General features: G+C 58.7%; 55 protein-coding genes, 1 tRNA gene and 1 pseudogene. 33 read left to right on the forward strand and 24 right to left on the reverse strand.

Features of this window, described 5'->3' with window-relative positions; translation table 11 throughout:
- Positions 1–403: 403 nt before the first annotated feature.
- The 6 genes from pbpG to pepA all read right to left on the reverse strand — a co-directional run bounded on the left by pbpG (position 404) and on the right by pepA (position 8,599).
- Complete coding sequence (pbpG, locus tag OKC28_RS05950; RefSeq protein ID WP_270688136.1) at positions 404–1,231, reverse strand: D-alanyl-D-alanine endopeptidase; 828 nt, start codon at positions 1,229–1,231, stop codon at positions 404–406.
- Positions 1,232–1,369: 138 nt separating this feature from the next.
- Positions 1,370–2,035 (reverse strand): DedA family protein, encoded by a 666-nt coding sequence (locus OKC28_RS05955; protein ID WP_270688138.1) that lies wholly within the window; start codon positions 2,033–2,035, stop codon positions 1,370–1,372.
- Positions 2,036–2,053: 18 nt separating this feature from the next.
- A complete protein-coding gene (locus OKC28_RS05960; protein ID WP_270688140.1) occupies positions 2,054–3,346 on the reverse strand; it encodes a hemolysin family protein in 1,293 nt (430 codons plus the stop codon).
- A 184-nt stretch (positions 3,347–3,530) separates the two neighbouring features.
- Positions 3,531–6,395 carry a valine--tRNA ligase gene (locus OKC28_RS05965; protein ID WP_270688142.1) on the reverse strand — a complete coding sequence of 955 codons (2,865 nt, stop codon included), beginning with the start codon at positions 6,393–6,395 and terminating at the stop codon, positions 3,531–3,533.
- A 65-nt stretch (positions 6,396–6,460) separates the two neighbouring features.
- The gene (locus tag OKC28_RS05970; protein ID WP_256687114.1) at positions 6,461–6,916 is read right to left on the reverse strand and encodes a DNA polymerase III subunit chi; all 456 of its coding nucleotides are present in this window, start codon (positions 6,914–6,916) and stop codon (positions 6,461–6,463) included.
- A 174-nt stretch (positions 6,917–7,090) separates the two neighbouring features.
- Positions 7,091–8,599, reverse strand: a complete 1,509-nt coding sequence (gene pepA, locus OKC28_RS05975) for a leucyl aminopeptidase (protein ID WP_005315741.1) — start codon at positions 8,597–8,599, stop codon at positions 7,091–7,093.
- Positions 8,600–8,771: 172 nt separating this feature from the next.
- On the opposite strand from pepA, the gene lptF reads away from it, so the two are divergent.
- Positions 8,772–9,884 carry an LPS export ABC transporter permease LptF gene (lptF, locus tag OKC28_RS05980; protein WP_270688145.1) on the forward strand — a complete coding sequence of 371 codons (1,113 nt, stop codon included), beginning with the start codon at positions 8,772–8,774 and terminating at the stop codon, positions 9,882–9,884.
- 25 nt (positions 9,885–9,909) lie between these two features.
- Positions 9,910–10,980, forward strand: a complete 1,071-nt coding sequence (gene lptG, locus OKC28_RS05985) for an LPS export ABC transporter permease LptG (RefSeq protein ID WP_059112534.1) — start codon at positions 9,910–9,912, stop codon at positions 10,978–10,980.
- 72 nt (positions 10,981–11,052) lie between these two features.
- Here lptG and OKC28_RS05990 read toward each other — a convergent pair whose 3' ends face one another.
- On the reverse strand, positions 11,053–11,574 hold the full coding sequence (locus OKC28_RS05990; protein ID WP_192873253.1) for an RDD family protein: 522 nt from the start codon (positions 11,572–11,574) through the stop codon (positions 11,053–11,055).
- 143 nt (positions 11,575–11,717) lie between these two features.
- Here OKC28_RS05990 and OKC28_RS05995 point away from each other — a divergent pair.
- The 4 genes from OKC28_RS05995 (at position 11,718) to OKC28_RS06010 (ending at position 16,023) form a co-directional block, all read left to right on the forward strand.
- Positions 11,718–11,803: transfer RNA gene (locus OKC28_RS05995), tRNA-Leu, on the forward strand.
- A 604-nt stretch (positions 11,804–12,407) separates the two neighbouring features.
- Positions 12,408–13,850 (forward strand): ammonium transporter, encoded by a 1,443-nt coding sequence (gene amt, locus OKC28_RS06000; protein ID WP_270688150.1) that lies wholly within the window; start codon positions 12,408–12,410, stop codon positions 13,848–13,850.
- A 191-nt stretch (positions 13,851–14,041) separates the two neighbouring features.
- Positions 14,042–15,394 (forward strand): 23S rRNA (uracil(1939)-C(5))-methyltransferase RlmD, encoded by a 1,353-nt coding sequence (gene rlmD / locus OKC28_RS06005; RefSeq protein ID WP_270688152.1) that lies wholly within the window; start codon positions 14,042–14,044, stop codon positions 15,392–15,394.
- Between the two features lie 116 nt (positions 15,395–15,510).
- Positions 15,511–16,023, forward strand: coding sequence for a GNAT family N-acetyltransferase (locus tag OKC28_RS06010; protein ID WP_270688154.1), 513 nt, complete (start codon positions 15,511–15,513; stop codon positions 16,021–16,023).
- Between the two features lie 233 nt (positions 16,024–16,256).
- Here the strand turns inward: OKC28_RS06010 and tppF are convergent, their stop codons facing one another.
- Positions 16,257–16,880, reverse strand: coding sequence for a type IVa pilus pseudopilin TppF (gene tppF / locus OKC28_RS06015; RefSeq protein WP_270688229.1), 624 nt, complete (start codon positions 16,878–16,880; stop codon positions 16,257–16,259).
- A gap of 40 nt (positions 16,881–16,920) precedes the next feature.
- On the opposite strand from tppF, the gene OKC28_RS06020 reads away from it, so the two are divergent.
- The 7 genes from OKC28_RS06020 (at position 16,921) to deoD (ending at position 24,123) form a co-directional block, all read left to right on the forward strand.
- Positions 16,921–17,709 carry a TatD family hydrolase gene (locus tag OKC28_RS06020; RefSeq protein ID WP_270688156.1) on the forward strand — a complete coding sequence of 263 codons (789 nt, stop codon included), beginning with the start codon at positions 16,921–16,923 and terminating at the stop codon, positions 17,707–17,709.
- Positions 17,710–17,922: 213 nt separating this feature from the next.
- On the forward strand, positions 17,923–19,197 hold the full coding sequence (locus tag OKC28_RS06025) for a NupC/NupG family nucleoside CNT transporter (protein ID WP_021140884.1): 1,275 nt from the start codon (positions 17,923–17,925) through the stop codon (positions 19,195–19,197).
- 123 nt (positions 19,198–19,320) lie between these two features.
- Positions 19,321–19,491, forward strand: coding sequence for a XapX domain-containing protein (locus OKC28_RS06030; protein ID WP_005320410.1), 171 nt, complete (start codon positions 19,321–19,323; stop codon positions 19,489–19,491).
- 403 nt (positions 19,492–19,894) lie between these two features.
- Complete coding sequence (gene deoC / locus OKC28_RS06035) at positions 19,895–20,668, forward strand: deoxyribose-phosphate aldolase (RefSeq protein WP_059112476.1); 774 nt, start codon at positions 19,895–19,897, stop codon at positions 20,666–20,668.
- 106 nt (positions 20,669–20,774) lie between these two features.
- A complete protein-coding gene (gene deoA / locus OKC28_RS06040; protein WP_270688161.1) occupies positions 20,775–22,106 on the forward strand; it encodes a thymidine phosphorylase in 1,332 nt (443 codons plus the stop codon).
- A gap of 14 nt (positions 22,107–22,120) precedes the next feature.
- Entirely contained in the window at positions 22,121–23,329 is a 1,209-nt protein-coding gene (locus OKC28_RS06045) for a phosphopentomutase (protein WP_270688163.1), read from the forward strand.
- Positions 23,330–23,406: 77 nt separating this feature from the next.
- Positions 23,407–24,123, forward strand: a complete 717-nt coding sequence (gene deoD / locus OKC28_RS06050; RefSeq protein ID WP_005320418.1) for a purine-nucleoside phosphorylase — start codon at positions 23,407–23,409, stop codon at positions 24,121–24,123.
- A 76-nt stretch (positions 24,124–24,199) separates the two neighbouring features.
- Here deoD and OKC28_RS06055 read toward each other — a convergent pair whose 3' ends face one another.
- Positions 24,200–24,817 (reverse strand): AhpA/YtjB family protein, encoded by a 618-nt coding sequence (locus tag OKC28_RS06055; RefSeq protein ID WP_270688165.1) that lies wholly within the window; start codon positions 24,815–24,817, stop codon positions 24,200–24,202.
- Between the two features lie 119 nt (positions 24,818–24,936).
- Here OKC28_RS06055 and serB point away from each other — a divergent pair, with 119 nt between their 5' ends.
- Positions 24,937–25,947 (forward strand): phosphoserine phosphatase SerB, encoded by a 1,011-nt coding sequence (gene serB, locus OKC28_RS06060; RefSeq protein WP_021140888.1) that lies wholly within the window; start codon positions 24,937–24,939, stop codon positions 25,945–25,947.
- Between the two features lie 54 nt (positions 25,948–26,001).
- Entirely contained in the window at positions 26,002–26,907 is a 906-nt protein-coding gene (locus OKC28_RS06065; protein WP_270688167.1) for an alpha/beta hydrolase family protein, read from the forward strand.
- A 46-nt stretch (positions 26,908–26,953) separates the two neighbouring features.
- Here OKC28_RS06065 and OKC28_RS06070 read toward each other — a convergent pair whose 3' ends face one another.
- Positions 26,954–29,332: a PilZ domain-containing protein gene (locus OKC28_RS06070; protein ID WP_270688169.1), complete on the reverse strand. Its 2,379-nt coding sequence runs from the start codon at positions 29,330–29,332 to the stop codon at positions 26,954–26,956.
- A gap of 100 nt (positions 29,333–29,432) precedes the next feature.
- Here OKC28_RS06070 and radA point away from each other — a divergent pair, with 100 nt between their 5' ends.
- Complete coding sequence (gene radA, locus OKC28_RS06075; RefSeq protein WP_005320438.1) at positions 29,433–30,797, forward strand: DNA repair protein RadA; 1,365 nt, start codon at positions 29,433–29,435, stop codon at positions 30,795–30,797.
- Between the two features lie 92 nt (positions 30,798–30,889).
- Here radA and OKC28_RS06080 read toward each other — a convergent pair whose 3' ends face one another.
- Positions 30,890–31,270, reverse strand: coding sequence for a PilZ domain-containing protein (locus OKC28_RS06080; protein ID WP_005320440.1), 381 nt, complete (start codon positions 31,268–31,270; stop codon positions 30,890–30,892).
- A 102-nt stretch (positions 31,271–31,372) separates the two neighbouring features.
- A complete protein-coding gene (locus OKC28_RS06085; RefSeq protein ID WP_005320446.1) occupies positions 31,373–31,855 on the reverse strand; it encodes an Rsd/AlgQ family anti-sigma factor in 483 nt (160 codons plus the stop codon).
- Positions 31,856–32,196: 341 nt separating this feature from the next.
- On the opposite strand from OKC28_RS06085, the gene hupA reads away from it, so the two are divergent.
- Both hupA and OKC28_RS06095 read left to right on the forward strand, forming a co-directional pair.
- Complete coding sequence (gene hupA, locus OKC28_RS06090) at positions 32,197–32,469, forward strand: nucleoid-associated protein HU-alpha (RefSeq protein ID WP_005305063.1); 273 nt, start codon at positions 32,197–32,199, stop codon at positions 32,467–32,469.
- Between the two features lie 101 nt (positions 32,470–32,570).
- The gene (locus OKC28_RS06095; protein ID WP_005320448.1) at positions 32,571–32,996 is read left to right on the forward strand and encodes a hypothetical protein; all 426 of its coding nucleotides are present in this window, start codon (positions 32,571–32,573) and stop codon (positions 32,994–32,996) included.
- Positions 32,997–33,081: 85 nt separating this feature from the next.
- Here the strand turns inward: OKC28_RS06095 and OKC28_RS06100 are convergent, their stop codons facing one another.
- Together OKC28_RS06100 and dusA are read right to left on the reverse strand one after the other, a co-directional pair.
- Positions 33,082–33,231 (reverse strand): hypothetical protein, encoded by a 150-nt coding sequence (locus OKC28_RS06100; protein WP_021140465.1) that lies wholly within the window; start codon positions 33,229–33,231, stop codon positions 33,082–33,084.
- Positions 33,232–33,233: 2 nt separating this feature from the next.
- Positions 33,234–34,220: a tRNA dihydrouridine(20/20a) synthase DusA gene (gene dusA, locus OKC28_RS06105; RefSeq protein WP_270688172.1), complete on the reverse strand. Its 987-nt coding sequence runs from the start codon at positions 34,218–34,220 to the stop codon at positions 33,234–33,236.
- A 138-nt stretch (positions 34,221–34,358) separates the two neighbouring features.
- Between dusA and zur the strand changes: the two genes are divergently transcribed.
- The 3 genes from zur to OKC28_RS06120 are packed head-to-tail and all read left to right on the forward strand — an operon-like array spanning position 34,359 to position 35,503.
- Positions 34,359–34,817, forward strand: a complete 459-nt coding sequence (zur, locus tag OKC28_RS06110; RefSeq protein ID WP_005320451.1) for a zinc uptake transcriptional repressor Zur — start codon at positions 34,359–34,361, stop codon at positions 34,815–34,817.
- A complete protein-coding gene (locus tag OKC28_RS06115; protein ID WP_005320452.1) occupies positions 34,807–35,268 on the forward strand; it encodes a chemotaxis protein CheX in 462 nt (153 codons plus the stop codon). The genes zur and OKC28_RS06115 overlap by 11 nt, the downstream gene beginning before the upstream one ends.
- 4 nt (positions 35,269–35,272) lie before the next feature.
- Positions 35,273–35,503, forward strand: coding sequence for a hypothetical protein (locus tag OKC28_RS06120; protein ID WP_270688174.1), 231 nt, complete (start codon positions 35,273–35,275; stop codon positions 35,501–35,503).
- 75 nt (positions 35,504–35,578) lie between these two features.
- Here the strand turns inward: OKC28_RS06120 and brnQ are convergent, their stop codons facing one another.
- Both brnQ and OKC28_RS06130 read right to left on the reverse strand, forming a co-directional pair.
- The gene (gene brnQ, locus OKC28_RS06125) at positions 35,579–36,892 is read right to left on the reverse strand and encodes a branched-chain amino acid transport system II carrier protein (protein ID WP_270688176.1); all 1,314 of its coding nucleotides are present in this window, start codon (positions 36,890–36,892) and stop codon (positions 35,579–35,581) included.
- Between the two features lie 185 nt (positions 36,893–37,077).
- A complete protein-coding gene (locus OKC28_RS06130; protein ID WP_270688178.1) occupies positions 37,078–37,788 on the reverse strand; it encodes a tRNA1(Val) (adenine(37)-N6)-methyltransferase in 711 nt (236 codons plus the stop codon).
- Between the two features lie 128 nt (positions 37,789–37,916).
- Here OKC28_RS06130 and srmB point away from each other — a divergent pair, with 128 nt between their 5' ends.
- Complete coding sequence (srmB, locus tag OKC28_RS06135; protein WP_005320462.1) at positions 37,917–39,140, forward strand: ATP-dependent RNA helicase SrmB; 1,224 nt, start codon at positions 37,917–37,919, stop codon at positions 39,138–39,140.
- Between the two features lie 188 nt (positions 39,141–39,328).
- Here srmB and yaaA read toward each other — a convergent pair whose 3' ends face one another.
- Genes yaaA through tapT form a run of 3 tightly spaced genes read right to left on the reverse strand, consistent with a single transcriptional unit; the run spans position 39,329 to position 42,313 of the window.
- The gene (gene yaaA, locus OKC28_RS06140) at positions 39,329–40,102 is read right to left on the reverse strand and encodes a peroxide stress protein YaaA (protein WP_059169418.1); all 774 of its coding nucleotides are present in this window, start codon (positions 40,100–40,102) and stop codon (positions 39,329–39,331) included.
- Between the two features lie 31 nt (positions 40,103–40,133).
- The gene (gene tapU / locus OKC28_RS06145; protein WP_270688181.1) at positions 40,134–41,243 is read right to left on the reverse strand and encodes a type IVa pilus ATPase TapU; all 1,110 of its coding nucleotides are present in this window, start codon (positions 41,241–41,243) and stop codon (positions 40,134–40,136) included.
- A gap of 35 nt (positions 41,244–41,278) precedes the next feature.
- The gene (gene tapT / locus OKC28_RS06150) at positions 41,279–42,313 is read right to left on the reverse strand and encodes a type IVa pilus ATPase TapT (protein WP_005320466.1); all 1,035 of its coding nucleotides are present in this window, start codon (positions 42,311–42,313) and stop codon (positions 41,279–41,281) included.
- A 39-nt stretch (positions 42,314–42,352) separates the two neighbouring features.
- On the opposite strand from tapT, the gene OKC28_RS06155 reads away from it, so the two are divergent.
- From OKC28_RS06155 to OKC28_RS06175, 5 genes are all read left to right on the forward strand, one after another.
- Positions 42,353–43,054, forward strand: coding sequence for a YggS family pyridoxal phosphate-dependent enzyme (locus OKC28_RS06155; protein WP_270688184.1), 702 nt, complete (start codon positions 42,353–42,355; stop codon positions 43,052–43,054).
- A 90-nt stretch (positions 43,055–43,144) separates the two neighbouring features.
- Positions 43,145–43,969, forward strand: a complete 825-nt coding sequence (proC, locus tag OKC28_RS06160) for a pyrroline-5-carboxylate reductase (protein ID WP_270688186.1) — start codon at positions 43,145–43,147, stop codon at positions 43,967–43,969.
- Between the two features lie 28 nt (positions 43,970–43,997).
- On the forward strand, positions 43,998–44,549 hold the full coding sequence (locus tag OKC28_RS06165; RefSeq protein ID WP_005320477.1) for a YggT family protein: 552 nt from the start codon (positions 43,998–44,000) through the stop codon (positions 44,547–44,549).
- The gene (gene yggU, locus OKC28_RS06170) at positions 44,549–44,848 is read left to right on the forward strand and encodes a DUF167 family protein YggU (protein ID WP_005320479.1); all 300 of its coding nucleotides are present in this window, start codon (positions 44,549–44,551) and stop codon (positions 44,846–44,848) included. Before OKC28_RS06165 ends, yggU begins: the two co-directional genes overlap by 1 nt.
- An 18-nt stretch (positions 44,849–44,866) precedes the next feature.
- On the forward strand, positions 44,867–45,286 hold the full coding sequence (locus OKC28_RS06175) for a DUF4426 domain-containing protein (RefSeq protein WP_005320482.1): 420 nt from the start codon (positions 44,867–44,869) through the stop codon (positions 45,284–45,286).
- Positions 45,287–45,354: 68 nt separating this feature from the next.
- On the opposite strand, the gene OKC28_RS06180 is transcribed toward OKC28_RS06175, so the two are convergent.
- Positions 45,355–45,654, reverse strand: coding sequence for a hypothetical protein (locus tag OKC28_RS06180; protein WP_059112460.1), 300 nt, complete (start codon positions 45,652–45,654; stop codon positions 45,355–45,357).
- Between the two features lie 109 nt (positions 45,655–45,763).
- Positions 45,764–47,368: pseudogene (locus OKC28_RS06185) on the reverse strand (peptide ABC transporter substrate-binding protein).
- Between the two features lie 181 nt (positions 47,369–47,549).
- Here OKC28_RS06185 and OKC28_RS06190 point away from each other — a divergent pair.
- Positions 47,550–48,257: a ParB-like protein gene (locus tag OKC28_RS06190; protein WP_270688190.1), complete on the forward strand. Its 708-nt coding sequence runs from the start codon at positions 47,550–47,552 to the stop codon at positions 48,255–48,257.
- A gap of 55 nt (positions 48,258–48,312) precedes the next feature.
- On the opposite strand, the gene OKC28_RS06195 is transcribed toward OKC28_RS06190, so the two are convergent.
- Positions 48,313–48,975, reverse strand: a complete 663-nt coding sequence (locus OKC28_RS06195) for a CatB-related O-acetyltransferase (protein ID WP_270688192.1) — start codon at positions 48,973–48,975, stop codon at positions 48,313–48,315.
- 305 nt (positions 48,976–49,280) lie between these two features.
- On the opposite strand from OKC28_RS06195, the gene OKC28_RS06200 reads away from it, so the two are divergent.
- Positions 49,281–49,709, forward strand: a complete 429-nt coding sequence (locus OKC28_RS06200) for a DUF2753 family protein (protein ID WP_005320494.1) — start codon at positions 49,281–49,283, stop codon at positions 49,707–49,709.
- A 3-nt stretch (positions 49,710–49,712) separates the two neighbouring features.
- Here OKC28_RS06200 and OKC28_RS06205 read toward each other — a convergent pair whose 3' ends face one another.
- Positions 49,713–50,462 carry an enoyl-CoA hydratase-related protein gene (locus OKC28_RS06205; RefSeq protein WP_059169410.1) on the reverse strand — a complete coding sequence of 250 codons (750 nt, stop codon included), beginning with the start codon at positions 50,460–50,462 and terminating at the stop codon, positions 49,713–49,715.
- 89 nt (positions 50,463–50,551) lie between these two features.
- On the opposite strand from OKC28_RS06205, the gene OKC28_RS06210 reads away from it, so the two are divergent.
- The 3 genes from OKC28_RS06210 to OKC28_RS06220 all read left to right on the forward strand — a co-directional run bounded on the left by OKC28_RS06210 (position 50,552) and on the right by OKC28_RS06220 (position 52,413).
- A complete protein-coding gene (locus OKC28_RS06210) occupies positions 50,552–50,992 on the forward strand; it encodes a copper chaperone PCu(A)C (protein WP_270688195.1) in 441 nt (146 codons plus the stop codon).
- 92 nt (positions 50,993–51,084) lie between these two features.
- Positions 51,085–51,714: a TIGR04219 family outer membrane beta-barrel protein gene (locus OKC28_RS06215; protein WP_096118869.1), complete on the forward strand. Its 630-nt coding sequence runs from the start codon at positions 51,085–51,087 to the stop codon at positions 51,712–51,714.
- A 21-nt stretch (positions 51,715–51,735) separates the two neighbouring features.
- Complete coding sequence (locus OKC28_RS06220; RefSeq protein WP_005320501.1) at positions 51,736–52,413, forward strand: SDR family oxidoreductase; 678 nt, start codon at positions 51,736–51,738, stop codon at positions 52,411–52,413.
- Positions 52,414–52,638: 225 nt separating this feature from the next.
- Here OKC28_RS06220 and OKC28_RS06225 read toward each other — a convergent pair whose 3' ends face one another.
- Positions 52,639–53,550, reverse strand: coding sequence for a LysR family transcriptional regulator (locus OKC28_RS06225; RefSeq protein WP_058395309.1), 912 nt, complete (start codon positions 53,548–53,550; stop codon positions 52,639–52,641).
- Positions 53,551–53,767: 217 nt separating this feature from the next.
- Between OKC28_RS06225 and aguA the strand changes: the two genes are divergently transcribed.
- Complete coding sequence (aguA, locus tag OKC28_RS06230) at positions 53,768–54,865, forward strand: agmatine deiminase (RefSeq protein WP_270688198.1); 1,098 nt, start codon at positions 53,768–53,770, stop codon at positions 54,863–54,865.
- Positions 54,866–54,887: the final 22 nt, after the last annotated feature.

Raw genomic sequence — 54,887 nt, forward strand, 5'->3', positions numbered from 1 at the left:
CGCCCGTAGCTCAGCTGGATAGAGTACCTGGCTACGAACCAGGTGGTCGGAGGTTCGAATCCTCCCGGGCGCACCATACAGATAGCCTCGACTTAGGTCGGGGCTGTTTTTTTATGTGCCGGAGCTGGCCAGACAGCCCTTGATGCCTGGCAACATGACCAATCGTCCCCTTTCTCTCCCCTCATCTATGGGTTTCCACCCGGTCTCACCCTTACGTTCACCTCGTCCTGCTGATCCCCCTCAATACCTTGCACCATAGCGCCATGCTGCGCTCCTCTGCCAAATAGCGGGATGAGCCAAGCCGATGGGCAAGCGTGGCAGGCTCGACGTGACGAGACCCGTAGAGCTGCGGCCAATAAAAAAGGATGCCGCAGCATCCTTTTTCTCACACCTGTTCAGAGACTCAGCTTTTCAGCCATTTGCGAATGCGGTTGGCATCGCCGATGGGGGTGCGCTTGCCCACAGAGTTGAGCAGTACTATGGCCAGCTCACGGCTGTCGGGTTTGGCGCGCATCACCAGACAGCGGCCTGCCTCATCGGTGAAGCCCGTTTTGGAGAGGCGCACACCCCAGTCAGGGTTCTTCACCAGCGGGTTGGTGTTGTTGAACATCAGGCGATAGGCGGGGGTACTGAAGCGCATATCCCGGTTTGCATCCTGAGTGAACTGGCGGATCAGCGGCTGGCGATAGGCGGCGGAGACGAGCTTGGCCAGATCCTGGGCGGTGGAGACGTTGCGCGTCGACAGGCCGGTGGAGTCGTGGAAGCGGCTGTTGCGCATGCCAAGCTGCCTGGCTTTGTTGTTCATGGCGCGGATGAAGGCCTGGCGGCCGCCGGGATAGTGGCGTGCCAGAGCCGAAGCCAGGCGGTTTTCGGAGGACATCAAGGTCAAATGCAGGGCATCACGGCGCGTCACCTTGGTGCCGAAACGGATGCGTGAATAGGTATGCTTGACGTTGTCCCTGTCATTCTGATCTATGGTCAGGGTCTGGTTGAGGTTCTGTCGCCCCTCCAGTACCACCAGCGCCGTCATCAGCTTGGTCAGCGAGGCGATTGGCCGAACCCGGGTGGCGTTCTTCTGATACAGAATCTTGCCCGTGTTGACGTCCACTACAAGGGCACTGCTCGATCGCAGTTGCAGTTTGGCCGGGTTGGGGGCAGCCAATGCTGCTGGCAAACCCAGCAGTCCAACCAATGCATATACCAGCGCCATTGCGCTAACCCGACACCGCATACTACCGACTCCGTTTACATCGAAAAAAAAGGCGCTAAATTCACGCATTTTTACTCTGGTTTTACAAGGGTGCCCGTGGGAATTCGCCACTATTTTGGTAAAAAAAGAGCCATCTTGCGATGGCTCTGTTCGTTTGACTCAATCCCGTGGGAGAACGGCTTTGCGTTTGCTCAGCCAGCGCCAGAGCAGGGCGACAATGCCCCCCAGCAAGAGCACCAGCGGCAGGTAGAGAATGATGCTGAGAAACTGTGACTCATACTGGGCTGCAAGCTTGGTGTGGCTCAGGTAGTAACCCAGCCCGACCAGCGGGCAGATCCACATGATGGAGCTGATCAGATTGACGATGAGAAAGCGCCCCTGGGGGATCTCGGTCGCTCCGACGATATAGGGATAGGCAGTGCGTACGAAAGCAATATAGCGGGCAGTGATCAGGGTCAGGATGCCGTACTTGTCCAGCAGATAGAAGACCTTCTCCTTGTGCCTCTCTTCCACATGGGACAAGAGACGATGGTACATCTGGGTGTGGCCGAGGAAGCGACCCTGCATATAGCCCAGCCAGGTACCGATGAAGGTAGCCAGGATAAGTAGCGGCACTATGCTCAGGGAGAGCACATCCTGATAGATGAGTACCCCCGTGAGGATCAGCAGGCTATCCCCGGGCAAGAAGGCGGTAGGGATGAAGCCATTCTCCAGCACCAGAAACGTCAATAACACGCCGCAGACCATAAAGGCCATCTTGGGATCGGACAAGGTCACCAGATCCTGATGCATAAAGGCGTGAGCCAGTTGGTAAAACTGCTCCATTCTTGCAAACTCCGCAGGTTAGCTGGGTTGATCGAGCAAAGGCATGGCGATCACCTTGTCGATGCGCAGACCATCCATGTCAACAATTTCCAGTTGCCACTGTTCCAGTGTGACCAGATCTCCGATCCTGGGAACACGGCCAAGGAGCAGCATAATAAGCCCTCCGAGGGTGTGGTAGTGATGTTTTTCTTCTTCCGGTAGTCGAACCAGTCCGAGGCAGTCCTTCAACTCCGGCAGGGGAATGAGGCCGTCCAGCAGCCAGCTGCCATCGGCTCGCTGGAATGCCCAGTTATCCTCGCTGTCTTCCTGCTGAAAATCGCCTGCCAGCGTCTCCAGCAGATCCTGCTGAGTGACCAGCCCCTGCAACTCGCCATATTCGTCCACTACCAGCACCATGTGCTCGGCGTGGGTGCGAAAATGGTTGAGCAGCTCGAGTCCGTTGAGGGTCTCCGGCAACAGGCTGCCATCCTGGGTCAGGGCCGCCAGATCGATGGGCTCCCCCTTGATGTAGGCGTGCAGCACCTTGCTGACGTTGATGATGCCCACCAGATCGGAAAGGCTGCCATCACAGACAGGGAAGAAGCTGTGGCGATACTCCACCAGTCGCTGTAGATTCACCTCCAGTGGCAGTGCGAGATCCAGATAACGGATGTCGCTGCGCGGCACCATCAGGGAGGCCAGGCTGCGTTCGTCGAGACGAAACACGTTGCGCAGCATAGTGTGTTCATGATCTTCGATGACCCCGGCTTCCGAGCCCTCCGCCAGCATGGCGTGGATCTCCTCCTGGGTCACGTTGGCACCACCATCCTGCTTGGCCTTGAGAATACGCAGGCTGGCGTTGGTGGAGGCCGACAGCAGCCAGACGAAGGGGCGCGTGATGGCAGCCAGCCACATCATGGGGCGGGCTACCAGACAGGCGAGGCGTTCGGCGTTGAGCTGACCGAGGCGTTTTGGCACCAGTTCACCGACAACGATTGAGAGGTAGGTGACGATGACGATCACCAGCACGGTCGCAAGCATGCTGCTGCTCTTGGCGGCCATGCCCCACTCCTGCAGCCAGAGCGCCAGCGGTTGGGCCAGCAGTGACTCGCCGTAGATGCCGTTGAGCAGACCTATGCTGGTAATGCCTATCTGGACGGCGGAGAGGAAGTTGGTCGGATCTTCGCTCAGTCTGAGGGCTATGGCAGCAGAACGACTCCCTTCGCTCGCCATCTTGCCGAGGCGGGCCTTGCGTGCGGTAACAATGGCGATTTCCGACATGGCAAAGACGCCATTGAGCAAAATCAATCCAAACAGGATCAATATTTCCATACTGCCACTGCACTCCCGATAGAAAAGATCGCTGGCAGTGTAATGAATTTGGGGGAAATTCGCTTGTGAAAGCAGGTGATTTGGCTCGCTAAATTTGTATGAAAATGTGAGCAAACCCGCAGGGATGGGGCAGATAAACAAAAGCCCCCTGTGAAAAGGGGGCTTTGTCAGGACTGCAGCCGACTTACAGGGCGGCGATCTCTACCTGCTGTGCCTCGAGCGTCACCAGCTGGGCACGGTACTCTTCCAGCTTCTCGCGCTCCTTGGCAATGACGGCTTCCGGTGCCTTGGCCACGAAGGCTTCGTTGCCGAGCTTGCCTTCGATACGGGCGCATTCACCGACCAGCTTGGCCACTTCTTTGGCCAGACGGGTCAGTTCGGCATCCTTGTCGATGAGGCCAGCCATGGGGATCATCAGCTCGGTGGCACCGATCAGCTTCTTCACCGACAGGGGGGGCACTTCGCCGTCCGCCAGTACGCGGATGGACTCCAGACGGGCCAGGGACTTGAGGAAAGCCTCGTTGTCACCGGCGCGCTGGGTGTCCTTGGCATCACATTTGAGCAGCACGTTCAAGGCCACGCTCGGCGCCACGTTCATCTCGGCGCGGATGTTGCGAATGCCGACGATAAACTCCTTCACCCACTCCTGATCCGCCATCGCAGCGTCGTCTACCTTGGCGGCATCGAACTGCGGGAAGGCTTGCAGCATGATGGTGTCGGCGTGCACGCCGGTCAGCGGCGCCACCGATTTCCAGATGGTTTCGGTGATGAACGGGATGATCGGGTGCGCAAGACGCAGCAGGGTTTCCAGCACAGTCACCAAGGTGTGACGGGTGGCGCGCTGCTCGGCCTCGGAGCCTTTGCCCAGTACCGGCTTGGTCAGCTCCAGATACCAGTCGCAGAACTGGTTCCAGATAAATTCGTACAGCACGCCAGCCGCGATGTCGAAGCGGTAGGTATCGAGCGCGGTGCGGAAGTCGTGGATGGCGACCTGCAGCTGGGACTGGATCCAGCGATCCGCCAGACTGAACTGCATTTCGCCGCCATTGCCTTGTGAAGAGAAGCCGCAATCCTGATCTTCGGTGTTCATCAGCACGTAGCGGGAGGCGTTCCACAGCTTGTTGCAGAAGTTGTTGTAACCGTCCAGGCGCTTCATGTCCCAGTTGATGTCACGACCGGTAGAGGCCAGCGCCGCAAGGGTGAAGCGCAGGGCGTCGGTGCCGTGAGCCTCGATCCCTTCCGGGAACTGCTTGGCGGTACGCTTGCCGATCTTCTCGGCCATCTGCGGCTGCATCATGTTGCCGGTGCGCTTCTCCATCAGGTCTTCCAGCGAGATGCCGTCGATCATGTCGAGGGGATCCAGCACGTTGCCCTTGGACTTGGACATCTTCTGGCCTTCTTCGTCACGGATCAGACCCGTGATGTAGACGGTCTTGAACGGGACTTGCGGCTGGCCGTTTTCGTCCTTGATGAAGTGCATGGTCATCATGATCATCCGGGCGATCCAGAAGAAGATGATGTCGAAGCCGCTCATCAGCACGTCGGTCGGGTGGAAGGTCTTGAGCGCTTCGGTGTTGTTCGGCCAGCCCAGGGTGGAGAAGGTCCACAGGGCGGAGCTGAACCAGGTGTCGAGCACGTCTTCGTCCTGACGCAGCACTGTCACGGACGGTATGCTGTGCTTGGCACGCACTTCCGCCTCGTCACGGCCCACGTAGACATTGCCGGCGTCGTCATACCAGGCCGGGATGCGGTGACCCCACCACAGCTGACGGGAGACACACCAGTCCTGAATGTCGCGCATCCAGGAGAAGTACATGTTCTCGTACTGCTTGGGCACGAACTGGATGCGGCCATCTTCCACCGCTTCGATGGCGGTCTTGGCCATCGGCGCCACGCGCACGTACCACTGGTCGGTCAGCATCGGCTCGATGGGCACGCCGCCGCGATCGCCGTAGGGCTGCTGCAGCACATGATCCTTGATTTCGGCCAAGAGACCCAGCTCGTCCAGCTTGGCGACAATCGCTTTGCGGGCAGCGAAGCGCTCCATACCGGCGAACTCGCTCGGCAGGGCGACGTCGTAGGCGGTGCTGGGGTTGCCGTTGGTGTCGACCACTTCGGCCTCGGCGCGCACGTGGGCGTCCAGGGTGAAGATGTTGATCATCGGCAGGTTGTGGCGCTTGCCCACTTCGTTATCGTTGAAGTCGTGAGCCGGGGTGATCTTCACGCAGCCGGTGCCCTTCTCCATGTCGGCGTGCTCGTCGGCAACGATGGGGATCAGACGGTTCACCAGTGGCAGCAGTATGTGCTGGCCGATCAGCGCTTTGTAACGGGGATCTTCCGGGTTCACGGCCACGGCGGTATCGCCCAGCATGGTTTCCGGACGGGTGGTGGCGACGATCAGGTGATCCTGACCCTCGGCGGTCTTGGCGCCGTTGGCCAGCGGATAGCGAAGGTGCCACATGTGGCCCTTGATCTCGCGGTTTTCCACTTCCAGGTCGGAGATGGCGGTGTTGAGCTTCGGATCCCAGTTCACCAGACGCTTGCCGCGGTACATGAGGCCATCTTCGTAGAGACGGACGAACACTTCCTGCACGGCGCTCGAGAGACCCTCATCCATGGTGAAGCGCTCGCGCTCCCAGTCCACCGAGTCGCCGAGGCGGCGCATCTGGCGGGTGATGGTGCCACCGGACTCTTCCTTCCACTGCCAGATCTTGTCGATGAAGGCATCACGGCCGTAGTCGTGACGGGTCTTGCCCTCTTCGGCGGCGATCTTGCGTTCCACCACCATCTGAGTGGCGATACCGGCGTGGTCGGTGCCCGCCTGCCACAGAGTGTTCTTGCCCTGCATGCGGTTGTAGCGGATCAGGGTATCCATCAGGGTTTGCTGGAAGGCGTGACCCATGTGCAGGCTGCCGGTGACGTTCGGCGGCGGGATCATGATGCAGAAGGAGTCTTTGCTGGTGTCGCCGTGGGGCTTGAAGTAACCCTGGGCTTCCCAGTGCTGATAGAGCGCCTGTTCGATGGCGTTGTGATTAAAAGTCTTTTCCATGGTCTCGCCGTAATCTGGATGGATGGAGTCTGGTGTTGATTCGTCGTGGATCGAGGGTGGTGCAGTCAGGGCTGCGCCGGATCCGGTGCGGCAAGGACGGGCTGATCCCTCATCTCGAGGGCATGGCCTGCCTGGCGATAGTGCTTGTAGCGCTCGCGGGCTTGCTGCTTTTGCGTTTCGTCAGTGGGGACAAAATCTACCACTTGAGCGAAGTGTCCTGCAAACAAAGGTGTCTCTCTGGCCAGATTGATGAGGCGGGCGTAGCGCCGTTTCGGCGGCTGATGACCTATCTCCACCGGCGCCTGACCGCTCTCGCCTTGCAACTGGTGCGGCACGAAACGCTCCGGTGGCAGTTGCCACAGCAGCTCGTCCAGGCGCAGGGCCTGGGTCTCATCGTCGCAAAACAGGTAGAGGTGGCCTGCGCCCCACGACTCGGCCGCCAGTTGGCAGGCGAGCCGTTCGACGGCGCTGGCCTGTGCGTCATCCTGTTCGTTCATCAGGTAAAAAGTCACTTGGCTCATCAGGTTGATCCCGTTTTGCGGTGACGGACTATTGACCGCCGAAGAGGCTGACAGGGAGTTTTCCCGCCTGCTGCTCACTGATTCAAGAATGAAACAAGGAAGAGGCGGGCCTCTTCCTTGTGGTACTGGGCAACTCCCGGGCTTCCGATGCATTCATCGAAAGGGGCAGGGGAGTTACTCTTTTTCTTCGATATCCACGCCTGCCCGGTTGAGCAGGAACTGGGTCAGCAGGGGAACCGGACGACCGGTGGAGCCTTTGTCCTTGCCACTCTTCCAGGCAGTCCCGGCGATATCCAGGTGGGCCCAGTTGTACTTCTTGGTGAAGCGTGACAGGAAGGCGGCAGCGGTAATGGTGCCGGCCGGACGCCCGCCTATGTTGGCCATGTCGGCAAACGGGCTCTCCAGCTGTTCCTGATACTCGTCGAACAGCGGCAGGCGCCAGGCGCGATCGCCAGCCTGCTCGGAGGCATTGAGCAGTTCGTGAGCCAGCGGGTTGTGGTTGGCCAGCAGACCCGTGGTGTGGTGACCCAGCGCTATGATGCAGGCACCGGTCAGGGTGGCCACGTCGATGACGGTCTCGGGATCGTAACGGTCCACATAGGTCAGCGCATCGCACAGCACCAGACGGCCTTCCGCATCCGTGTTCAGCACTTCAATGGTCTGGCCGGACATGGAGGTGAGGATGTCACCCGGGCGATAGGCGTTGCCACCCGGCATGTTCTCGCAACCCGCCAGTACGCCGATGACATTGATGGGCAGCTGCAACTGTGCCAGGGCATGCATGGTACCGAGCACGGAGGCGGCGCCGCCCATGTCGTACTTCATCTCGTCCATGCCTTCGGCCGGCTTGATGGAGATGCCGCCCGAATCGAAGGTCAGACCCTTGCCGACCAGCACTATGGGCTTGGCATCGGCGTTGCCCTTGTATTCGATGATGGCCATCATGGCTTCATTTTCGGAGCCACGGGCTACCGCCAGATAGGAGTTCATGCCGAGCTCGGCCATCTCCTGCTCGCCGATCACCTTGGTGGTGATATTGTCGAAAGAGTCTGCCAGACGGCGGGCCTGGGAGGCCAGATAGGCCGGATTGCAGACGTTGGGCGGCATGTTGGCCACGTCGCGGCAGACTCGGACTCCTTTCGCCACGGCCAGACCGTGGGCGATGGCTTTTTCACCAATGGTCAGTTCCCGACGCGTCGGCACATTGAATACCAGCTTGCGCAGCGGGCGGCGCGGCTCGGCCTTGTTGGTCTTGAACTGATCAAAGTTGTAGAGGCCCGCCTTGGTGGTTTCCACCGCCTGACGCACCTTCCAATAGGTATCCCGCCCCTTGACGTGCAACTCGGTCAGGAAGCAGACAGCCTCCATGGAGCCGGTTTCGTTCAGGGTGGTGATGGTCTTGTTGATGATCTGCTTGTACTGGCGTTCGTCGAGTTCCCGCTCCTTGCCACAACCGACCAGCAGCACGCGCTCACTGAGCACGCCTGGTACTTGATGCAGCAACAGCATCTGGCCTGGTTTACCTTCCAGGTCGCCACGGCGCAGCAGCGAGCTGATGTAGCCATCGCTGATCTTGTCCAGTTGTTCGGCAACCGGAGAGAGGCGACGGGGCTCGAATACGCCGACCACGACGCAAGCACTGCGTTGCTTCTCAGGACTGCCACTCTTTACACTGAACTCCATGGAATCTCCTACATCCTAAAGACAAAAGGCACCTTTTATTGAATAATGCGGTGCTTGTTGGGGTATCAGAGGCGGAGCGAACAGCCATAGGCTCCGCAGTTCAAACTGGTAAAAATCCAATATACGGCCCTATTTTTCAGGCATTCGACTAAAAACACAAGTTTACTTGGGAATGACTGTGATCGTTTTCCGATATTTGTTCAGGGAAACCCTGAAAACGCAGCTGGCAGTGTTATTCGTATTGCTGCTTATCTTTGTCAGCCAACAATTTATCAAGATCATCGGCGATGCCGCCGATGGCGAGGTACCGACACGCCTGGTTTCCACCCTGCTGCTGCTCAACTTGCCCAATATGGCGTTGTTGATGCTGCCTATCAGCCTGTTTTTAGCCATCTTGTTTGCTCACGGGCGCCTGTATGCCGAAAGTGAGATGACGGTGCTGCATGCGGTGGGATTCAGTCACCGCTTCGTGATGCGCTGCGCCATGGTGCTGGCCCTGTTGACTGCCGCCGTTGCGGCCTTCAACACCGGCTGGATAGCTCCCCAGGCCAAGGAGCGGGAGTATCAGGTGATCGATGAATTCAAGGCGGATCCGGGTATCTCTTTCCTGCAGGCGGGTCGCTTCATGGAGCTCGACAAGGGGCGCCTCGTTGCCTACATTCAGGAGTTGAATGACAAGGGGTCTTTGCTGCAGAAAATCTTCGTGCTGCAACGCTCCCATGATGGCAAGCCGCCCTCTGTGGTGGTCGCGACGGAAGGGGTAGTGACCCTCGACAGCAATGGCCTGCAATGGTTGACCCTGAAAGATGGTTCTCGCTATGAGGGGCACTTCAGCACCAGGCAGTTCCAGATCTCCGAATTTGACGAGTACAGTCTGGTGATCCGTCAGCAGGAGATGGAGCGTTCCAACCGCAAGGCGGCCGCCAGGCCGACGGTCGAGCTGCTGGGGACTCAGGACAACAGCATGATGGCCGAGCTGCAGTGGCGTATCTCGTTGCCGCTCTCCATTCTGGTGCTCACCTTCCTGGTAGTGCCACTGGCGCGGGTCAACCCCCGTCAGGGCCGTTATGCCAAGCTGCTGCCGGCCATCTTGCTCTATCTCTCCTACTTCCTGTTGCTCAGCGCGGCGCGCTCGGCCATCGACAGCGGACGTCTGCCCCATTGGCCGGGTATGTTCCTGGTGCCCCTGGTCTATCTGCTGTTGATCGGCCTGCCGCTCAACTTGCAGGGCACCAGTTGGTGGAATGGGATGAAAGGGCGCTATTTCAACAGAAAATCAGCATGATGCTGCAACTTAGGAATCTCGCCTGATGTTTGGCATTCTCGATAGATATATCGGCAGGGTCATTTTCATGTCGATCCTGCTGTGTGAACTGACCCTGGTCGGATTGGCTGCACTCATCAAGTATGTGGAGCAGCTCAGGTCGGTCGGGGAAGGCAACTACGACATGATCAATGCCCTCTATTATGTCCTGCTCTCCATGCCCAAGGAGGCGGTTCAGTTCTTCCCGCTGGCTGCCCTGCTGGGCGGACTCATAGGGCTGGGTCAGCTGGCGACCAGCTCTGAGCTGGTGGTGATGCAGGCGGCGGGCCGCTCCAAGATCAGTATTGTGATGGCGGCGCTCAAAACCGCCATTCCCTTGATGATACTGGTGGGCCTGATGGGGGAATATGTGGCGCCCATCGCCAAGCGGATGGCAGACGACGTCAAGGCTGGCGCGCTGTCAGAGGGGCGATTGACTGTTTCTGCTTATGGGGTCTGGGCACGTGATGGCAACAACTTCGTCAATATCAACGGGGTGCGCAACGATGGTGCACTGACCGGCATCACCCTCTATCGCTTCACGCCAGAGCGTAAACTGATCGATATCCTCCAGGCTCGCGAAGGCGTGTTTGAGCAGCATCACTGGCTGCTCAAGCAGGTCCAGATCACCCGTTTTGACGATCCCGCTCAGATCCTGAGCGAGACGCAGGCCCAGATGGAGTGGAGCTCCGAGCTCACGCCCAAGCAGCTCGGGGTGGTGAGTATCGACCCAGAAAACCTGCCGGTGGCCGGTCTGCTCGACTACATCGGCTATCTGGACGCTAACAAGCAGGACGCCGGGCGTTACAAGCTGGAGATGTGGCGCAAGCTGTTGTCGCCGCTCTCCGTGGTGGCCATGATACTGCTCGCCTCCTCCTTCATCTTCGGCCCGCTGCGCTCGGTGAGCATGGGCGCCCGCATGCTGATGGGGATCATGACAGGCTTCGCCGTCTATGTGAGCGATCGTGTGTTCGGGCCCATCAGTCTGGTGTACGCAGTGCCACCGATCCTGGCCGCCATTGCTCCCAGCCTGCTGTTTGGTGGTATCTCCTTCTATATTCTGAGCCGCAAACAGTAGCGGCCTGTATAGACCAAACAAGAAGGGCACCCACTGGGTGCCCTTCTTGTTATTCATATCCTGCTCGCCAGCTCACTTGTTCAGCTGCTCCAGGTTCTCCTGCTTGCTCAACACCACCACTTCGCACTCGGACCAGATGTCCTGAAAGGCGCGGGGAGCCTTGCGGTTGAACAGACACATCAGGTTGCCAAGGCCGAATGCCGCCGTCGCCAGCCGGATCAGGGCCTGGGTGATGCGAATATTGCTGCCATCCGCATTCTGAATGCGCAGTCGCCAGGCGCGCATGCCTATGGTCTGACCGGCACGGGTCCAGAACCAGGTGTAGAAACCGCAGATGATGAAGGCGAGCCAGGCGCTGTAGAGCGGGCTGGTCAGCAACCAGGAAGCGTCTTTGCCTTCCGGAAGGGTAGCTGCGCCGGTTGCCAGCAGCAGATGCGCGACCCCCATACCGATAAAGCCTGCGATGATCAGCAAAGAGATGACCACCAGATAGTCATAGAGCAGAGCGCCGAGGCGGCGTAGCAGACCAGCCGACGGGTAGTGCGGGGTAGCGGTAGAGACAGGTTTTGGTGAGACGGGTGTACGCTTGGCCATCGTTTTTATTCCATTAATATGATGCGGGCATTCTATGTAACTGACCTTGCATCGGCAAGGCGTTGAATAAATGAGCAAACGAGAGCGTGCACAAGAAAAACACCTTGCATGGCATCGCGCCATTCGTATAATCCCTCGCAGTTGCCCGGGTGGCGAAATCGGTAGACGCAGCGGATTCAAAATCCGCCGATGAATAATCGTGTCGGTTCGAGTCCGACCCCGGGCACCATCAACTAATTCAATGACGTAAGGCCACCCGAGCGGGTGGCCTTACGTTTTTTCAGTTTCTGAACATTGTGTTATGGCGCCAAAGTGGCGGCATGTTCATGACTGTGCCCTGTCAGATCCAAGCCAATAGCAAAGACCACCCTTGCTGATGGCCTTGGATATTGCGTCACTGCTTGCCTCTCTTCACTGCTTTCTCTCTGTGTCCGGATTCATCACTGGCGGTAGCCAGGTATATCCCGTTGTCACCTGCGGTTTTGTCGTCACCGGTCTGTCATCTGCCCTGGCTTATGCTCTGCTCTATTTCGGTGCGAGCGGGTTACCCTGCACAGCATAAGTGCGCCTTTGCTCCCATGCTGACGTACCTTGTGATCAACTCTGGTGCATTGCTCAGCCTGTATGACCACAAGATATTGATCTTAAATGATTTAGTGAGTTGGCCTGTTTTATGCTTTGAGATTGCCATGATGCTGGACAAGTCGATGCACTGCCGAGTAACAGTGGTGCAACAAAGTGAATTCAGTGTGCGGCGCGACTCATGGATTCGATATTCATATCAGGAAATGGACCCGGACTGGTGCCGGGACGACAGGGAAGGAGAAGGCAGTATGCTCAAGAGACTCGTGATGACAGGCTGGTTGGCGCTTGCCGCCTTGCTGGCCAGCCCCAGTTGGGCTGAAGAGCTGGTGACCGCATCGGTCGATGTCGTGCAGGCAGCGGCGCCAGTGGTGGCTGCCGTGACCATCAACAAGGGTGACAATACCTGGATGCTGCTCTCTGCAGCCTTGGTGATCCTGATGTCGATCCCCGGGTTGGCGTTGTTTTATGGCGGTCTGGTACGTAGCAAGAACATGTTGAGCGTACTGATGCAGGTGTTCACCCTGTTCTCGCTCATCTGCGTGCTGTGGGTGATCTACGGTTATTCACTGGCCTTTACCGAGGGCAACAGCCTTTACGGTTCTTTCAGCAAGGTGCTGCTCAAGGGGGTAACCCCTGATTCCATCGCGGCCACTTTCAGCAAAGGCGTCGGTATCAGCGAGTTTATCTATGTGGTGTTCCAGGGGGCTTTCGCGGCCATTACCTGCGGCCTCATCGTGGGGGCCTTCGCCGAGCGCATCAAGTTCGCCGCCGTCTTGCTGTTCTCGGTGATCTGGTTCACCTTCGCCTACATACCGCTGGCCCACATGGTGTGGTACTGGGCGGGCCCGGATGCCTATACCACGGTTGATGCTGCAGCCGCAGCAACGGCGACGGCCGGTTATCTGTTCCAGCATGGTGCACTGGATTTTGCCGGTGGCACTGTGGTGCACATCAACGCCGCCGTAGCCGGTCTGGTGGGGGCTTATCTGGTGGGCAAGCGTCTGGGTTACGGTCGTGATCCCATGACACCGCACAGCCTCACCATGACCATGATAGGGGCCTCCCTGCTCTGGTTCGGCTGGTTCGGGTTCAACGCAGGCTCAGCACTGGAAGCCAATGGCACCGCCGCGCTGGCCTTTATCAACACCTGGGTGGCCCCGGCCGCCGCTGCGCTCTCCTGGACCTTGGCCGAGTGGGTGATGAAGGGGCGTCCCTCCTTGCTGGGCGCAGCCTCAGGTGCCGTCTCCGGTCTGGTGGTGATCACCCCGGCGGCCGGTTTTGTCGGTGTGGGTGGTGGCCTGGTGATGGGTCTGATTGGTGGCGTGGCGGGGTTGTGGGGAGTTCACGGTCTCAAACGCTTGCTTGGCGCCGATGACAGTCTTGACGTGTTTGGTGTGCATGGTGTGTGCGGCATTCTCGGTGCCCTGCTGACCGGCGTCTTCGCCAGCCCGGATCTGGGCGGTACTGGTGTGTGGGACTATGTCACCAACCAGGTTGCGGAGGGTTACTCCATCCTGGCTCAGGTGAAGATCCAGGCCATCGGGGTCGGGGTCACCATCCTCTGGTCCGGTGTTATCTCTGTGGTGGCTTTCAAGCTGGTGGATCTGATGGTCGGTCTGCGAGTCAAAGAAGATGCGGAGCGTGAAGGACTGGATGTCACCACCCACGGTGAGAAAGCTTATAGCCTGTAACCCAGTCGTGGCCCTGTGCCAACAAGAGTGCGCCGCCGGTTATGCCGGCGGCGTTTTTATGCCTGCAAAAGTAGAGTGCGCTTTACCCAACCTTTTAGGCCTGCAATTTGGGCAGATCTCCGCTAAACTCTGCCACCCTTAATGGGCTTGCCCCATTTTCCCCATCATTTTCTATGCCTTTGGAGCCGCTCATGCCGTTAGTGGGACATCAACACCAGATCGAGATCCTGGAACTGACTGACAAGGGAGATGGCAAAGGACGCCTGTTCGACCGCCCCCTGTTCGTTGAGGGTCTGCTGCCCGGTGAGCAGGCGCTGGTGGAGCTGACCGAGGTCAAGCCGAACTATCTGCACGGCAAGGTCACCGAGCTGCTCCAGCCCTCTGCCGATCGGGTCGCCGACTTTTGCCCCAATACCGAGTGCGGCGGTTGTCAGGTACGCCCGCTGGCCTATCCGGCCCAGCTCAAGCTCAAGCAGGCTCTGGTGCAGAGCGCACTGGAGCAGGCCGGGCTGGGTGATACCCCGGTCAAGGCGATCCTTGGCATGGAAAGCCCGTTCGCCTATCGCAACAAGGCGCAATATGCGGTGCGTGGCTGCGACGCCGGTGCCGAGATTGGCTTTTATCGCAAGCACTCTCACGATCTCATCACCGCCGACGATTGCGCTGTGCAGGACTCGTTGCACGTGGAGCTCAATGCCCGGGTGCGCAACTGGATGCGCGAGCATGACATCGCGGCCTATGACGAGGTGAACCACACCGGCTGTGTGCGCAACCTGATGACCCGCAAGGGCTTCAAGAGCGGCGAGCTGATGGTGGTGTTGGTGACCCTGGGTGAAGCGCTGCCGTTCGAAGCCGAGCTGCTGGTTGCCCTGAGCGATCTGCCCATCACCACCCTGGTGCAGAACATCAACGATGAGCGCACCAACCGCATTCTGGGGGCCAACAACCGGGTGCTGCTGGGGGAAGGGGTGATCTGCGACAAGATCCATGAACTCGAGTTCGAGATCTCGCCGCTCTCCTTCTTCCAGAACAACCCGACCCAGACTGACGTGCTCTACTCCAGCGCTCTCGAGTATGCCGAGCTGACCGGCAACGAGACTGTGTTCGACATCTATTGCGGTATCGGCACCATCTCCCTCTTCCTGGCTGGCAAGGCCGCCAAGGTGGTGGGGATAGAATCGGTCGAGAGCGCCATCAGCGATGCCCGTCGCAACGCGGCCCTCAACGGCATAGAGCACACCGAATTCCATGTGGGCAAGGCCGAGCAGCTGATGCCCGAGCTGTACGCCCAGGGCGTGACCGCCGATGTGGTGGTGATGGATCCGCCCCGCAAGGGTTGTGACAAGGCGGTACTGCAGACTCTGGTCGCCATGGCACCGCGTCGTCTGGTCTATGTATCCTGCAACCCGCAGACCCTGGCCCGCGACCTCGCCTGGCTGGTCAAGCAGGGCTTTGTGCTGGACGAAGTGCAGCCGGTGGACATGTTCCCTCACTCCATGCATGTGGAAGCGGTTGCCCGTTTGAGCCTGCCTGCCAGCAAGTGATCTGCCGGTATCGCCATTGATTGAACTGGCCCGATGGCTCTGATAAAAACGACTCCAAATGGAGTCGTTTTTTTATGACCGTGATCCGGTGCAACAGCCAAACAGGGAGGGTAAGCATGACGATTCGTATGGCAAACGTGGAGGATGCGGCGGCGCTGGACCACTTCTTTCAGCAACTGGATCGGGAGACCCGCTTCATGCTGTATGAGGCAGGGGAGCGCCCCTCCGATGTCGAGGGACAGCGCCAGCATCTGGCGGCTATGCAGGCCAGCCTCAATCAGCGGATGTGGCTGCTGAGCCTGGGCGGTGAGGTGCAGGGTTTTGCCGTCCTGTTGGGAGGGAACATGCATCGCAATCGCCATTGTGCACTGGTGGTGATGGGGCTGCGGCCGAGTGCGCGCGGTCAGGGCTGGGGAGAGCGGTTACTGCGCACGCTTATTGAGGCTGCCAGCGATCTGGGTATCAGCAGGCTGGAGCTGGGTGTCATGGCCCATAACGAGGTGGCCCATTCACTCTACCGCAAGTGTGGTTTCAGGGATGAGGGGTTGCGGCGGCAGGCGTATCGGCTGGACGAGGGTTATGTCGACGAGATCAGCATGGGGCTGCTGTTGCCATCCGGGGCGCCATGATGATGCCGGCCCGATGGTTCTGGGTTGGCAAGGGGGAATGGGGCTGAGTATCGAATGGCTCGATGAAGAGAGGAGTGCGCTGATGAAAGGTATCTTGTTACGCTGGCTGGCCCGCTACGATGCGTGGTGCGAGGAGTGGGGACTCACGCCGGAGAACCGGCGCTGCTGCATGCCGGTTCGTTATGATGAAGATGAGACAAAGAAGGCTGAGCCAGCGTGCGATGCAGAGTCTCTCAATCAAAATTGTGAGTCACGGCCCCGGTAACGCTGTTGTAGTCGAAGGAGAGGCCATCCGGATAGGCCGGGAAGCGGCCGATGGAGGCGCGCAGGGTATAGCGGCAGTTGCTGTGAGGCTCGCCATCTTCATCTATAAAGTTGCCGGGTTGCTCGCTGGACAGGTAGTCGGCGCTCGCTTTGATGTCGGAATCCTGATCGACCGATGCGACTTTATAGCTGCTGTCCAGCAGCCCCTGAAACAACAAGCGGCAATCTGACTGGTTGCTGACAGAGATGTAGCTTCCCTGACCTGGAACATAGGGCTCATTGATCCCCTTGCTGCCCTGATCCTCCTCCGTGCCAGCGGGCCAGCCATAACGGTTGATGTCGAGATCCTGCTTACCCATGCCGCTAAAGTTATAGAGTGCCAGCGGCTCCCCTTTCGTCTTGACCGCCCAGCCAGCGTGGGCCAGTTGCACCGCACCGGCAAAGCTGGCTGCGGTGGTGGAGACAGTGCTCTTGAGCGCATCATCCTTGATATTGATGAAGCGGGGCAGGGCGGTGACGGCCAGGATCCCCAGCACTATGATGACCAGCACCAGTTCAATCAGGGTAAAGCCAAGGTTCGAGCGTTTCATTATTGAGTAGACCCATCAAATACGACAAACAGGTGAAAGTGACATGCAACTGATCGACACCCATTGCCATCTCGACTTCCTGGTCTTCGATCCCGACCGGACGGCGCTGCTGGCCGAGTGCCGGCAGTTGGGGGTCGGCGAGTATATCATTCCCGCCGTGGGGGAGGAAAACTGGGCCCGGGTGATGGCGCTGAGCGAACAGCATGCGGGCATTGCCTATGGACTGGGTATTCATCCCTGGTACGTGGGCGCCCAGACGCCAGGGGCATTGACCCGGTTGCAAGGATTGCTGGCTGCCCGGCCTTGCGGTCTGGTGGCGGTTGGGGAATGCGGGCTGGATCTGCGCTCCCATGTGCCGCAGGAGGGGCAGCTTGAACTGTTCGAGGCGCAGATCAGGCTGGCCATGGATCATGAGCTGCCACTGATTATCCACTCGGTGCGGGCCAACGATACGGTCGCGAAAATATTGCGCCGCTTCAAACCGGCCAGAGGCGGAGTCATTCATGCCTTCAGCGGTTCGCTGCAACAGGGACAGGCATTCTGGCAATTGGGGTTTCGATTGGGGGTCGGAGGAGTGATCAGCTTTGATCGGGCCAACAAGACACGAGAGGCGATCCGCGATCTGCCGCTGGAAGCCTTGCTGCTGGAGACGGACGCGCCGGACATGCCGTTGCAAGGGCAGCAGGGGCGACCAAACACCCCCGCCAACTTGCCAAAAATTGCGCAACTATTGGCCGAGTTGCGGCAACAGCCATTGTCTCATGTTGCTTCGGTGTTACATGAATCCACTTTGCGTGCTTTCCAGATCGAAAGAGGGTTTGGTAACATTTGATTAACGTCAGGTTGCGTTGTGCTGAAAGTTGCAGGGAGTAAAAATCGTTTGCGGTCTAATTTGGCGACCTCCAGCGTATTTCATGCTTATAAAATGTGACCAGCATTCTACTTTGTCTTCCTGTAATTAGTATAATGCGCACCCTTGATTGACAGCAGAAACACACAAGTTGTTAACAAGCTGGAAGGTGCTACTAAAGAGGAAGTGTTAATAATGAATTTGATAATGGGTCTGGTGGGGATGGCAACGCTCATCCTTATCGCGGTGCTGTTCTCCAGCAACCGCAAGGCAATAAGAATTCGCACCGTGGCCGGTGCCTTCGCAATCCAGGCTGGTCTGGGTGCATTTGTACTGTATGTCCCTGTGGGTCGCGATATTCTGGTGGGTGTATCTGATGCCGTTTCCAGCGTCATCGGTTATGGCCAGAATGGTATCGACTTCCTGTTCGGTGGCCTGGTCAGCAACAAGATGTTTGAAGTGTTCGGTGGCGGCGGCTTTATCTTTGCCTTCCGCGTTCTGCCCGTCATCATCTTCTTCTCTTCCCTGATCGCAGTTCTTTATTATCTGGGCATCATGCAGTGGGTGATCAAGCTGCTGGGTGGTGGCCTGCAAAAAGTACTGGGCACTTCCCGTACCGAATCCCTCTCTGCGACTGCCAACATCTTCGTTGGTCAGACTGAAGCGCCGCTGGTTGTGCGTCCTTTCATCTCCAAGATGACTGACTCCGAGCTGTTCGCCGTCATGTGTGGTGGTCTGGCCTCCGTTGCAGGTTCCGTGCTGGCAGGTTACGCCTCCATGGGCGTCAAGATGGAATACCTGATTGCCGCCTCCTTCATGGCCGCGCCGGGTGGTCTCCTGTTCGCCAAGCTGCTGGTGCCGGAAACCGAATCCCCCAGCTATGACGAAAACTCTGCTGAAGGCGATCTGGAAGACAAGCCTGCCAACGTGATCGATGCTGCCGCTGCCGGTGCATCCGCCGGTCTGCAACTGGCTCTGAACGTAGGTGCTATGCTGCTGGCATTCATCGGCCTCATCGCCATGATCAACGGTATCTTCTCTGGTGTGGGTGGTTGGTTCGGCATGCCGGAGCTTTCTCTGGAACTGCTGCTGGGCTGGTTGTTCTCCCCGCTGGCCTTCCTGATCGGTGTACCCTGGAGCGAAGCCGTGGTTGCCGGTTCCTTCATCGGCCAGAAACTGGTGGTGAACGAATTCGTGGCTTACCTGAACTTTGCCCCGTATCTGAAGGATGAAGTACTGATCAACGGTGTGGCCATGTCAGAGCACACCAAGGCCATCATCTCCTTCTCCCTGTGCGGCTTTGCCAACCTCTCCTCCGTTGCCATCCTGCTGGGTGGTCTGGGATCAATGGCACCGAACCGTCGCAGCACCATTGCCAAGTTTGGTCTGAAAGCCGTACTGGCTGGCTCTCTGTCCAACCTGATGTCTGCCACTATCGCAGGCTTCTTCCTGGCACTGACTGCCATGTAATATTTGCCTGACACACAGGTAAAGACGAACGCCACAGCGAAATGCTGTGGCGTTCGCGTTTGGGGCGGTGACAACCGTTTTCCTTTCTAAACTAATAATAAAATGAGTCAAATCGGAGGTTATATGAATGAAGTGCTACTGGCGATGGCGGCCGGCTTTATCGTTGGCTTGTTGTTTTCTTTCCTCAAATTGCCGATCCCTGCACCACCCGTCCTGTCCGGGGTGATGGGGATCGTCGGAGTCTATCTTGGGGGCATTGCTTACTCTTGGGTACTCACACGTTTCTTCTCTTGATGCACTTTCCAGTACCGGATTTGCCAGATGTGAGGTACCTCTGAAATTGGCAAATCCGGCTTGCAAACACGGGGTATCTCGGCTGAAATAGGCATTGCCAGCAGGGTGCTGGCATTGACTAATACCCGATCAAGTCGGGTGTTGGCGGTCAAATGGAATTGATTGGGAAGTCGGGTCAGAAGTCGTCGACCTTTCTCAAGTCTTCATGGAACCAAGTCCGCACTTTTGTAAGAAAGTGACAGGGCTCTTGCCTTATTTACAGTCGTAGTGTCTGCATGGTGCCTGTGCATTCGCGCTGTAATTCCATTCCCGTATCCTGGGGAGTCGTGCCTTGCTGGTTGCGTTGCGACAAGCAGACGCTCGCCCTTGAGATCTGGATTAAATCGAGACTTTGGAGAATAGAATGACTGATCTGAAACTGGCCGCCCAACGCGCCCTGAACCTGATGGACCTGACCACCCTGAACGATGATGACACCGATCAGAAGGTTGTCGACCTGTGCCGCAAGGCCAAGTCACCGGCCGGCCTGACCGCCGCTGTCTGCATTTACCCCCGTTTCATCCCCATCGCTCGCAAAACCCTGCGTGAAATCGGTGCCGCCGACGTGCGCATTGCGACCGTTACCAACTTCCCCCATGGCAACGACGACATCGAGATCGCCGTGGCCGAGACCCGCGCCGCCGTCGCCTACGGTGCCGATGAGGTGGACGTGGTATTCCCGTACCGCGCCTTCATGGCTGGCAATGAACAGGTTGGCTTCGATCTGGTCAAAGCTTGTAAGGAAGCCTGTGGCGACAAGGCACTGCTGAAAGTGATCATCGAGACCGGCGAGCTGAAGGAAGAAGCACTGATCCGTCGTGCTTCCGAGATCTGTATCGATGCCGGTGCCGATTTCATCAAGACCTCCACCGGTAAAGTGCCGGTCAATGCGACCCCGGAAGCGGCCCGCATCATGATGGAAGTGATCAAGGCCAAGAACCCGAAAGTCGGCTTCAAGCCGGCCGGTGGCGTAAAAGATGCCGCTGTCGCGGGTCAGTACCTCGCCATGGCTGAAGAGATCCTGGGCAAAGACTGGGTATCCGCCCGCACCTTCCGCTTTGGTGCATCCAGCCTGTTGGCCAGCCTGCTGGCCACGCTGGGGCATGGCGACAAGCCTGCCAACACCAGCGGTTACTAAGTTGATGAGAGGGCGAGCGCGGCTCGCCCTGTTATGCCCCCGCCAGACGGCGTGCGGGCAGGGATAACGGCTTAGGTAACGCCAGCAATGGCGGAGGGAATGAAAGATGTTTTTGCCTCAAGAAATTATTCGCAAGAAGCGCAACGGTGAAGCGCTCAGTACCCAAGAGATTCAATTCTTCGTTCAGGGCATTACCAACAACACCATAGGCGAGGGCCAGATTGCAGCGCTGGCGATGGCGGTTTACTTCAAAGACATGACCATGGATGAACGGGTCGCCCTGACCTGTGCCATGCGTGACTCCGGCATGGTATTGAACTGGGAGCACCTCAATCTGGGGGGCCCCATTGTCGACAAGCACTCCACCGGTGGCGTGGGTGATGTGGTCTCCCTGATGCTGGGCCCCATGGTCGCCGCCTGCGGTGGTTTCGTGCCCATGATCTCCGGCCGCGGTCTGGGTCATACCGGTGGTACTCTGGACAAGCTGGATGCCATTCCCGGCTACCAGACCTCGGTCGACAACGATCGTTTCCTGAAAGTAGTGAAAGAGGCGGGTGTGGCCATCATAGGCCAGACCGGCGATCTGGCGCCCGCCGACAAGCGCATCTATGCGGTACGCGACATCACGGCGACCGTTGAATCCATCGCCATGATCACCGGCTCCATCCTCTCCAAGAAGCTTGCCTCCGGGCTGGAAGCGCTGGTGATGGACGTCAAGGTGGGGTCAGGCGCCTTCATGCCGACCTTTGAAGCGTCCGAAGAGCTGGCCAAGAGCATAGTGGCCGTGGCCAACGGGGCTGGCTGCCGCACTTCAGCGCTCTTGACCGACATGAACCAGGTGCTGGCCTCCAGCGCTGGTAACGGGGTGGAAGTGCGTGAAGCGGTGCGTTATCTGACCGGTGAATATCGCAACCCGCGCATTCACGAAGTCACCATGAGTCTGTGTGCCGAGATGCTGATCTCTGCCCATCTGGCCAGCGATGACGCCGATGCTCGCCGCAAACTGCAGGCTGTGCTGGACAACGGCAAAGCGGCCGAGATCTTCGGGCGCATGGTCACTGGTCTTGGTGGTCCGTCCGATTTCATGGAACGTTATGACAGTCACTTGCCCAAGGCTGCTATTGTGCGCCCTGTGTATGCTGCCAATGCCGGCTTCGTGACCGCCATGGATACCCGCGAGCTGGGTCTGGCCGTGGTTGCCATGGGTGGCGGTCGCCGCGCGGCGGGTGACAAGCTCGATTACGCCGTCGGTCTGACCGACTTTATCCGACTGGGTCAAAGCGTCCATGCTGACAAGCCGCTCGCGCTGATCCACGCTCAAACTGAAGATCAATTTGCTCAGGCTGCCAGCATGGTGCAGGCAGCTGTCAAGATCGGTGATACCCAGCCCCAGGCGTTGCCTGAGGTTTACCGTCGCATCGGTCTGGCTGATTTGTAACAAGGGGAAAACCCATGAAACGTACCTTTATTCTGATGATGGACTCTTTCGGTATTGGCGCTGCTGCCGATGCCGACAAGTTCGGAGATGTGGGCGCCAATACCCTTGGCCATATCGCCAAGGCCTGCGCTGCGGGTGACATTGAAGGCCGTGGCGCCCTCAATCTGCCGAACCTGAACAAACTGGGTCTGGGCCATGCGGGCGAACTCGCTTCCGGCTACTTCCCGGCAGGGTTGAAGAAGGATATCGAGGTTGTCGGTGCCTACGGTTTCGCTCAGGAGCTCTCTTCTGGCAAGGACACACCGTCCGGCCACTGGGAGATTGCAGGTGTGCCCGTGCTGTTCGAGTGGGGCTACTTCAAGGATCACCACAACAGCTTCCCGCAGGCGCTGCTGGACGCCATCGTCGAGAAGGCTGGGCTGTCGGGTTACCTCGGCAACTGCCATGCCTCCGGTACCCAGGTGCTGGATGACCTTGGCGAAGAGCACATGCGCACCGGCAAGCCGATCCTCTACACCTCTGCCGACTCCGTGTTCCAGATCGCCTGTCACGAAGAGACCTATGGCCTCGAGAAGCTCTATGAGCTGTGCCACATAGTGCGCGAGCTGCTGGAGCCCTACAACATAGGCCGCGTCATCGCGCGTCCGTTCGTGGGCAGCGGCAAGGGCAACTTCAAGCGTACCGGCAACCGTCACGACTACTCTGTGCTGCCGCCGGCGCCGACAGTGCTGGATTACATGAAAGAAGCGGGTGGTCAGGTGGTCTCCATCGGCAAGATCGCCGACATCTATGCCAACCAGGGCATCACCAAGCAGGTGAAGGGCACGGGTCTGACCGAGCTGTGGGACAGAACCCTGGAAGAGGTGAAAGCGGCCGGTGACAACACCATCGTCTTCACCAACTTCGTCGACTTCGACTCTTCCTACGGTCACCGTCGTGACGTGAAAGGCTACGCCGATGCACTGGAGTACTTCGACTCCCGTCTGCCGGAGCTGTTCGAGATACTGCAGGACGGCGATGTGGTGGTGCTGACCGCCGACCACGGCTGCGATCCTACCTGGGGTGGCACGGATCACACCCGTGAATACATCCCCGTGCTGTTCTTCGGCAAGCCGGTCAAGGCGGGTTCCGTCGGTCGTCGCGAGACCTTTGCCGACATCGGCCAGAGCATAGCGGCCTATCACGGTTTGCCGAAATTGGAATACGGTACCAGCTTCCTGTAATTTACCCGCCCGTCACTCAGGTGGCGGGCAACCAATAAAGACAATAAAACTCAACCTAGTGTGAAGGAATCAAGAGAATGGCAACTCCTCATATCAATGCGAAAGATGGCGCCTTTGCCGATACCGTACTGATGCCGGGTGACCCCCTGCGCGCCAAGTACATCGCCGAAACCTTCCTGGAGAACGTCGAGCAGGTGTGTGACGTGCGCAGCATGCTCGGCTTTACCGGCACCTACAAGGGTCGTCGCATCTCCGTCATGGGCCACGGTATGGGCATTCCATCCTGCTCCATCTACGCCAAAGAGCTGATCACCGACTACGGTGTGAAGACCCTGATCCGCGTGGGTTCCTGTGGTGCCGTGCGTGAAGACGTGAAACTGCGCGATGTAGTGATCGGTATGGGTGCCTGCACCGATTCCAAGGTCAACCGTCTGCGCTTCAAGGATCACGACTTCGCTGCCATTGCAGACTTCGACCTGGTCGCCAATGCAGTGCAAGCCGCCAAGAACAAGGGCGTACCGGTGCGCGTGGGTAACATCTTCTCCGCCGACCTGTTCTATACCCCGGATCCCTCCATGTTCGACGTCATGGAAAAATACGGCATCCTGGGTGTCGAGATGGAAGCTGCCGGTATCTATGGCGTGGCCGCAGAGTACGGTGCCAAGGCACTGACCATCTGCACCGTCTCCGACCATATCCGTACCGGCGAGCAGACCACCTCCGAAGAGCGTCAGCTGACCTTCAACGACATGATCGAAATCGCGCTGGACTCCGTCCTGCTGGGCGACAAGTAATCCCCATTCACATCATGCAAAACGGCGACCCTCGGGTCGCCGTTTTTTTTTATGAGCTGACTGTCCTGTTGCCGGTTCAGCTTGCCGGCGTATCCGATGAGGGCGGACTCTTCTTCTTGTGTTTGCGCACCCGCATGTAGTTGCGGCGTACACCATAGGAGATAAGCAGACCGGCCAGCAGCGCCACCAGCAGCATCAGCCGCTGTTTTTCCTGGACTACCTTGAGCCGGGTGTCCTTCTCCGCCAGTAATTGATGCTCTTCCAGCGTGATGCGCAGGTAACCCAGCGTCTGTTCCTCATCCAGTATCTCCTGCACAAACTGGATACGTCCCTTGCCCTGCTCAGGCAGCGACTTGTTGTCACCGCCGATGGGGAGCAGGCTGTCCAGTGGCACGGCCTGATCCGATTGGGCGAGGGGAATGCCACGGGCATCATAGAGGGTGGCATCGAGGATCTCGGGCTCGGCGGCCAGATCCTGGGCGAGCCGTTCCAGCTCGCTGTTCTTGTCCTCTTTGATCCAGCGTTTCATGTCGCGGGCAGCATAGGCGACCAGTGCCTGGGCCCGGTTGCGCGCCTCGCTGTGTAGCGATGCCTGGCTCTCGCTCTGCATGTGGATGAGCACACCGAGTACCCAGAGGCCGAGCAGTATACCGGCGCCCAGGCTGAGAACGCGTTTGATGGGAAGATGACGCAAGCGTTGAGCCTCCTGATGACAAGCGGTGGCAGGATCTTGGCGCTTGCCTGTACAAAAAGCAATACGCTACTCTGGGCCAGTTTTGTAACCCCATGATCACCAAGGAAGGTTCTATCCCTATGCTGTTGTCCCAATTACCCGCTGCCTTGTCCGAGTGGCCAGAGTGCCTGCACAGCGCCCCCTGGTGGCAGCTGACGCCACAAGCCTTGCTGCCCGTTGCCCAGCCGCTGGACGGTGCCTGGCTGGTGCTGTTTGGCAAGCCTCTTGCCGCTCGGCATCTGGCGCGTCTGGCCGAGCTGCTGGTGGCGCAGGATATTCAGGCGCAGCTCTATCCGCCGAGCACACCAGCCGGGGTGCCCTTGCTGTTGCTGGGCACGGACAGGTTCTCCCCCGAGCTGGTGCAGTTGCTTAAGGCCGAGGAGTGGGACATCGACATCTGCCATCTGTCCGCGCTGCCTACCCTGAACGAGCCCGGCTTGCTGGTGATGGACATGGACTCAACCGCTATCCAGATCGAGTGCATCGACGAGATTGCCCGTCTGGCTGGCGTGGGAGATCAGGTTGCCGCCGTGACGGCCGCCGCCATGCAGGGCAAGCTGGAGTTTTCCGACAGTTTGCGTAATCGGGTCGCCCTGCTGGCGGGCGCATCAGTTACCATTCTCGATGAGGTGGCGGCCCAGATGCCCTGGATGCCAGGGCTGCAGCTAATGGTCGATACCCTCAAGCAGGCCGGTTGGAGGGTGGCGATCGCCTCGGGCGGTTTCACCCGTTTCGCCGGTGAGTTGCAGCAGGCGCTGGGGCTGGATGCCATCTTCGCCAACGAGTTGGCCGTCGAGGGGGCACAGCTGACCGGCCAGGTGAGTGGGCGCATCGTCGATGCCAGCGTCAAGGCAGACGTGCTGCAACAGCTGGCGACAGCGTTCGGTATTCGTCCTGCCCAGACAGTGGCCATTGGCGATGGCGCCAATGATCTGAAAATGATGGGGGTGGCCGGACTCGGCATCGCCATTCACGCCAAACCGCTGGTGCGGGCCCAGGCTGCTGCCACCTTAAACCATCATGATCTGGAAGGGGTGATCTGCCTGCTGGGGGCTCTTGCCTGTCGCGATCGCCGCTGGGATCGCAACTGATCTCTGATTAGCCGCGAACAACTGACCCCACGTCACGGAGGACGTCACATCGAGATGGAACTGTTACAGCAATCCCTGTTTATCCCCTGTGGCGCACATCAACTGCATGTGCGTCACATACAGCCGCGGGTGGCGGTACATGGCGAGCCGATCCTGATGGTGCACGGCGCCATCGAGAATGGCCGCATCTTCTACACCGAATCGGGCAAGGGACTGGCCTGCTTTCTGGCACGCCACGGTTATCAGGTCTATGTGGCCGATCTGCGGGGGCGGGGCTTGAGCACACCGGCTATCGCCGAGCAGTCGGAGCATGGTCAGCATGAGTTGATCACCGAGGATCTGCCCGCCTTGCACCGCTGGATTGCGGCGCGTCACAGCGGTTTCAAGCTGAACTGGATGGCCCACTCCTGGGGTGGCGTCATCATGGCCTCGACCCTGGTGCGTTTTCCTGAGCTGATCGAGCAGATCGCCAGCCTGGTGTTTTTTGGCACCAAGCGCGGGGTATCGGTACAAAACCCCGAGCGCTGGTTGAAGGTGGATCTCATCTGGAATCGACTGGCGCCCTGGCTGGCCCGTCGTACCGGTTTTCTGGCGGCCCGCCGTCTGAAGATAGGGGCGGATGACGAGCCGCTGCGCTACTTGCAGGAGACGATCCCCTGGGTCAAATGTGGTCCCTGGCAGGACCCGTACGACGGCTTTTCCTATGGCGAAGCCGCGGCGCGGGTCAACTGGCCGCCGCTCTGGATGATCTCGGCCAAGGCTGACAAGGTGCTGGGTCACCCGACCGATGTGCGTCGTTTCACTGCCGAGATGGGGTCAGCCGCGCGCCACACGAGGCTTGGCAAGGATAACGGCAACCGGCTCGATTACGATCACATCAATATGCTGACTGCGCCGCAGGCGCAGGAGGATCACTTCCCGCAGATCCTCGCGTGGCTGCTCAACCCGCAGGCGGCATGACAATAAAAACAGGGCGCATGTTGCGCCCTGTTTCGTTCAGGCGGGTTCAGTGTTGCGGCGAAGTGATGCCGAGCCGGAACAGGGTGGCCTGACTGGTATCTGTCAGCTCGCCTACCCCCACCACGCTCCACAGCTCCTCTTCCAGCTTTTTGGCCTTGTGAATGGCGAACTTGGCGATGTAGTCCAGCTCGTTGGCGATGAAGTTGGTGTCGGGTCGCCCGGTACGGGAGATGCCGACCAGCACAGAGTAGAACTCCCCCTGGCGCAAGGCCTGTTCGATGAAGCTGCGTTTTTCCGCCAGGTTCTGAAAGCTGCTGGCCAGTCGGCTGGTAAACACGGGCAGGCCGGCTGGTGTATGCAGGCTGGCGATGTAGACCTCTTCCTCCTGGGGCTTGTCCTCCCGCTCGATGGCGCGCAGCGGGTTCATGACCAGCTGTTTGAGCAGGTCTCCCTGGAACAGGGGATAGAGGTTGTCTTGATCGCTGCGCTCGGCATAGGCCCGCAGCAGACGTGACAGGCTGCGTGTATGAGGGGCATGGCCGATGGAGGCCGGTCTCGGGGCTCCCTTCAGCTTGTTGATGTACACAGGGGTACTGAAGACATGGTGGGTGTAGATGTTGCGCAGCGCCCTGGCCATGCCGCGATAACGGCGCTGTTCCTGCGCCGCCTTGAGTTTGTTCTGGTTGCTTTCAATCAGCAGGCTGAAGAACTGGCGGCCGGTATGGCGCTCCGGGTCCCCCTCGATGCAGAGATGCAGCACAGTCCGTGTCTGGTTGATGCTGACCAGCCGGTAGGAGAGGTGTTGCAAGTCCATGCTCTTGGAGAGCTCCTGCAAACGGGGCAAGGCGATGGTGACGATGTCGTCTTTCGCGCCATCGATCGCCTCTTCCAGCTCTATCTGCATGCCGTGGGCCGAGATGTCGCGGGTCCAGCCTAGCCAAGCCTTGCCATTATGCTTGATGGCAACGGCCGTCTTGTGGATGTAGCGTGCTTCTTTGCGCAGTTGAACATAGTGCAGCGTCTCGATTTCAAAGGGGGCCGCCCCGGTATCGTGGCCGAAGCGCTGCAACTCGTTGGCGTTGTGCTGCAAAGTGGCGTCGTATTGAAACTCTTCCCGCTGGTTTTCAAGGCCAATCTCCTGCAACAAGCCGACATGGCTTATCTGCTTGAGACGCTCTTGCAGCAGCATGTCCTGCAACTGCAGGCTCTCCTGGTTCTGTTGGCTGGCTAGATCGGCCTCGTGCAGCGCGCAGCGTTCGAGGCTGAATTTATAGACGCGCCAGCTGGGCCGACGAGCACCAACCTGGAAAAACAGTGAGGTCAGGCCGCTCTGCTGCAACTCTTCCCGGGTGGCGGAGAAAAAATAGAGGTGGCTGCGAACCGAGTGGGTGAAGCAGTAGATCAGGGTCTCACGCAAGGTACCCGCTGCGGGCAGCAGGGATTGCATACGGGCTGCCGAAAAGAGGCTGGCGAGCATGTCGCGGTTCTTGGCATCGCGCCAGTATTCGAGAATGTGCTGGTTATTCTCGGTGCGAAGGGCAATCTCGAGGCTGGGGCTGTCTCCCGAGCCGAAGAACAGCGGCATGCCGGTCATGCGAGGCAGGTAGAACTGCTCGTAGCCCTTGATGATGGCTGCCGACAGCAGGTAGTCGACACTGACCCGATAGCGGCTCTTGTTGCTCTCGATAAATTCCGTGAGGAAGGCATCAAAGCCCGGGTGTTCACCTGTCTTGACCAGCCTCAGCCAATATTTTCCCTCCTTGCTCTCCTCTCCCAAAATCTGGTAGCTGACCGGTTGATGCAGGACGGGATTGGGGTGGTCCCGCTCCAGGCCGGTAAAGAAGACTTCGACCTGGGCACCGGTCTGGTAATTGGGCAGATAGGAGACCGAGACGCGAATGCCGCCGATGGAGAGATCCGAGCTCTTGGCAAACAGCTTTTCTCCATCGGCAAACTTGATCACCACGGGAGAGCTGAAGTGCATTCGCTCCTGACGTCGACCATAGTAGCTGGCGAAGGGAATGGCATTGACGTCGAACTGCCGAAATGGGCTGGTGGGCGGTTGCAACTGATTGTCGCTCTTGTGCTGGTGGTGCTTCTGCCAATATTGCAGCGTCTCGTACACGCCAAGAGTGTACAGATCGCGATAGAGATAGCATTGGGACTGGAACAGGCCTATGGCTTCGGCAGGCATGAAGTGGGTGACCCCTTCAAACTCATGCACCAGGCAGGCGTCTCCCAGCTCGTCACGCATGTCGATGACCCGCCGGCAGAGAGTACATCTGCGCTTGATCTCCATCTTGATCAGAAAACGGCTGTTGCTATTTTCACCTTGAGTCAGGCGGTTGAAAATGTCATCGAAATCTTTTTCTCTGAGCAGAGGAATGAGCTGTTCGATCAGGTGTTGTTGTTGTTCTGAATCCATGTGTTCCTGCCACGGAAAGTCATTTTTCCGATTCTGGGTTTGATCTGTCGGTCGCAAACAAGTATATCAAGCAGGAATTCATCCTGTCCCCGAGTTATCCATGGCCAAAAATAAAACTGCCTATGTTTGTACCGAATGTGGTGCCGACTTCACACGCTGGCAAGGCCAGTGTGGTGAATGCAAGGAGTGGAACACCATTACCGAGGTTCGTCTGGGGTCGGTGACGCCGGGCAAGAACGCCCGCTATACCGGCTACGCTGGCGCCATCGGCAGTCAGGTACAGACGCTGGCTGAGATCGCTACCACAGAGATCCCCCGCTTCTCCTCCGGTTTCAAGGAGCTGGATCGGGTGCTTGGCGGTGGTGTGGTGCCGGGTTCTGCCATCCTGATCGGCGGTAATCCGGGGGCGGGCAAGTCCACTCTGTTGCTGCAGACCATGTGTGGCCTGGCCGAGCGGATGAAGACCCTTTATGTCACGGGGGAAGAGTCGTTGCAGCAGGTGGCGATGCGCGCCGGCCGGCTGGGCTTGCCCACCGACAAGCTGCGGATGCTGTCGGAGACCAGCGTCGAGCAGATCTGCATCATCGCTCAGCAGGAGCAGCCGCAGATCATGGTCATCGACTCCATCCAGGTGATGCATGTGGCGGATGTGCAGTCATCTCCCGGCTCCGTCTCCCAGGTGCGGGAGGCTGCGGCCCTGTTGACCCGTTATGCCAAGCAGAATCACGTCGCCATCTTCATGGTGGGCCACGTCACCAAGGACGGCACCCTGGCGGGCCCCAAGGTGCTGGAGCACTGTGTCGACTGCTCAGTGCTGCTGGATGGTGCCAATGACTCGCGTTTTCGCACCCTGCGCTCCCACAAGAACCGCTTCGGTGCCGTCAACGAACTCGGCGTGTTCGCCATGACGGGGCAGGGCATGCGCGAGGTGAGCAATCCCTCCGCCATTTTCCTCAGCCGGGGTGAAGAGCAGGCGCCTGGCTCCATCGTCATGGTGATCTGGGAGGGCACCCGGCCACTGTTGGTCGAGCTGCAGGCGCTGGTGGATTACTCCCAGCTCTCCAATCCGCGTCGGGTGGCGGTGGGGATGGATCACAACCGGCTTGCCATGCTGCTGGCCGTGCTGCACCGCCACGGCGGGCTGCAGATGGCGGATCAGGATGTCTTCATCAACGTGGTGGGGGGCGTCAAGGTTGAAGAGACCAGTGCGGATCTGGCTCTCTTGCTGGCCATGGTCTCCAGTTTTCGAGACCAGGCCTTGCCCAAAGACCTGGTGGTCTTTGGCGAAGTGGGTCTGTCCGGCGAGATCCGGCCCGTGCCGTCCGGTCAGGAGCGGTTGCAGGAAGCGGCCAAACACGGTTTTCGCCGTGCCATAGTGCCTTATGCCAATGCACCCAAGCACCCCATCGAGGGGATGGAAGTGGTACCGGTGAAGAAGCTGGCAGATGCGCTTGAGGCGTTGTAACCCCACATCCAGCGTTGTTGGCACAGTGTGAAGATTCAGCAATAAAAAGGAGCGCAAACCGGCGCTCCTTTTTATTGATTCTGGACTGGGGCTCAGGGATGAGGATGTTCCAGGTGCTCGTCCAGCAGTTGCTCCAGTTCACGGTGGAGCAAGTCTTCGTCGCCGACGTTGAGCTCTATCATCCGCTTGAGGTGGGTCGCACTGTCGATATCGATATGGTGGCAGTAGAACCCCAGTTTCTTGCTGGCTTCATGGGTCAGCTCCACCTGCATCTTGATCTCGATGTCACTGCCGCTCAGGACAAAGCCGAGTTCATACTCTTTGTTATCACGGCTCTCCCAGTCATCGGGCCGGATCAGAAGCGCCCCTTGCAGAGAGACATCGACCAGTTGGGTCCGCCATGTTTTATCTCCCTGGACGAGGTCGGCCATGGTCAAGTAGAGGATCCGTGAGAAACGTCGACGCTCGGACATTATCATCTCCTGTCAGCAATAGGGATTAGCGCTATAAGGTCATGACATAGAGTGTAATGCACCTTGCGCATCAGGATCTTGAACTGGCTCCGAAATTGGATATCAAACCCGTTGGGCGCTGAGTGACTCTACCACTTGCAGTGCCTTGACCAGCCGATCTTCCTGTTTGAAGCGATCCTCCAGTACAGGTCCCAACTGATTCAAATCCTCATCAAGCAGCAACATTTGAGCTTCGTCTGCGTTGCTGTACTTGTCGTTGAATTCCAGTGCGAATTCAGTGCATTCCCGAATGTGGGGATAGATGCGCTTGGCCAGTTCCAGCTTGTCACCGCTGGCCTGTTCAAAGGCGGCGACCACATGGTTGTAGATCTCGAAGTGACCGGCGCTGACGTAGTCGACCAGCTGATCGCAAAAGCGTTGCAGCTCGGATGGACTGGGCAGTGAGCGTTGTTTGTTGCGGGCGGGGGTCAGCCCGGCGAGCCGCATGTATTCGACCAGCAGTGCCTGCCTGGCATCCAGCCAGTCATCGATAGCACGGTGTTTTCCTGCCAATGCGCGCTTTGTTTTTTCCAGTTCAGTTAACATAATCCCTCCGTGGGGCATAGGCATGGAGTGCTATCGCTACAGGCCTCCGGCCTTTCTTATTGACTGACGACACTCCCTATAACTAGGGAAAATCCGGTTGACCGTCAATAGGTGTATGGGGATATTGTTACGTCAGGTGGTGTTTTGGCTACAAGACGTCATCATTTGTTCTCCCCTTCCTGTCGCTCACGATAACGAAGTAGCGAGATATGTGACTATTTCCGCAGATCTTGATGAAAACCCCAGCATTCAAGCCAATCTGGCTGATAAAGCCTTTGCCTGAGTGTTTTTTTTTGAATAGAGTGGCCCGGTGCTAAATGCCCGATCATAAAGGAAATGTTATGAACAAAGCTCAACTTGTCGATGCAATTGCAGCCAAAGCAGATCTGAGCAAAGCTCAGGCCAAAGTGGCTCTGGAAGAGATCATCAATGGTATTACCCAGAGCCTGAAAGAAGGCGATGCCGTGCAGTTGGTGGGTTTTGGTACCTTCAAGGTGAACCATCGCGCTGGCCGTACTGGTCGTAACCCGCAGACTGGTAAAGAAATCCAGATTGCAGCCGCGAATGTGCCGTCCTTTGTGGCAGGCAAGGCGCTGAAAGACGCCGTCAAGTAATCGTGTAAAACCCGGCGCCAGCCGGGTTTTTTATTGCCATCGTCAGCGGAATTTGTTTCAGATACACTCAAGATATGGCGTGCGCCGTAGTGAGGTGGATGATGGAACAGAAAAATGCCATTCGGCAGGTTGCCGTACCTTGGGCTCCGTCCCGCCAACTCCCCCCAGGCCTGGTTGTGGCCGAGCTTCATCAGGATATCTGGAGTGATTCCCTGACCGTCATGCTGGGTCGGGCGCGCAGTATCGATCTGCCGCCACAGATCCTGTGTCGAGTCTATTTTCGTCATATCTTCGCCGTTCGGGTCATGGAGGACTGTGATCTGTCGGAAGGCAAGGAGAGCCATGCCATCGAGGAGCAGATCCAGCTCATCACCCCGTCCCGTTTCGCCAGCTGGTTCCATCAGGAGTCGGAGGGCCTGCATCTGGATGAGGATTTGCAGCACTATCGCATCTCGACCTGGGACTACTGTGCCGACGTACTGACATCATTTGCGCCCGAACTGCAGTTTGTGGACAAGGGGGAGTAACTCAGGAGCGATGGCCCCATAGAGAAAAGCGGGTAACACCTGGTGTTACCCGCTTTTTCATTGGTTGGCAGGGAGGTGGCATGGATCAGCTCAGCAAATGATCCTTGTGCAGGCCCAGCACGATCAGCAGACCGAGAAAGTAGAAGGCGCTGAGCTTGATGCCGAGGATGGCCAACAGTCCGGCGCAGAGCCGGACAACTGCCTTGTGCAGCCATGAACCCGTGAAGCGGTACATGATCACTCTACCGATTCGGCGTTGGCGAATTCCGGCACCTTGGCCATGGCATCCAGCACGACTTGAATGCCGGCGCCCGGTTTGCAGGCGTTCTCGCTAAGGTGACGACGCCAGGCACGGGCTCCCTGCATGTTCTGGAACAGGCCCAGCATGTGGCGGGTCATGTGGGAGAGATAGTTGCCTTTGGCCAGCTCCTGCTCCATGTAGGGGAGCATCATTCGCACCACTTCATGGCGGCTCTGGATCTCGCTCGTCAGACCGAACAGCTGGCTGTCTACCTGCGCCAGTATGTAGGGGTTCTGGTAGGCTTCGCGCCCCATCATGACCCCATCCACCTGCTGCAGATGTTCCAGCGTTTGCTCGAGGCTGGTGACACCGCCGTTGAGAGCTATGGTCAGCTCGGGATAATCCTGTTTGACCCGATAGACGCGGGGATAGTCGAGTGGCGGGATTTCGCGGTTTTCACGTGGGCTCAGACCGCTGAGCCATGCCTTGCGGGCATGGACGATAAAGGTATCGCAACCGGCATCGCGCACCTGCTCGATAAAGGCCTGCAAAAATTCGTAGGAGTCCTGATCGTCGATACCGATCCGGGTCTTGACCGTCACCGGGATATCGACCGCATCGCGCATCGCCTTGACGCAGTCGGCCACCAGCGCCGGTTCACCCATCAGGCAGGCACCGAAGCGGCCATTTTGAACCCGATCTGACGGGCAGCCGACGTTGAGGTTGATCTCGTCATAGCCGCGCTCCCGGGCCAGCTTGGCGCAGTGGGCCAGATCCGCCGGATTGCTGCCACCCAGTTGCAGAGAGACGGGGTGCTCCTGCTCGCTGTAACCCAGATAATCTCCTTTGCCATGGATGATGGCACCCGTGGTCACCATTTCGGTATAAAGCAAGGTCTGGCGGGTCATCAGACGGTGGAAATAACGGCAATGCCGATCGGTCCAGTCCAGCATGGGGGCGATGGAAAAACGCTGCGCCTGCATAAAAATCATCCGGGTTGGCTAAACAAAGGGGCGGGATTTTATCACAACGTGAGGCAGCCCCAGAAAATGAATTTTGTCGCCGCGCCATGCGAGGCCCTGTGGTAGTATCCGGCTAATAGAAAGGGTATTTGCGTGATCATGAATCAAGACCAACTTTTACAACGAGCCGAACGACTCTGCGAACAACGCGGGATCCGCTTCACCCCTACCCGGCGCCAGGTATTCACTCTGCTGGCCGCCCACGGCAACGCCATTAGCGCCTATGATCTGCTGGCTCAACTGCAGCAAACCGAGGCTCATGCCAAGCCGCCGACTGTCTATCGAGCGCTCGATTTTTTGCTCGAGCAGGGTTTTGCCCACAAGGTGGAGTCGCTCAACGCTTTCATATTCTGCTGTCATTTTGACCATGCCCATCCGATGCAGTTGCTGATCTGTGACGAGTGCGGGGATGTGGTAGAGCTTCATGATACTGCCATCGATAGCGCGTTTTCCGAGCAGGCCCACCAGCATGGTTTTACTATTACCAATAAGACAATAGAGGCACATGGACAATGTGCTCGCTGTACGCCCACCGTAGGAAGTCAACATGAAGGCTGATTTTGTAAACCCATTCCTGCTTTCCCTGCTCAATGTGCTTTCTACCATGGCACAGCTGGAGCTCAGACCAGGGAAACCCAAGCGCAAGATGGACGAACTGGCGCGCGGCGATGTCTCTGGTCTTATCGGCATGGTCGGTCCGCAGACCCGGGGTTCCCTCTCCATCAGTTTCGAGAAGGGGCTGGCACTGGAGATCATGCGCCGCATGCTGGGTGAAGCGCCGGCGACCATCAACGAAGAAGTGACCGACATGGTGGGCGAGATCACCAACATGGTGACCGGCGGCGCCAAGCGCATGCTGGGAGAGAAGGGCTACGAGTTTGATATGGCGACCCCCATCATTGTCTCGGGCCCGAACCATACCATTACCCATAGGGCCGACGGCACCAAGATCATGATGCCGTTCGAGTCAGACTACGGTCGTGCCACCATCGAAATCTGTTTCGAGTAATGCTATGTGGAAAGCGCTGAAATGGCTTTTCATCGGCTGGGTTTTGCTACTCATATTGTCTGATGTCCAGATCAGCACCTCGCTCTATAAGTACGACGACAACAAGGTGGTAGTGAGTTTTCCGCGCTGGCAGGCAGACAGGCCCTGGGGCACGTTCCAGTGGCATGCCGGTCGGATCGAGACGCACTGGTATGGCCTGGAAGGCAAACCCAAACCGGTAGTCCCGCTGCTTTGATGTTGTGGTGACGGATCAGAGAAAAGAGAGAGGCCAGCATATGCTGGCCTCTTTTTATATCGGAACAAATTGTTGTCAGGCGGCTTCGGCAGCCAGCTTCTCGCTGGAGCGCACCGCCATGCCCAGGCCACAGGCCAGCAGGGTCGGCAGCAACCAGGCCAGGCCCTTGTCAAACAGTGGCAGGAAGGCAAAGGCATCCATCTTCATGCCGGCAGCACCCAGACCATCCAGGCAACCGAACAGGAACGCCACCATCAGGACAGAGCGGAATGCCAGACGGGGACGACCGAAGTATCCCTTCAGGAAGGTGACCAGCACCAGTGCCACTGCGACCGGATAGATGGCGACGAGCACAGGGATGGAGAGGCTGATAAGCTGGCTCAGACCCACGTTGGCGACGATGGCGCAGATGGTACCCAGCAGGACAACCAGCTTCTTGTAGCTCATGCCTGTGAGATTGTGGAAGAAGTCGGAACAGGCGGAGATGAGGCCCACTGCGGTAGTGAAGCAAGCCAGGGTGATGATGCCGGCCAGGATGAACTGACCCGGTTGACCAAACAGGCTCAGCACATAGGCGTTGACGATGGCGCCGCCATTGCTGACGTCGGTGGCAACCCCGGCTGCGGTATTACCCAGCTGGAACAGTGAAACATAGACCACGGACAGGCCGATGGCAGATATAAGGCCTGCAATGGCCAGGTATTTGAACTGGCTCTTGTAGTCGTTGATCCCCTTCTGGCGCAGCAGATCGATGATCAGGGCACCAAACATCAGGGAGGCCAGGGTATCCATGGTGTTATAGCCTTCCAGGATCCCCTTCACGAACGGGCCCTCGAGATAGTCACCGGTGGCGCTCGGTATTGTACCTTGCGGTGCGACGAAGACGCCGACGGCCAGGGTCAGCAACAGAACCATCAGAACCGGCATCAGGTATTTGCCGATGGTATCCATCAGCTTGCCCTGATTGAGGGAGACCAGTATGGCAATGCCGAAGAAGATCACTGTATAGGCGGCAAGACCGGCTTGACCCATATCACCGATAAAGGGCTTGAGGCCCATTTCATAGGCAACCAGACCGGTACGGGGAGCAGCAAAGGCCGGGCCAATGATGATATAGATGGCCACGGCCAGTGCGGTTGCCAGACCGGCAGGCAGCAACTTGGTCATGCCAGCCCAGCCATTGCCCGCTTTGGCGACGGCAATGATGGTGATGAGGGGCAGGCCCACGGCTGTGACCAGGAAGCCCAGCATGGCAAGGGAGAGGTGCTCACCTGCCATGTAGCCTGCCAATGGCGGGAAAATGATGTTACCGGCGCCCAGATAGAACGCAAAGGTCATGAAGCCCAATCCGAGTACATCGGAAAATGTGAGTGATTTCGTCAAGTTCAACCTCGTCTGTCTTGTAAACTATTGCTTGTTATAGTTTTTTATTGGTCAGTGACCGGCGTTGTTCAGGGGTAAAAAAAAGGAGCCCCGCGTGTTTTTTCATCACAACCAGTGGTTTGAGCTGGTCTGGAGCGGGCGCTCGTTTGAGAGTCAGCATAATGGCGTGAAAAAATAGTTCAAGACGAAATTTACATCTTCAAATAGAAGGGGTGGGTCAGTTGGATGTATCTGTCGGAATAGGCTCCCCCAGCAGAATGGATCACAATCTCACCCTGCTCGCACCTGTTTAATCCTCTGCCAAGTAGCAATAAAACACGATTTGCCTCTTTCCCAGCTCTGGTGATAACAGCTGTATAACAAACTCCATGCAGATCATAATCTGCCGAGATGCATAAAATTTCATCGGCCATGGCGGTCGGCAACACCAGCGCGACTTGTCCGACAGGGGTCAGCAAGCGATCGCATGCGGCCAGCAGATCCCGGCTGTCGAGGGAGCCTGTATGTCGAGCCAGTGCCCTGGCCGGGTCGCGCAGAGACTGGCCTGCCCCAAAGTAGGGGGGGTTGGAGACGATGAGGTCATAGGGGGTCGCCTGATAATCCTGAATGGCGCCCCCCATGATGTTGATCCGGGTTGCCCAGGGGGAGGCCGCCACATTCTCTCTGGCCTGAGTCGCTGCATTCATATCCAGCTCCACCGCATCTATGATGCAGTCGGATCTGCTGCGTTGGGCCAGCATGAGTGCAACCAGGCCGCTACCGGTACCTATGTCCAGCACCCGGCGGGTCTCGGCCACCGGTGCCCAGGCGCCCAGCAGTATGCCGTCCGTGCCGACTTTCATGGCGCAGCGGTCGTGCTCGACGTGAAACTGTTTGAAGGTAAAGCCGCTGTTTCGTCCCATCTGACCCCCGTCATATGCCAGTTACACACAAAATGGTCGGCGATTATAGCGACTAAGCCACAGTCACCATAGGAGCCGACGACATAATCGCCTATAATCTGCCGTTTCCTTAATGACCGAGTATTGCCATGAGCCAGTCCTTTGATGATTTCGACCTGCATCCAGCCCTCAACCGGGCCTTGGCCGAGATGGGATTCACCCGCCCGACCACCATCCAGCAGATGGTGTTGGAGCCAGCCCTGGACGGCCGCGATATTCTGGCATCCGCTCCGACCGGTACCGGCAAGACGGCGGCCTTCGTGCTGCCTGCCCTGCAACATCTGCTGGATTTCCCGCGCCGCAAGCCGGGCCCGTGCCGCATGCTGATCCTGACCCCGACCCGCGAGCTGGCGTTGCAAGTTACTGCCCACGCCAAGGCGCTGGCGGTGCACACCAACCTCAGCATCGAGACTATCATTGGCGGCGTCAGCCACGAAGAGCAGCTGCCTGCCCTGACCAAGACCACCGACATAGTGGTCGCTACTCCGGGCCGTCTGCTTGAGTACATAGATAAAGAAGAGTTCGAGAGCCACGACATCGAAGTGCTGGTGCTAGATGAAGCGGACCGCATGCTGGACATGGGTTTTGTCAAGGATGTGAATCGGATAGTGGCGGAGGCGCGGTATCGCAAGCACACCATGCTGTTCTCTGCGACCCTGGAAGGGGCCGGGCTGGAGAAGTTTGCCAACGAGATCCTCAACGAGCCGGTTGAACTCCATGCCGAGCCGCCCCGCAGCGAACGTCGCCCAATTACCCAGTGGGTACATCTGGCCGATGACGCCGCCCACAAGCTGGCCCTGTTGATCCACATCCTCAAGGATCCGGAAACCCAGAAAGCCATCGTCTTCGTCAGAACCCGCGAGCGCCTGGCAGAACTCTCAGGCCAATTGCAGGCTGCGGGTATTCCATGTGCCTGGATCCGTGGCGAGATGGAACAGAGCAAGCGTGTCGAGTCGATCCGCAAGTTCCATGCAGGGGAAGTCCCTTTCCTCGTTGCCACCGACGTTGCCGCCCGTGGCATTGACCTGCCCAACGTCAGCCATGTCATCAACTATGACATGCCCTATGGTACAGACGTCTATGTGCACCGCATCGGCCGTACCGGTCGCGCCGGCAACCGTGGCTGCGCCATCAGCCTGGTGGAAGCCCACGACATGGGCATGGTCGCCAAGATTGAGCGTTACACCGAAGAGCGTCTCAAGCGCCGGGTGATCGATGAGCTGCGTCCCAAGCACAAAGAAGCACGAGTGCCGGTGAAGAAGAAAAAGCCGAAGGATGGCAAGAAGAAGAGTGCCAAGAAGAAAAAGAAGTAAGCCATACCTGCAGCAACGGCCATCCTCGGATGGCCGTTTTGCCAAGTGGATCCTGGATGGGAGAGTAGCGCGGAAATCGCGCGCAGAAAAAAGCCGACGCATAGACGTCGGCTGATAAAAAGTGCTTACAACAGAGGATTCACGTATTCAGACCCGGGGATCCTGAATTTGGTTCCCTCTTTCTGTAATTAATTTTCGGCACGTTTAAACATCAGGGTATGAGCGTCAGACTCTTCTGGCACGAAGTAGTAACCATCGACGTTGAAACCAGTCAGTTGCTCAACCTCGGTCAGCCTGTGTTTGATGATGTGGCGGGCCATCATGCCGCGCGCCTTCTTGGCGTAGAAGCTGATGATCTTGAACTGGCCATTCTTCTCGTCCTTGAACACAGGGGTGACGATCCTGCCCTTCAGTGCTTTCGGTCGTACCGACTTGAAATACTCGTCAGAGGCCAGGTTGATCAGCACCTCGTCCCCCTGCGCTGCCAGCGCTGCATTGATGTGCTGGGTAATCACATCCCCCCAGAACTGGTAGAGGTCCTTGCCGCGACTGTTATCGAGCCGGGTCCCCATCTCCAGCCGATAGGGCATCATGAGATCGAGCGGGCGCAGTACGCCGTAGAGGCCGGAGAGCATGCGAAGGTGCGCCTGGGCAAAGTCGAAATCCCCGTCGCTGAAATCTTCTACCGCAAGCCCTGTGTAGACATCTCCCTTGAACGCAAGCAGCGCCTGGCGGGCATTGTCCGGATGGAAGTCAGGTTGCCACTGGGCAAAACGGGCGGCATTGAGGCCGGCCAGCTTGTCGCTGATCTTCATCAGGCTGGCGATTTGATCTGGGCTCAGCTGGCGGGCCCGGGTGATCAGCTCAGCCGAGTGATCCAGCAATTGGGGTTGGGTGAAACGGGAGGTCACCAGAGGTGACTCGTAATCCAGCGTCTTGGCCGGGGAAACCACAATCAGCATAACGATCCTTTATAGCGGTGACACACGCCCCTCATTCATCCAGGGTGACGTTGTCGAGTGTGCCTGCACCCATCTGCTCACGGCCGGACAGCTTGATCAGCAGTCGCAGGTCGTTGGCCGAGTCGGCATGGGCAAGGGCCTCACTGTAGCCAATTTGGCCGGCACAAAACAGGGTAAACAGCGCCTGATCGAAGGTCTGCATGCCAAGCTCGGTGGATTTGGTCATCACCTCCTTGAGACGGTGAACCTCACCTTTGCGGATGATATCCGTGATGAGCGGCGTGTTGAGCAGCACTTCAAAGGCCGCGAAGCGGCGGCGACCATCCAGGCTTGGCACCAGTTGCTGGGCGACGATGGCGCGCAGGTTGAAGGAGAGATCGAACAGTAACTGACGGTGTTTCTCCTGCGGTACCAGATGAAGGATGCGATCCAGCGCCTGGTTGGCATTGTTGGCGTGCAGGGTCGCGAGGCAAAGATGGCCGGTCTCGGCAAATTGCAGTGCGAACTCCATGGTTTCCTGGCTTCGGATCTCGCCGATGAGGATAACGTCAGGTGCCTGGCGCAGGGAGCTCTTCAGCGCCACATCGAATGATTCCGTATCTATGCCCACTTCCCGCTGGGTGATCAGGCTGCGGCCGTGCTGATGCACGAACTCCACCGGATCTTCCACCGTCAGGATATGGCCATCCGCATTCTGGTTGCGATAGCCGATCATGGCTGCCTGAGTGGTGGATTTGCCCGTTCCGGTGGCACCGACGAACAGCACCAGGCCGCGTTTGGCCATGGCCACCTCCTGCAAGATGGGCGGCAGGGTCAGTTCGTCAAAGGTTGGAATGCGGGTCTCGATACGGCGCACCACCATGCCCGGCAGCTCCTGCTGCCAGAAGGCACTCACCCGAAAGCGTCCCAGTGCCTCGCGGTGGATGGCGTAGTTGCCCTCCTTGGTGCGGATGTAGCGCTCGAAATGCTCAGGGCTGAGCGTCTCCCTGACCAGGTTCAGCGCGCTCTGCTTGTCGAGCGCTTCGCTGCCGAGGGAGAACAGATGCCCGTTGATCTTGAGGGTGGGGGGCGTACCAACCGTGATGAACAGATCCGAGCCTTTGCGTGCGACCAGTTCGACCAACAGGGCATCCAGATTCATAACGACTCCTTCCTTAGATTCGTTTTCCGTTGTGGTTACACGCTATTGGGGTCGACCGCCTTGGCCTTGGCATCGAGTGAGGCGACCACACCACGGCTGACCAGCTGCTTGAGGCTCTGATCCATGGTCTGCATGCCATGGGTCATCCCGGTCTGGATCACGGAGTAGAGCTGGGCGATCTTGTCTTCCCGTATGAGGTTGCGCACAGCGGGTATGCCCATCATGATCTCATGGGCCGCTACCCGGCCGCCGCCTATCCGTTTGAGCAGGGTCTGGGAGATAACCGCCCGCAGGGATTCGGAGAGCATGGAGCGCACCATGTCTTTTTCCGCACCTGGGAAGACGTCGATGATACGGTCTATGGTCTTGGCTGCCGACGAGGTGTGCAGGGTGCCGAATACCAGGTGGCCGGTCTCGGCCGCCGTCATTGCCAGACGAATGGTCTCGAGGTCACGCATCTCGCCCACCAGTATGATGTCCGGGTCTTCCCGCAGTGCCGAACGCAGGGCGTTGCTGAAGCTCTTGGTGTCCCTGTGAACTTCCCGCTGGTTTACCAGACAGCGTTTGTTCTCGTGCACGAATTCGATGGGGTCTTCGATGGTGAGTATGTGGTGATGGAAGTTCTCGTTGATGTAGTTGACCATGGCCGCCAGTGTGGTGGACTTGCCCGAGCCGGTCGGCCCTGTCACCAGTACCAGGCCGCGCGGGTATTCGGAGATCTTGCGGAAGATTTCGGGAGCATCGAGATCCTCCAGGCTCAGCACTGTGCTGGGGATGGTACGGAATACGGCCCCCGAACCGCGGGATTGCTGGAAGGCATTGACCCGGAAGCGGGCCAGATTGGGGACTTCGAACGAGAAGTCGACCTCGAAGTTCTCTTCCAGTTCCTTGCGCTGGTGGTCGTTCATGATGTCGTAAATGAGGGCATGCACTTCCCTGTGTTCCAGGGCGGGCAAATTGATCTTGCGAACCTCACCATCAACCCTGATCATCGGGGGAACCCCGGCCGAGAGGTGTAGATCCGAGGCTTTATGCTTTACACTGAAAGCCAATAACTCTGTGATATCCATAGACTTGTCATTCTCCCATCACAAGATCACTAACGAAATATGAGCCAGATTGCCCAGCACCTGCTTCAGGTAAAGGAACGTATTGTACAGGCCGCTCGCCGGGCGGATCGCTGTGTCGATCACATCAACCTGCTTGCGGTCAGCAAAACCAAGCCGCTTGAGGCCATTCGCGAGGCTTATGCCGCCGGTCAGCGACGCTTCGGTGAGTCCTATGCCCAGGAAGCGGCGACCAAGATAGATACACTGCGCGAGCAAGCCGTCTGTACAGACATAGAGTGGCACTTTATCGGCCCCTTGCAATCGAACAAGTCCAGGCTGGTGGCCGAACGGTTCGACTGGGTACAGAGCGTGGATCGTGACAAGCTGATCGAGCGTCTCAACAACCAGCGTCCAGCCGGGTTGGCGCCGCTAAATATCTGTCTGCAAATCAATATTAGCGGAGAGAGCAGCAAATCCGGAACGTCGGAGCAAGAGATTTTCCGGCTGGCCGAGCTGGTCTCCCGCAGTGAAAGGCTGGTATTGCGGGGGCTGATGGCCATTCCGGAACATACCAGTGACGAAGCGGTATTGGCTGCCCAGATGGTGCGTATGCAGACTCTGTTCACCGAGCTTGCGCAACAATACCCGAGCGTCGATACCCTCTCGATGGGGATGACCGAGGATCTCGAACTGGCCATCGCCCATGGCAGCACCATGGTGCGGGTCGGTACCGCCATCTTCGGTGCCCGTGACTATTCATAAGCAAGACCACCTGATGCAATATGGAACCCTCGCCTTTATCGGCGCAGGCAGTGCAGGTGTTTGCAGCCATTTCATCCACAGGAGTGTTTGATGCAGCAGAGAATCCTCGCCTTTATCGGCGCAGGCAATATGAGCCGCAGTATCATTGCCGGCCTTGTCCAGGCGGGTTATCCGGCCGAGCGTATTATCGCCGCCAATCCCAGCCGCCCCAAGCTGGATGCGCTGGCAAGCGAATATGGCATTCGCATCACCCAGAATAATGCCGAGGCGGCCCGCGAGGCCGACGTCATAGTGCTGGCGGTCAAGCCCCAGCTGATGGCGGGCATGCTGAGTGCGCTGGTCGGTGAGCTGGGGTCCCTTGAGGGCAAGCTGCTCATCTCCATCGCGGCCGGCATCAAGGTGGCCCGTCTTGGCGAGATGGCGGGCGGTCACGCTCGCATCATCCGCACCATGCCCAATACCCCTTCTCTATTGGGGTTGGGCATGACGGGTCTCTATGCCCCACCTGGGGTTGAGCAAGCCGACCGCGACGTTGCCGAGCAGATGATGCAGGCCGTGGGCAAGACCCTCTGGACAGCGCAAGAGTCCGGCATCAATGGCGTGATAGCGGCGGCCGGCAGTGCACCTGCCTACTTCTTCCTGTTCATGCAGGCGATTGCCGAAGAAGCGGAGGCCATGGGCTTCAACCCCGAGCAGGCCCGCCTGCTGGTGCAGCAGACAGCCCTTGGCGCCGCCGCCATGGTGGAGCAGAATCCCGATTTGTCGCTGCAAGCCCTGCGCGAGCAGGTGACCAGCAAGGGGGGTACCACAGCCGAGGCCATCAAGACATTCCAGGAACAGGGGCTGATGCCGCTGACCGCTCACGCCATGCAGGCAGCCGTTGCACGGGCTGCCGAGATGGAAACTCTTTTCTGAACACTCTTCTCTTACCGCTGGAGCTCAGATGAACACCGCTTACTTTCTGATTAACACGATTTTTGATATCTACCTCATGGTGGTGCTGCTGCGCGTCTGGTTGCAGTGGGCCCGCGCCGACTTCTACAACCCCATGAGCCAGATGGTGGTCAAGGTGACCAATCCGCTGGTGATACCGCTGCGCCGGGTCATTCCTGGCTTCGGTGGGGTGGACATGGCCTCGGTGCTGCTGGCGATTATCATTGCCTTCGCCAAGCTGGCGCTGCTCAAGAGCATGAACGTGCTGCTGGCCGACTGGCTCACCATCAGCCTGTTTGCCGCCCTGACAGTGCTGAAAAAAGCGGGTTCCATGATCTTCTGGGTACTGTTGATCCGTGCCATCCTGAGCTGGGTCAGCCAGGGTCGCAACCCCATCGAGCACGTGATGCACCAGCTGACCGAGCCCTTCCTTGCCCCTATCCGCCGCATCCTGCCGGCCCTGGGCGGGCTGGATCTCTCCGTGCTGGTCGCCTTTATCGGGCTGCAGGCCATCAACTATCTGCTGGGTGATCTGTTCGGCCAGCTGTGGTGGATGATTTGATGCCAGCCGTCCTGCGGGAAGGGGATGAGCTGATATTGCATCTGATGATCCAGCCCAAGGCGAGCCGGGATCAGATCGTCGGATTGCACGGAGACGAGTTGAAAGTGGCCATCACGGCGCCGCCGGTGGATGGCCAGGCCAACAGCCACTTGATCAAGTACCTGGCCAAGCAGTTCAAGGTGGCCAAGGGACAGGTTCGCATAGTGCGCGGGGAGCTGGGACGGCACAAGACGGTTGCCATCGAGTCGCCCAGGCAGATCCCCGCCGAGATCCATGCCCTGCTGGAGACTCAGGGATAACACGAGAAGGATGACACCATGAAAACAGCCTGGATAAGCTGCCTGCTGGCACTGCTGATGACGTTGCCGCTGCGGGCGGAACAGATGAAGGAGCTGGGGCCCTGGCAAGTGCACTACAGCGCCTTCAACTCCAGCTTCCTTACTCCTGACGTGGCCAAGGCCTACGGTCTGGAGCGCAGTCGCTACAACGGCATCATCAATATCGCGGTGCAGAACAAGCAAGGGGTGGCACAGGCGGTGGGGATCACGGGCGAGGCTAAGAACCTCACCGGCACCCTGCGCACCCTGACCTTCCAGGAGGTCAAGGAGGGGGACGCCATCTATTATCTGGCTGTGCTGCCCTATCGCAACCAGGATACCTACCAGTTCACCTTGAAGATCATGGGGGAGGGGCAGCAACAGACGCTCACCTTCCAGCAGACCTTCTACGTCGACTGAGGCAAGTGTCTCGCTCGATAAATGAAAAAGCCCCGAACTCAGGTTCGGGGCTTTTTCATTCGGCTGATTCAGCTTGCGGGCGTGAAGTCGTGGATCTCCCCTGGTCTCGGGTTGAAGCGTGGATCCTGATCCTGATGATGCGTCGCCCACTCCATGGCCTGACAGAAGCTCTCCTGCTTGGCAAATTCGTCGCGCATCTGATCGATGGCCCGCTCGGCCTGGCGTCGCTCCATCTTGCTGGCATTGCGATCGCTGAATTGCTGGTGCTGGGTCAGCATCCAGTCCGTGAACGCCTGACGGCATTGTGACTCGCTCGCAGCGTGGGCAGGCAGTGTGACCAGCAGGGGGATCATCAATAAGAAACGCATAACAAACCGGATAAGAGAGTGGGGGTTGATGGAAAGGGCGGCATTTTATGCCTAAAACGTGAGCATGAACAGCCCTGAATGGGGGCCAGTCAGGCTGGCCCCCGCATGATCAGTGCTTGATGAGGTAGAGCTGGCGGCTATAGGCCACGTCTTCCGGGTTGTTGATGGGATACCCCTTGAGCCAGGGTTTGATCAGCCGTGCATTGGTGTACTGATAGATGGGGGCGATCGGCGCCTCATCTTGCAAGATGGACTCGGCTTCGTCGAACAGGCGGGCTCGCTCACCGGGATCCCGGCTCTTGGCCGCTTGAGTCAGGATCTCGTCGTAGCGTGCGTTGGCAAAGCGGGCCATGTTGCCACTGTGTCGGGAGCCCCACAGGCTGAGGAAGGCGGAAGGATCGTTGTAATCGGCCACCCAGGAGGAACGGATCACCTCGAACTGACCGCTCTGGCGGCTGTCGAGATAGGTTTTCCACTCCTGATTGGTGAGCTCGACTTGCGCCCCCAGTTTCTGCTTCCACAGGTTGGCGATGGCCAGTGCCATCTTCTTGTGGATCTCGGCGGTGTTGTAAAGCAGGGTCAGCTTGAGCGGCTTGGCCGGGCCGTAACCGGCCTCCTTGAGCAGCGCCTTGGCCTTCTCATCTAGCGCCTGCTGGCTGCTGCTGGAGAGCAGGTTGGCCTTGGGTTCAAAATCGGCCGTCACATCCGGCGTGAAGCGATAAGCCGGTTTCTCGCCAGTGCCCAGTACCTTGGCGGCAATGAGGCCGCGGTCGATGGTGTAGGAGAGCGCCTTGCGCACCCGCACATCGTTCAGCGGTGGCAGCTGGGTATTGAAGGCGTAGTAGTAGGTGCCGAGTTGATCCGGGGTATGGACCTCACCCGGGATCTGCTGCATCAGCTTGTGATACTACTCCTTGGGGAAGGATTCCGTGATGTGCAGATCCCCTGCCAGGTAGCGATTGGTGGCAGCGGTTTCCTGGTTGATGGGGACGAAGGTGACCTTGGTCAGCACTGTATGAGCCCTGTCCCAGTAATGGGGATTGGGGGCCAGCTCCAGCTTCTCGTTCACCACCCGTTGGCTCAGCACGAAGGCGCCGTTGCCGACCAGCTTGCCCGGCTGGGTCCACTGGTTGCCGTACTGTTCCATGCTGGCCTGATGCAGGGGTGACAGGCTGGGATGGGTCAGCAGGCTCAGGAAATAGGGGACTGGCTGGGAGAGGGTCACCTGCAGCGTGTGCTCGTCAAGGGCTTTTACCCCGAGCGCCTCGGGCGGCAGCTTGCCAGCCACTATCTCGTCCACCTTGGTGAAGTGAGCCAGCTGGGCAAACCAGGCGAAGGTGGCGGCCTCCTTTGGATCAACCAGCTTGCGCCAGCCGTAGACGAAGTCGGCAGCCTTGACCTTGTCACCGTTGGACCAGCGTGCATCCGGTCGCAAATGGAAGGTAAACTGCTGATTGTCCTTGTTGTCCCACCGCATCGCGACGCCGGGCAGCACCTTGCCATCCGGTCCCTGGGTCAGCAGTCCCTCGTAGAGGTCTCGCAATACCTGCAGTTCGGGCAGGCCGACCAGCTTGAGCGGGCTCAGGCTTGCCGGTTCATCTTTCAGGTGACGCACGACGGCCTGTTCGGCGGCGAGTTGGGTGCCGGGCGGAACATCGGCGGCCTGGACACAGGCACAACCCAGCAGGGCCAGCAAGGGACTCCATCCTTTCATGGTTAATCCTTCAAATAGTGTGAAGCGGGGAGAAAACTCGGCGAGAAATGATCGCCGGCAGACGGGAAATCATGATATCCCCTTTGCTGGTCAGACCGCCAGTATGAGTCCCGGTATTTCAGGGACGGTATGGAACCTTATTTGACCCGCTGATCTGCGATCAGGGGAAGAGGAGTGAACGATGAGAGCATGGATCCTGCTGGCCTTGGCCATCAGTCAGGGCGCCTGGGCGCTGGCGCCTTGTGAGCGCGAGACTCAGGTCGGCAGCTGGTGCGAGGTGAACATAGATCAGTTGCATCCAACCCAGGGCGGTGTTGGCCAGATCCAGGTCGACAATACTCAGGCAGAACTGGCGGGCAAGAGCGCTAAGCGGCTTGATAAAGTGATGAAAAAGAAAGAGATCCCCATCGTCATAGCACCGGATGGCGGCTACTGGCTGGTGGACAGGCATCACCTCACCAAGGCGCTGTGGCAACTGGGGGTGAAGCAGGCCAGGGTCAAGGTGATAGCGCGGCTGCAGGACAAGTCCAGCTTCTGGAGCCAGATGCAGGGCAATCACTGGGCCTGGCTCAAGGATGAGAAGGGGTCCCCCCTGACACCGGAGCAGTTGCCTGCCCATATCGGCGACTTGCCCGATTACCCCTACCGGACTGTGGCGGGCATGCTGCAGGATGCGGGCTATTTCGAGAAGCGGGATCAGGTCTATTTTGTCGAGTTTGCCTGGGCCAGCTGGCTCGGCCAGCAGCTGAACTGGCTACCGGTCGATGGCGCCAGCTTGATGGAACGCCTCAATCAGGCCAAACGGCTGGCGTGCAGCAGCAAGGCCAGTGATCTGCCCGGTTATCCCGGCAAGCAGTGTCGGGTCAACCAGTCACGCAGCGGCAGCTGAATCAGGGGAACAGCAGGTCGAGTAAGGGGTGCCCGGGCGCCCCTTACTCGTGTTTTTACTCCTGTTCGGCTGAGCGCCAGCGAGCGGCGGCCTGTTCCAGCAGCGCCACCTCTCCTTGCTGGATCAGCGGCAGCAGGGCTTGCACCTGCTCATCCGGCCAGTCCCACCAGGCCAGCGCTTGCAGCCGTGTTGTTTCTTGCACAGCAAAGCGCTGGCGGATCACCCTGGCGGGCGTACCCGCCACCATGCAGTAAGGTGGCACGTCCTGTGTCACCAGGCTGCGGGCGGCGATAATGGCGCCATCCCCGATAGTGACCCCCGGCATTATCATGGCGTCCATCCCGATCCAGACATCGTTGCCGATACGGGTATCGCCGGCGGGGCGGTAGCTGCGCTTGAGGGCATCCAGATCGGCAAACGGATAGGTGCTGATAAACGCCGGGTTGTGAGTGTGGTTGCCTCCCATGATGATCTTCACGCCCGCGGCGATTTGCACATAGTCGCCGATATGGAGCCTGTCTATGTGCCAGAGCGGCTCCCAGCCGGTGTCGGGTGATAGGCTCCAGCTGTCACCGTGCAGATAGCGCACGGCCTCCTCTTCAAAAGGACCGTCCCAGGCCCCCGAGTAGTAGCTGTGCTGCCCCTTGAGGCGGATGTTGGGATTGGTCACCGTCAGATGCAGGTACTCGACCTGCGACCAGTGTTGGCAGTGCTTCATGGCTGTGTTCCTCGTTCAATGGATAAAGGGATAAATGGCGCGAGGAGCGCAGCTAATAGATCCAGACCAGCAGGCGGGGCACGCACAGTGTCGAGCAGCCCAGCACCTGGGGTAAACGGGGTCGCAACATGAAAAGGGGATCCTGACAGTGGAGGCCAGATGATGGGACCGGATGGTAAGACATGAGAAGGGCGATGCCAACCGGTTGAACGCCTTGCTGGTTAAATCCTGCACAAAAGGTCCGGTTGATATTCATTCTCAACTGGGCATGATAAGGATCCCACCCATAGACTCGGGAGATCAGCATGACCCATCATATCTGGCAGCGTTACATGCTGGAGGCGGAAAACGCACTGGGCGCGGGGGCGCTGGGTGCGGCCATTTGCCTCTATCAGCAAGCCCTTGCCGAAGTGTACGAACTGGCCAGCGATGATCTGGATGAGCTGGCCAGCATGCGGGTGGCAACTTGCCATCGACTGGCGGATTTCTGGCGCGCCATGGAAGAGCCTGCCTATGAGCTGCGCTACCTTAAACTTGCCTCCGAGCTGGTGACGGCACTGGTGCCCCAGTGCCCGAACCGGGAGTGCGAGTCCCTTGTCAGCGAGCTGGGTTGCTGCCAGGCGGCGCTCATCTCCTTCCTCAAGCGCCACCCCAATCCCGAGATCGCCCGACTGATCCAGCTGCAGGACAAGGTACAGGGCTGCGAGCTGATAGGCCGGTTTCGTCTGAACTGAGGATCAGGCCCTGGGTTTGAGCCTTTGCGCGATCCTGTGTTGCGCCTCTTCCCCCTGCAAGGCGAGGGAGAAGGCGCGCGCCTCCAGATCGATGACGAAGTGCACCGCCTGTTTCAGTTCCTGTTTGAGCAGTGCCTTGCTCTTTTGCAGCGCCTTGGGCGGCTTGGCCGCCAGCTTCAATCCCTGATCCCGAGCCAGTGCCAGCAGCTCGTCGGCGGCAACTACCCGGTTGGCCAGACCCAGGCGCAGTGCTTCATCAGCATCGATGGCCTCGGCCAGCAGCAAGAGTTCCGCCGCCTTCAGATGACCCACGGCGCGGGGCAGCAGCAGGCTGGAGGCAAACTCCGGCACCAGCCCCAGTTCGACGAACGGCAGTTGCAGCCGGGCATTATCCCCCAGATAGACAAGATCGCAGTGCAGCAGCAAGGTGGTGCCGATCCCGACGGCAGGGCCACCGACGGCGGCGATGACGGGCTTGGGAAAATCCGCCAGTGTGTGCAGGAACTGCAGTATGGGGTCATCGGCATCCAGGCTGGATTTGCCCATAAAATCGGCCAGGTCATTGCCGGCGGTGAAGCAATCGCTTTGTCCCTGTATCAGCAACACGTGTACGGCGTCATCTTGTGTCGCTTGCCGCAGTGCCTGAGTGAGCGCACGATACATGTCGGTATTGAGGGCATTGCGCTTGTCGGGGCGATTGAAGGTCAGGGTGAGCAAGCCATCCTGCTGCTCGGCAACGATAATGGGGTCCATGTCTAAATCCTTGTTATCACAGGCTGCCAAAAGATTACTGCTGCGGTAAGCTTCACGGCGTTTAATAACATCATAAAAGGATTTCAACCATGTTTAAACGTGCGTTTTACTCCCTGCTGGTGCTCGGTCTTGCCGCACCGGCCCTGGCCAAGGTCGAAGCCGTCGATGGTTATGTGCGGCTGTTGCCTCCGGGATCCCCCAATACCGCGGCTTTTCTGGTGCTGAAAAATGACGCCGACAAGCCGGTGAAGCTGGTGGCCGCGGCCTCGCCCGAGGTGGGGCGCGCCGAGCTGCACACCCATCTGCATGAAAATGGCGTCATGAGAATGCGCCAGGTCGAGAGCATAGCGATCCCGGCCAAGGGGGAAGTGGCACTGAAACCCGGCAGCTTTCATGTGATGTTGTTCGAGGTACGCGAGTTGTCACAAGGCACTCCTTTCCCGCTGACCCTGACCATGGATGATGGCCAGACGCTGGAATTGAGCCTGCCAGTGAAGCCGATTGAACCCATGGCAGGGATGCAGCACTGACATTAATGGACGCTTGTTCAGCTTTTTGCACTGTGTATTCCCGCCACACTGGGTAAAATGATGGCCTTTCCAGTCCATAAGAGAGTGAAATGATGAAGAAGACCTTGATTGCCGGTTGTGTGCTGGCCCTGTTCAGCCAGGCTGCCATGGCCGCTGATGACTGGCGTATCGCTGCCGGTGCCGATGTATGGAATGCTCAGGGCAGCGGCCAGATTGACGGTATCGGGGCCAACGGCAGCTATGACGAGAACTACAACTGGAGCGGCTACCTGCAACTGGAGCACGGTATCATTCTGCTGCCCAACGCCAAGTTCGAGATCTCCGATTTCGGTACCAGCGGTGGTGCCCTCAACAACGATCTGACGGCCTACGACCTGAGCCTCTACTATCGCCTGTTCAACAACGACCTGTTCCAGATCGATCTGGGCCTGACCGGTCGTCGTTACGATGGCGATTTCAACACCCAGCACTACTCCTATGACAAGGATGTGCTGATGGCTTACACAGGTGCTGAAGTGCGCATTCCGGGTACCGGCTTTGCCGCCTTTGGCGATGCCCGCGTGCAGGATGCCGACAACTATGACTACCGTCTGGGTGGCTCCTACAAGTTCGCTGCCGTACCTCTCAAGGTCCGTGCCGGCTGGCGTGATGCGAGCATGGACTTCGATCGCGTTGATCAGCGTGTAGATGGCTGGTTCATCGGCGGCGAATTCACATTCTGATCTGACTGACAGGAGCTGATAATGGGTCACATCATAGTGACGGGGGCCGGGTCCGGTCTGGGCCGAGCCCTGACCATAGGACTGGTTGAACGGGGCCATCAAGTCTCCATGATGGGGCGTCGTTATCAGCGACTGCAGCAGCAGGAACTGCTGCTCGGGAGCGCCGTGATCGGCATAGTCGCCGATCTGGCGCACCACGAAGACGTGGATGTGGCGTTTGCCGCTGCCGTGGAATGGGGTGGTCTGCCGGAGCTGGTGCTGCACTGTGCCGGCACCGGCGAGTTCGGCCCGGTTGGTGTCTACACCGCCGAGCAGATCCGCCGGGTGATGGAGAGCAATCTGGTCTCCACCATACTGGTGGCCCAGCAGACGGTACGTCTCATCGGCGAGAGGGGCGGCGTGCTGGCCAATGTGCTCTCCTCCGCTGCTCAGGTAGGCAAGGCCAACGAGAGTCTCTACTGTGCTTCCAAGTGGGGCATGCGCGGCTTTCTGGAGTCCTTGCGTGCCGAGCTCAAGGATTCTCCATTGCGACTGGTGAACCTCTATCCGAGCGGGATCCGCAGCGAATTCTGGGACAACACGGATCACGTCGACCCGAGCGGTTTCATGACACCGGAAGATGCGGCCGCCTATATGCTGGATGCGCTGGAAGCCAGAAGCAGCTGTCACGTGACCGACCTCTTTATCGGTCGCAACTAGGCCCCATTGTCAGCCAGTACGCCACTGCTGTGATGCACTTCCAGGCCCGCTGCCCACCTCTGGGCAGCGGGCCTTATCACAAGCGCCCAGATGGCGCATCGAGTTGCCTCACGTCAAACACGGGCTGCTTCTCCTCGAATTACTTGCTTCCCACCGCCTGCCAGGCGCCCGTTCAACCCCTTCCCGCTACGCCAATCTCACCAACATCATTTGCACGCCTGCTGTTTATGGCGGGCTCACCAGTTCCTTCATCAGGTCTTTCAGCCATATCAGTGCGGGTTGCTGTGCATGCACCGGGTGCCAGACGCAGTTGAGGTGGTAATCCGGTACATCCGCAGGCAGGGGCAGGCTTTTCAGCGGCCAGTGGTTGGCGAGCAGTTCGGCCACCATGCTGGGCAGCACCAGCAGGTGGTCGCTCTGGCTGACGATGGTCGCTGCCGACATATAGCTCTGGCTGTTGACCGAGATGGTGCGGCTGTGACCCAGGGTGCTGAGGTAGCGATCCAGACTCGCCTCCGAGGTGCCCAGCGGCGAGTGGAACACATGGGGCATCTCGATAAGCTGCTGCAAGGTGATCCGCTCCTCCTCCAGCTCCAGGGTGGCGCGCACCAGACCGGCCAGGGGCTCGGTGAGCCAGGTCTCCTTGCCCAGATACCTCGGCACCTGCATGTATTCGTCAAACCCCAGCACCAGATCGATCTCGCCGCTCGCCAGCTCAGCTTCCGGCAGCGTGTCGCGCAGTATGCGGATCTCTATGGTGACGCCGGGTGCCAGCTTCTTGAGGCGCTGCATAAGCGGCGGGATCAGCACGCACTCCACATAGTCAGTGGTGCAGAGCACGAAGCGCCGTTTGGACTGGCTCGGTTCGAACACCTCCTCGTCGCTCAGCTGTTGCTCCAGCAGCCGCAGCGCCTGCTGTACCCCCAAATGCAGTCGCTGGGCGCGGGGGGTGGGCAGCATGCCTTGCGGGGTTCGGACCAGCAGCGGGTCGCCAAAAAAGGTGCGCAGCCGGCCGAGGGCGTGGCTCATGGCGGGCTGACTGATAAACAGCGCTTCGGCGGCGCGGGTGACGCTGCCCTGTGTCATCAGGGCGTCAAAGGCGAGCAGCAGATTGAGGTCGAGCTGGTGCAGTTTCATGGAGGGATTATTTGCCTTGTTTATGGGACAATCCATCCTATTCATTTGATGGATGTGAGCGCAACTTCTTACACTGCGGCCACACTCATTTTTTCCCGGGTGCGCCAGGCGGTTGCGCAGCCGATGACCAACTGGTGGGCCGTCCGGCACGCTGCCGGGGCGATCGACCGCCCGTTTCCCCTCTTACCGGCCCAGTGAGGCCCGCAAGGATATTGCGATGAGCATCAAGACTATTGACTCCACCCCTGCTGCTGACGGTTTCACCATGCCCGCCGAGTGGGCACACCAGCAGGCCGTCTGGATGATCTGGCCGTTTCGCCCGGACAACTGGCGTGAGGCCGGTCGCTTCGCGCAAGCCACCTTCGCCAAGGTAGCCGATGCCATAGGGCAGGCCACTCCTGTCTTTATGGGCGTGCCCGCCCAGTTTATGGAGCAGGCCCGCGCCATCATGCCCGCTCACGTGACCCTGGTCGAAATGGCCAGCGATGACTGCTGGGCCCGCGACACAGGCCCGACCATAGTCACCAACGCTGCTGGCGAGTGCCGTGGCGTGGATTGGGGCTTCAACGCCTGGGGCGGCCACAAGGGCGGGCTCTACTATCCCTGGGATCAGGATGAAAAAGTGGCGGCCCAGATGCTGGAACAGCACGGCATGGATCGCTACGACGCGCCGCTCATTCTGGAAGGGGGCTCCATCCACGTCGATGGCGAAGGCACCTGCATGACCACAGCCGAGTGCCTGCTCAACGAAAACCGCAACCCGCACCTGACTAAGGAGCAGATCGAAGCGCACTTACGCGACTATCTGGGCGTGAAGAGCTTTATCTGGTTGAACGAAGGCGTCTACATGGACGAAACCGACGGCCACATCGACAACATGTGCTGCTTTGTGCGTCCGGGTGAAGTGGCCCTGCACTGGACTGACGATGAGAACGATCCCCAGTACGCCCGCTCCCTGGCCGCCCTCAAGGTGCTGGAAGCGGCGGTGGATGCCAAGGGCCGCAAGCTGAAAGTGTGGAAGCTGCCCCAGCCGGGCCCACTCTACTGCACTGAAGAGGAGTCTGCCGGTGTCGAGAGCGGTACCGGTGTGCCGCGCGAAGCACAAGGTCGTCTGGCCGGTTCCTATGTGAACTTCCTCATCACCAACGATCGCATCGTCTATCCGCTGCTGGATGCCGCCACCGATGGCGAAGCCCAGCGCATTCTGGAAGAGATTTTCCCGCAGCATAAAGTCGTCGGCGTACCGGCTCGCGAGATCCTGCTGGGCGGTGGCAATATTCACTGCATTACTCAGCAGATCCCTTCTGGCAAATAAGAACCGGGTGACGCTCCTGCTG

This window comes from Aeromonas sp. D3 (genome assembly GCF_027705025.1).
Taxonomy (GTDB): domain Bacteria; phylum Pseudomonadota; class Gammaproteobacteria; order Enterobacterales; family Aeromonadaceae; genus Aeromonas; species Aeromonas salmonicida.

What these genes read in the sequence shown, in the direction of transcription:
- deoD (WP_005320418.1), top strand. Translation starts at nt 23,407, where the DNA reads ATGGCAACTCCTCATATCAATGCGAAAGATGGCGCCTTTGCCGATACC.
- yaaA (WP_059169418.1), bottom strand. Translation starts at nt 40,102, where the DNA reads ATGCTGATTGTGGTTTCCCCGGCCAAGACGCTGGATTACGAGTCACCT.
- OKC28_RS05955 (WP_270688138.1), bottom strand. Translation starts at nt 2,035, where the DNA reads ATGGAGCAGTTTTACCAACTGGCTCACGCCTTTATGCATCAGGATCTG.
- OKC28_RS06010 (WP_270688154.1), top strand. Translation starts at nt 15,511, where the DNA reads ATGACGATTCGTATGGCAAACGTGGAGGATGCGGCGGCGCTGGACCAC.
- OKC28_RS06205 (WP_059169410.1), bottom strand. Translation starts at nt 50,462, where the DNA reads ATGGACCCCATTATCGTTGCCGAGCAGCAGGATGGCTTGCTCACCCTG.
- pbpG (WP_270688136.1), bottom strand. Translation starts at nt 1,231, where the DNA reads ATGCGGTGTCGGGTTAGCGCAATGGCGCTGGTATATGCATTGGTTGGA.
- OKC28_RS06165 (WP_005320477.1), top strand. Translation starts at nt 43,998, where the DNA reads ATGAACACCGCTTACTTTCTGATTAACACGATTTTTGATATCTACCTC.
- OKC28_RS06190 (WP_270688190.1), top strand. Translation starts at nt 47,550, where the DNA reads ATGAGAGCATGGATCCTGCTGGCCTTGGCCATCAGTCAGGGCGCCTGG.
- OKC28_RS05965 (WP_270688142.1), bottom strand. Translation starts at nt 6,395, where the DNA reads ATGGAAAAGACTTTTAATCACAACGCCATCGAACAGGCGCTCTATCAG.
- serB (WP_021140888.1), top strand. Translation starts at nt 24,937, where the DNA reads ATGCTGTTGTCCCAATTACCCGCTGCCTTGTCCGAGTGGCCAGAGTGC.
- OKC28_RS06155 (WP_270688184.1), top strand. Translation starts at nt 42,353, where the DNA reads ATGAGCCAGATTGCCCAGCACCTGCTTCAGGTAAAGGAACGTATTGTA.
- dusA (WP_270688172.1), bottom strand. Translation starts at nt 34,220, where the DNA reads ATGCAGGCGCAGCGTTTTTCCATCGCCCCCATGCTGGACTGGACCGAT.
- OKC28_RS06225 (WP_058395309.1), bottom strand. Translation starts at nt 53,550, where the DNA reads ATGAAACTGCACCAGCTCGACCTCAATCTGCTGCTCGCCTTTGACGCC.
- OKC28_RS06070 (WP_270688169.1), bottom strand. Translation starts at nt 29,332, where the DNA reads ATGGATTCAGAACAACAACAACACCTGATCGAACAGCTCATTCCTCTG.
- srmB (WP_005320462.1), top strand. Translation starts at nt 37,917, where the DNA reads ATGAGCCAGTCCTTTGATGATTTCGACCTGCATCCAGCCCTCAACCGG.
- OKC28_RS05990 (WP_192873253.1), bottom strand. Translation starts at nt 11,574, where the DNA reads ATGGCCAAGCGTACACCCGTCTCACCAAAACCTGTCTCTACCGCTACC.
- OKC28_RS06115 (WP_005320452.1), top strand. Translation starts at nt 34,807, where the DNA reads ATGAAGGCTGATTTTGTAAACCCATTCCTGCTTTCCCTGCTCAATGTG.
- aguA (WP_270688198.1), top strand. Translation starts at nt 53,768, where the DNA reads ATGAGCATCAAGACTATTGACTCCACCCCTGCTGCTGACGGTTTCACC.
- OKC28_RS06100 (WP_021140465.1), bottom strand. Translation starts at nt 33,231, where the DNA reads ATGTACCGCTTCACGGGTTCATGGCTGCACAAGGCAGTTGTCCGGCTC.
- proC (WP_270688186.1), top strand. Translation starts at nt 43,145, where the DNA reads ATGCAGCAGAGAATCCTCGCCTTTATCGGCGCAGGCAATATGAGCCGC.
- OKC28_RS06175 (WP_005320482.1), top strand. Translation starts at nt 44,867, where the DNA reads ATGAAAACAGCCTGGATAAGCTGCCTGCTGGCACTGCTGATGACGTTG.
- OKC28_RS06120 (WP_270688174.1), top strand. Translation starts at nt 35,273, where the DNA reads ATGTGGAAAGCGCTGAAATGGCTTTTCATCGGCTGGGTTTTGCTACTC.
- OKC28_RS06045 (WP_270688163.1), top strand. Translation starts at nt 22,121, where the DNA reads ATGAAACGTACCTTTATTCTGATGATGGACTCTTTCGGTATTGGCGCT.
- OKC28_RS06030 (WP_005320410.1), top strand. Translation starts at nt 19,321, where the DNA reads ATGAATGAAGTGCTACTGGCGATGGCGGCCGGCTTTATCGTTGGCTTG.
- OKC28_RS06130 (WP_270688178.1), bottom strand. Translation starts at nt 37,788, where the DNA reads ATGGGACGAAACAGCGGCTTTACCTTCAAACAGTTTCACGTCGAGCAC.
- OKC28_RS05970 (WP_256687114.1), bottom strand. Translation starts at nt 6,916, where the DNA reads ATGAGCCAAGTGACTTTTTACCTGATGAACGAACAGGATGACGCACAG.
- pepA (WP_005315741.1), bottom strand. Translation starts at nt 8,599, where the DNA reads ATGGAGTTCAGTGTAAAGAGTGGCAGTCCTGAGAAGCAACGCAGTGCT.
- tapU (WP_270688181.1), bottom strand. Translation starts at nt 41,243, where the DNA reads ATGAATCTGGATGCCCTGTTGGTCGAACTGGTCGCACGCAAAGGCTCG.
- OKC28_RS06210 (WP_270688195.1), top strand. Translation starts at nt 50,552, where the DNA reads ATGTTTAAACGTGCGTTTTACTCCCTGCTGGTGCTCGGTCTTGCCGCA.
- OKC28_RS06215 (WP_096118869.1), top strand. Translation starts at nt 51,085, where the DNA reads ATGAAGAAGACCTTGATTGCCGGTTGTGTGCTGGCCCTGTTCAGCCAG.
- amt (WP_270688150.1), top strand. Translation starts at nt 12,408, where the DNA reads ATGCTCAAGAGACTCGTGATGACAGGCTGGTTGGCGCTTGCCGCCTTG.
- zur (WP_005320451.1), top strand. Translation starts at nt 34,359, where the DNA reads ATGAATCAAGACCAACTTTTACAACGAGCCGAACGACTCTGCGAACAA.
- OKC28_RS06085 (WP_005320446.1), bottom strand. Translation starts at nt 31,855, where the DNA reads ATGTTAACTGAACTGGAAAAAACAAAGCGCGCATTGGCAGGAAAACAC.
- OKC28_RS06025 (WP_021140884.1), top strand. Translation starts at nt 17,923, where the DNA reads ATGAATTTGATAATGGGTCTGGTGGGGATGGCAACGCTCATCCTTATC.
- lptG (WP_059112534.1), top strand. Translation starts at nt 9,910, where the DNA reads ATGTTTGGCATTCTCGATAGATATATCGGCAGGGTCATTTTCATGTCG.
- hupA (WP_005305063.1), top strand. Translation starts at nt 32,197, where the DNA reads ATGAACAAAGCTCAACTTGTCGATGCAATTGCAGCCAAAGCAGATCTG.
- OKC28_RS06200 (WP_005320494.1), top strand. Translation starts at nt 49,281, where the DNA reads ATGACCCATCATATCTGGCAGCGTTACATGCTGGAGGCGGAAAACGCA.
- lptF (WP_270688145.1), top strand. Translation starts at nt 8,772, where the DNA reads ATGACTGTGATCGTTTTCCGATATTTGTTCAGGGAAACCCTGAAAACG.
- deoA (WP_270688161.1), top strand. Translation starts at nt 20,775, where the DNA reads ATGTTTTTGCCTCAAGAAATTATTCGCAAGAAGCGCAACGGTGAAGCG.
- tapT (WP_005320466.1), bottom strand. Translation starts at nt 42,313, where the DNA reads ATGGATATCACAGAGTTATTGGCTTTCAGTGTAAAGCATAAAGCCTCG.
- radA (WP_005320438.1), top strand. Translation starts at nt 29,433, where the DNA reads ATGGCCAAAAATAAAACTGCCTATGTTTGTACCGAATGTGGTGCCGAC.
- deoC (WP_059112476.1), top strand. Translation starts at nt 19,895, where the DNA reads ATGACTGATCTGAAACTGGCCGCCCAACGCGCCCTGAACCTGATGGAC.
- OKC28_RS05960 (WP_270688140.1), bottom strand. Translation starts at nt 3,346, where the DNA reads ATGGAAATATTGATCCTGTTTGGATTGATTTTGCTCAATGGCGTCTTT.
- OKC28_RS06195 (WP_270688192.1), bottom strand. Translation starts at nt 48,975, where the DNA reads ATGAAGCACTGCCAACACTGGTCGCAGGTCGAGTACCTGCATCTGACG.
- OKC28_RS06080 (WP_005320440.1), bottom strand. Translation starts at nt 31,270, where the DNA reads ATGTCCGAGCGTCGACGTTTCTCACGGATCCTCTACTTGACCATGGCC.
- OKC28_RS06220 (WP_005320501.1), top strand. Translation starts at nt 51,736, where the DNA reads ATGGGTCACATCATAGTGACGGGGGCCGGGTCCGGTCTGGGCCGAGCC.
- OKC28_RS06180 (WP_059112460.1), bottom strand. Translation starts at nt 45,654, where the DNA reads ATGCGTTTCTTATTGATGATCCCCCTGCTGGTCACACTGCCTGCCCAC.
- OKC28_RS06065 (WP_270688167.1), top strand. Translation starts at nt 26,002, where the DNA reads ATGGAACTGTTACAGCAATCCCTGTTTATCCCCTGTGGCGCACATCAA.
- OKC28_RS06020 (WP_270688156.1), top strand. Translation starts at nt 16,921, where the DNA reads ATGCAACTGATCGACACCCATTGCCATCTCGACTTCCTGGTCTTCGAT.
- rlmD (WP_270688152.1), top strand. Translation starts at nt 14,042, where the DNA reads ATGCCGTTAGTGGGACATCAACACCAGATCGAGATCCTGGAACTGACT.
- OKC28_RS06095 (WP_005320448.1), top strand. Translation starts at nt 32,571, where the DNA reads ATGGAACAGAAAAATGCCATTCGGCAGGTTGCCGTACCTTGGGCTCCG.
- yggU (WP_005320479.1), top strand. Translation starts at nt 44,549, where the DNA reads ATGCCAGCCGTCCTGCGGGAAGGGGATGAGCTGATATTGCATCTGATG.